A 56,417-nucleotide genomic window follows, 5' to 3' on the forward strand; every position below is an offset into this window, starting at 1 on the left:
CCGGGCCCTCGCCGGGGGCGAGCACCGCCGAGCGCACCGCCGAGAGGAAGCCGGCGAGGTAGGCGCCCTCGAGATCGTTGAGCGACGGCGGCGCGAGATCGACCCCCGCAGCGGACAGCGCCTCGTCGGCCGAACCGGTGGCCGCACCGGCGGGCGGCGGGCCCACTCGGCGCAGTGTCACCGCGGCGAACTTGAACTCGGGCTGGGCCGACAGCGGATCGACCGCGTCGTTGGTCACCGCGTTGACCGTCACATACTCGCCGTGCTCGTCGTTCCAGTGGAACGGCGCGAACAGGCCGCCGGGCTGCACGCGGTCGGTCAGCACCGCCGGTACGACGAAGCGGCCACGGCGCGAGGCGACCTCGACGAGGTCGCCCTCGGCGATCTCCTGGCGCTCGGCATCCACGGGGTGCACCTCGACGAACGGGCCGGGGTGCAGCTTCGCCAGCTTCGCGACGCGGCCCGTCTTCGTGAGGGTGTGCCAGTGGTGGGGAAGCCGGCCCGTGTTGAGCACCCACGGGTAGTCGTCGTCGGGCAGCTCGGCAGGCGGCAGGTGCGGGCGGGCGAGGAACTGCGCACGGCGCGAGGGCGTCGCGAAGGCGAGGCGCGGCACCGTGCCGTCGTCCTGGACGTGCAGCGACTGGCTGATCCCGTCGTTGAGATAGCGGATCGGATGCCGCGTCGCGGCGTCGTCCGGCGGCGCGGGCCATTGCACCGGGGTCTCGCGCAGCCGCTCGTACGTGACGCCGCGCAGGTCCCACCCGGTCTGCGGATTCCAGAACCGGCGGATCTCGTCGAAGACCTCGTCGCTCGAGGAGAAGTCGAACCCGGCGAACCCCATCGCGCGCGCCACCTGGCAGATGATGAGCCAATCAGGCTGGGCCTCTCCCGGGGCAGGCAGCACGTCGCGCACCAGCGTGAGCGTGCGATCGCTGTTGACCGTGACGCCGTCCGCCTCCACCCACAGCGTGGCGGGCAGCAGGATGTCGGCGTACGCGGTGGTCGCGGTCTCGGTGTAGACGTCCTGGGCGATGACGAGCTCGGCGTTCTCGAGCGCCTCGATCACCGTCTTGCGGTTCGCGACCGACGCGACGGGGTTGCTGCAGACGATCCACACCGCCTTGATCTCGCCCTCGGCGGCGCGGCGGAACATGTCGATGGTGCCGGCGCCGGATTCAGCGCGGATCGACCCGGGCTCGAGGCCCCAGACGTCTTCCACGAAGGCGCGGTCCGCTGGGCTGAACACGGCGCGCTGGCCCGGCAGACCGGGCCCCATGTAGCCCATCTCGCGCCCGCCCATCGCGTTGGGCTGACCGGTCAGCGAGAACGGCCCGCTACCCGGCCGGCAGATGGCGCCGGTGGCGAGATGGAGGTTGCAGATCGCGTTGGTCGACCACGTTCCGTGCGTGGACTGGTTGAGGCCCATCGTCCACAGCGTCATCCACTCGTCGGCCTCGCCGATCCAGCGGGCGGCGGTGCGGATGTCATCCTCGGCGAGTCCGGTGAGCTCCGCGACGCGGGCAGGCGGGTACTCGGCGAGCACCTCCGACATGTGCTCCCAGCCCTCGGTGTGGGCGGCGATGAACTCCTCATCGATGTCGCCCGCCTCCACTAGGAGGTGCAGGAGTCCGTTGAGAAGCGCCAGGTCGGTTCCCGGGGCGATCTGCAGGAAGAGATCGGCACGGTCGGCGGTCGTGGTCCGGCGGGGGTCGACGACGATCAGCTTGGCGCCCTGCTTGAGGCGGTCCGCCATCCGCAGGAACAGGATCGGATGGCAGTCGGCCGTGTTCGAGCCGATGACGAAGAAGAGGTCGGCGTGGTCGAAGTCCTCGTACGAACCGGGCGGTCCGTCCGCGCCGAGCGACTGCTTGTAGCCCGTCCCGGCCGACGCCATGCAGAGGCGGGAGTTCGACTCGATGTGGATGCCCCGGAGGGCGCCCTTCACGAGCTTGTTCGAGAGGTACTGCGCCTCCATGCTCATCTGCCCCGACACGTACATCGCTATGGCATCAGGCCCGTGCTCGTCGAGGATCGCGCGCAGGCGGGCCGCGGCATCCGTCACCGCATCCGCCAGCGCCACCGGCTCGGCCGGCTCGCCCCGCGCGGGACGCACATGCGCGGACGCCATGCGGCCGGGCGCGTGCATGAGCTCCGCGTGGGTGGCGCCCTTGGTGCACAGGCGCCCCGCGTTCGTGGGGTGGGAGCGGTCGCCCGCCACCTTGATGGCGAGCGGATGCCCCGCCCCGGCATCGGAGGTCGTCACCGAGATACCGCAGCCGACGCCGCAGTAGGAGCACACGGTGCGTACTTCGCCCATGCCTCGATGATCCGGGACGGACGTTCCGGGACGTTTCCCGCCGTGTTACCCGCAGATCACATCTGCTGCACGGGGGCCGCAGGCGCTGCGTGAGACCGTGTCAGTCGGTGGTGTCGGGGGTGCCGGACGTCGGCGCTTCAGCGCTCTGGTCGGCGTCGTCGGAGCTGTCGTCGGTGTCCTCGGAGCTGTCGTCGGACAGCTCCTCGAACAGCCCTGCGGGCGGGGTCACGATGACGCGGCCGCCGGCAACGTCGACCTCCGGCACGATCGCCTTGACGAAGGGCACCAGCACTTCCTCGTCGCGCACCTTGACGATCAGCAGATCCTGCGCCGGCATGTGGTCGACGCGGGCGACCTTGCCGATGACCTGGCCGTCGCGCACGACGTCGAGACCCACGAGCTGATGGTCGAACCAGGCGTCATCCTCGGTGGGCGTGGCCTCGAGATCCTGATCGACCCAGAGGATCGCACGGAGGAGCTCCTCGGCCGCTTCGCGATCGTCGACACCGTCGAAGAAGGCGACGGGGTGGCTGTTCATCCAGCGGAACTCGCGCACCGTGAGCGGCTTGCCGTGCCACGGCGACGACTCCGGGACCTGCAGGGTGAACGTGGCACCGGGGACGAAACGCCCCTCGGGATCGTCCGTGTACAGCTCGAGCTTGATGGCGCCCTTGAGTCCATGCGCCTTGACGAGGCGACCGACCCGCAGCTGCGTCTTGCCTGTCGGGGGAACGGCGTTCACGGGCTTGCGGGCGTCTGCGCCCGATCCCGCGGTGTTCTCGTCCGACACCTCAGTCGTCCGCGACGTCGACGCGCACCCGGCGTCCGTCGGCGAGAGCGGCGATGAGGGTGCGCAGGGCTTTGGCCGTGCGGCCGCCGCGCCCGATCACGCGACCCCGGTCCTCGGGGTGGACGTGCACTTCGAGCACGTCACCCCGGGGCGACGTGGACGAGTCGATGCGGACGTCGTCCGGGTGATCGACGATCCCCTTGACGACGTGTTCGAGCGCGGCGGCGAGCAACGGATTACTCTGCGGACTCGGCGGCGGCCTCGTCGGCAGGAGCCTCGGCCTTCTTCTCCGCCTTCGGCTTGACGACCGACTTCTTCGAGGAGTCGATCTCGAACGCGGGCTTCTCCTCGCGGGTCTTCACCGTGGAGACCGCGTCCTTGTCGCCCTTGAACTTGCCCCAGTCGCCGGTGAGCTTCAGCAGCGCGGTGACCTGCTCGGTCGGCTGCGCACCGACGCTCAGCCAGTACTGTGCACGCTCGGAGTCGACCTCGATGAACGAGGGCTCCTCGGTGGGGTGGTACTTGCCGATCTCTTCGATGACACGGCCGTCGCGCTTGGTGCGCGAGTCGGCCACGACGATGCGGTAGTAGGGCGCACGGATCTTGCCGAGGCGCTTGAGACGAATCTTGACAGCCACGATTCTCCTGAATGTGTGGAAAGTGAACGAACTGGTCGCCTGGGGAGTGGGGTGCACACCCGGCGGAAGCTCAGAAGGAGGACCGCCACGCCGGATAGAGGGTCGAGCGGGTGGTCCAGCCCTCTATTCTGCCAGATGACGGCGTGCGCCGCGAACCAGTCGGGTTCCCGAGCACCGCGCGGCGGAGCCGCCGGCCGCTTACCCGGAGACGGATGACGACGCGTGCGGCCGGTTCCTTCGAAGGCCGTGTGAACCATTCAGGCCCGAACGGACATTACAGGGTATGAACGATGACGACGCCGCCGATTGGAGGGCGCTCCTCGAGGGCGACTCCCTCGGCCTCGCGCGGCTGTTCGACCGTCACGAAGCACGGCTGTTCCGCCACGCCGTTCGGCTGCTCACCGCTCGGGAGGACGCCAAGGATGCGGTGACGATCGCGTTCTTCGAACTGTGGCGGCGACGCACCGCGGTGCGTCTGGTCGACGGGTCGCCGTTGCCCTGGCTGCTCAACACCGTGTCGAACACGGCGCGCAACCTCGAACGTTCTGCGCGCCGCTATCGGGTTCTTCTCGGACGCGCGCGCGACTCTGAGCCCGTCGCCGAAGTCCGGGCCGGCGATGAGACCGGCGTCCTGGCGGCGCTGCGTCGACTGCCCGAGAAGGAGCAGAGCGTCGTGGTGCTGACGATCATGCAGGGCTTTCCCGAGCACGAGGCCGCGACCGCGCTGGGCATCCCGATCGGGACCGTCAAGTCCCGGCTCTCGCGTGCGAAGGCACGGCTGCGCAGCGAGCTCGCGGGGATGGAGACGGCGCAATGAACGATGAGCTCACACCTCGCGAGCACGACGACATGAGGGACGTGCTGATCGCCGGCGCGCAGCGGATCCGGCCCGCAGGGTCGACTCGTACCCGCTGGGCAGCAGGGCTCGCCATGGTGCTCGTCGCCGGAACGATCGCCGCTGTCACATCGACCGCTTTCTACAGCGGGCGTCAGACCGACCCCGCTGCCGACCCGACTCCGACACCCACGTTGACCGAAGAGGTTCAGCCGACCCCGATACCGGGACCCGGCGAGGTGGTCCAGGTGCCCACCGGCGGCACGGTGACCCGGCTGCCTGCCGTCCTTGCGCCCGCCCCCGGGGCCTTCCTGACACTGCCACCGGACCCGGTGCTGACGGTGCGGGTACTTCTCGGAGCGGGCGCCTGGTTGGACGAGAACGGCATCGACTCCGGATCAGCGCAGGGATACCAGAGCGTCGGGGAGATACATCCCTGGACTGCGGAACGGCAGGACGGAAGCGGCCGGTGCCTTCTCATCAGGGCGAACTACGGCGGCGGGGGCTGGTCGGACGTCGTCTGCGAGGTGGACGGCGTGCCTCCCTCAGTGGTGCGTGAGGTCGACGGGCAGGGTCTGGTCTTCACGATCGGGGACGACGGCGTGGATGTCTACGCCGTACCTCGATGAACGGCAGTCGCGGCTGAGGTCCGGCGCGCGTGCGCGCGTGACAACGCGCGTTGCGAACCGGCCGGGTCGCGGCATCCGCATGCCAGACTGTGCCCATGACGGTGCCCTTCGCGACATCCGCCCGCTCGTCCGTCGGCATGGAGTGGGAGCTCATGCTCGCCGACACCGCGACGGGAGACCTCATCCCCCGTGCTCCCGACCTGCTCGCCGCACTCGAGGAACGCTCGAGTCTCGAGCGCTACACCGTCACCGGCGAACTGCTGACGAACACCGTCGAGGTGACGAGCGGCATCGGCGACACGGTCGCATCGGCCGTCGACGACATCGCCGACGCGATCGCGGAGTTACGCACCTTCACCGATCCCCACGGCATCGACCTGCTGTGCGCGGGCAGCCACCCGTTCGCCCAGTGGTACGACCAGAGCGTCACCGACAAGACCCGCTATCACAAGCTCATCGAGCGCACGCAGTGGTGGGGACGCAACATGATGATCTGGGGCATCCACATCCACGTGGGCGTCGAGGACGTCAACAAGGTCTTCCCCATCATCAATGCCCTCGCCGTGTACCTGCCCCACCTGCAGGCACTGTCGGCATCGAGCCCGTTCTGGGCGGGTGAGCGCACCGGCTATGCGTCCAACCGTGCCCTGGTCTTCCAGCAGCTGCCCACCGCCGGTCTGCCCTGGCCGCTGCAGGACTGGAGCGAGTTCGAGGGCTACCTCGACGACATGGTGGGAACGGGCGTCATGGAGGATGCGACCGAGGTGCGCTGGGACATCCGCCCGGCGCCCCGGTGGGGCACGATCGAGGTGCGTGCGTGCGACGGCATGTCGACGCTTCCCGAGCTCGCGGCGGTCTCCGCGCTGGTGCAGGTGCTGGTGGAGTACTTCTCGCGCCGGCTCGACGAGGGCCTTCCCCTCCAGACGATCCAGCCCTGGTTCATCCGCGAGAACAAGTGGCGCGCGGCGCGCTACGGTCTCGACGCGCGCGTCATCGTCGATCACCGCGGCACGCAGCGACTCGTCTCGGAGCACCTGCGCGAAACGCTGGCAGAGGTGGCGGACATCGCCGTGGAGCTCAAGTGCTCCCGCGAGCTCGCCGGGATCGAATCGATCCTGAGCGGCGGCGCGAGCTACTCGCGCCAGCTCGCGGTCGCGGATGCGGCAGACGGCGACCTGCGCGAGGTCGTCCGGCACCTGGTCGGCGAGTTCCGCTCCGGCCCGACACTGCGCGAGCACCTCGCGGCGCTCGGCCACTGACCCTGACAGCTGCGGAGCGACGGATGCCGCGGCCCGCGGCACCTGGTGGGCGCCGTCGTCAGCCGCGACCCAGCATCTTCTGCAGTTCGGCGAGGTCCGCCTCGGTCGGCGCGCCCTTCGCGCCGCCGCCGCCCAGCCCGAAGCCCGAGCCCGTGGGCGCCTGCGCGGCTTCGGTGAGGGCACCCGCGTTCTCGGCCGCGCGCTTGGCCGGGTTGCCCGAACGGGAGCCCTTCGCCTTCTGCTGCTTGCCGCGCTTGGACGAGGCGCCCGGCCGGCCTGCGCCGGGGATCGGGCCCATGCCGGGGATGTTGGGGACGCCACCGCGGGCGACCGTCTTCATCATCTTGGCCGCCTGGTCGAACCGCTGCACGAGCTGGTTGACGTCGGTCACCGTCATGCCCGAGCCGCGCGCGATGCGCAGCCGCCGAGAGCCGTTGAGCAGCTTCGTGTTGCGACGCTCGGCCGGGGTCATCGAGCGGATGATCGCCTCGGTGCGGTCGATCTCGCGCTCATCGAAGTCGTCGAGCTGCTGCTTCATCGAGCCCATGCCCGGCAGCATCCCGAGCATCTTCTTCATCGAGCCCATCTTGCGCATCTGCTGCATCTGGACGAGGAAGTCTTCGAGGGTGAACTGCTCGGTCGCGAGCTTCTCCGCGACCTTGAGCGCCTCTTCCTCGTCGAACGCCTGCTGCGCCTGCTCGATGAGGGTGAGGATGTCACCGAGGTCGAGGATGCGCGACGCCATGCGGTCCGGGTGGAACGCCTCGAGGTCGTCGAGTCCCTCGCCGGTGGACGCGAAGATGATGGGGCGGCCGGTGACAGAGGCCACCGAGAGGGCCGCACCACCGCGAGCGTCGCCGTCGAGCTTCGACAGCACGACGCCGGTGAAGTCGACGCCGTCCTGGAACGCCTTCGCCGTGTTGACGGCATCCTGTCCGATCATCGCGTCGATGACGAACAGCACCTCGTCGGGATCCGTCGCCTTGCGGATGTCGGCGGCCTGCTTCATGAGCTCGGCGTCGACGCCGAGGCGGCCGGCGGTGTCGATGATGACGACGTCGTGCTGCTGGCGGCGCGCGACCTCGACTCCGTCCTTCGCGACCTTGACCGGGTCGCCGGTGCCGTTGCCGGGCTCGGGAGCGTAGATGGCGGCGCCCGCGCGTTCGGCGACGACCTGCAGCTGGTTGACGGCGTTGGGGCGCTGGAGGTCGGCGGCGACGAGGAGCGGCGTGTGGCCGTCCTTCTCGAGCATCCTGGCGAGCTTGCCGGCGAAGGTCGTCTTACCGGAGCCCTGCAGACCGGCGAGCATGATCACCGTCGGCGGGTTCTTGGCGAACTGCAGCCGGCGCTGCTCGCCGCCCAGGATCGCCACGAGCTCCTCGTTGACGATCTGCACGACCTGCTGCGCCGGGTTCAGCGCCTTGCTCACCTCGTCGCCGAGGGCGCGCTCGCGCACCTTGGCGGTGAACTCCTTGACGACGGGCAGCGCCACGTCGGCGTCGAGCAGGGCGCGCCGGATCTCGCGGACGGTGCCGTCGACATCCGCGGGCGTGAGCTGCCCCTTCTTGCGGAGGTTGCGGAAGGTCTCGGTGAGCCGGTCGGAGAGGGTGCCGAAAGTCGCCATGATTCCCCGATTCTACGCGAGCGGATGCCGCGTGCCGCCGCTCCCCTGTTCTCATCCGGCCACGTCGACCCGGAGCACCGAGCGGAGCGCCTCCTTCGCCTTCGCGTACCGCCCGCGAGCGGTGGATGCCGGGATGCCGAGCACCTCGGCCGCCTCCGCGAGCGAGAACCTCTCCCAGTGGACGAGCCGCACGAGCTCGGCGAGATCGGGGTCGAGCCGTGCGATGGCGTCGCGGACCTCGGTACCCTCGTCGGCGGCCGGAGACGCGGCATCCGTTCCCGCCTGCCCGCGGATCCGATCGGCGAGCGCCCACCGCCGCCGCTCGCCCCGCGCGTGATTGAGGAGCGTCTTGCGGGCGATGCCGAACAGCCACATCCGCGCCCTCTCGGGATCGGAGGGCAGGTCGTCGACGCGACGCCAGGCGACGACCATCGTCTCGCCGAGAAGGTCGGGGGCATCGTCGAGGCCGGCGCGCCGCTGCAGATACGCAAGGAGATCTGCGGATGCCGCACCCAGCGTCGCGGTGAGATGCGCGTCGTCCCGCGTCACGAGCCGGCACCGGGGACGTAGGGCTCGCCGTCCTCGTCGAAGCACTGGATCTGGCCGCTGCGCGTGCTGTCGGCGAAGCGCGCGTCGTCGCGAGCGATACCGCGCGTCTCGAGCTCCTCACTCTCGAGATCGGAGACGACCAGATCCCAGAGAAGCCACTCCGTCGCCCACCGTCGATGCTGGGCCTCCTCGGGCGGAAGCGACTCCCATGTCTCACCCGGCTCGAGCATCAGAGTCATGTCGAAGTCGTGGTCCCGGATCGTCTGATCGAGGTGCGCCTTCGCGGCGGCCGGCACATCGGTGGTGCGGTACCAGTCTTCGAGGATCGCGTTCGCCTGGCCGACGAAGATCGGATCGGCACCACCTGCGAACGGAGAGAACCGCAGCTCGCAAGCGAACCCGCTGTCCATCGTGAACGACACCGCGCCCAGCGGATCCTGCGCCCATGGCGCCCACGGGAAACCGTCCGTCGCCGTGGCGACACCCGCACCGCCGATCAGCACCGCCGCGAGCGCGCCGGCCGCGATCCCCACCCGACGTCGTCGCCGTCGGCGCGGCACCTCGCGGGCTGCGGCAGCCACCATGGCGCGCAGCGCGGCATCGTCGGCCGTGCGGGTGACCGGCGCAGAGCGATCGAGCAGCTCGTCGAGCGGATCGGGGGTCATGGTGCCTCCAGTGTCGAGGGTGTTCTACCCCGTACCTGTCCACCAGACGGCGATGCGTCCACCACGGTGCTATTCCGTGGGGTCGAGCTCCTGGAAGAGCGTGAGCTGCAGGCCCGCGGGACCGCGCAGGCGCGCGTTGCGGGAGTTCCACGGTGTCACGCGCGCGGATGCCTCGATCTCGGCGCCGCCCTCATCGAGGCGTGCGACCGCGGCGTCGGTGTCGGCGACCTCGAGAGCCAGCCGGATGCGGTCGCTCGGTGCGTCGCCGTCGGTCTCGACCCGGTCGATGAACTCGACCTGCGCGGGATTGGCGATCTCGAGCGTCGCGCGGCCGGCGTCGAGGATCGCGACCCGCGCGCCGCCCTCGGCCTCGTAGGCCTCCGCCTGCGGCATGCCGACGACATCGCGATAGAACGCCAGCGTCTGCTCGAAGGCCGAGGCCTGCACCACCACGCGCAACTGGGCCACCTCCCCCACCGGGCCGTCAGACGACATCGGCGCCGCCGCATCTGCCGCGAGCGACAGGAAACGCGACAACGATGTGCGTCCGGCGCCGTCGTGCGCCCAGGCTTCGATCGCAGCGAGGACGGCACCGCCCCACGCGGCCCCTGCGACCTCGGCACTCAGGCGGTCGGCGCCGCCGCGCACCAAGCGTGACGACACCGCGCGCGCCACGCGTGCTCTTCGCAGCGCCGCGTCGCGCTCGTACTCCGCCTCGAGGCCCATCGCGACGGCGTTGACGATGCCGAGCGCGAGGCTGTCGGGCGCGAAGGAATCGGCGACGGCGAGGGTCTCGCGGCGGACGACGGCCGCGGCATCCGTTCCGCCATCACTCGACAACCGCTGCTCGAACACCGCGAGGCGCTCGTCGAGGCCGGACCACAGGACGTCGGACTTCGACGAGAAGTAGTTGAAGAAGCTCGAACGGCTGACGCCGGCGCGGCTCGCGATGTCGATGATCGAGGTCTGCTCGTAGCCCTGCTCGAGGAAGAGCTCGCACGCCGCTTCGGCGATGGTCTCGCGGGAGGACGCCTTGGGCCGTCCTGCGCGGGGCTCGGTGGACATGAAGCCACCTTAGAGCCGGCCGGCCTGCGACACGAAGGCATTGCGGTGCGACAGGGCCGGCGCAGATCGCCACCGAGGTATGTATTGTTGGACGCGGTTCATCAATCGCCACGAGCGAACGACTGAGGAGTGCGATGCTCGACATCCAGACCGTCGGCCTATCCCCCGACTACGTGCCGTACCTCGATGGCTGGGCGCTGCAGCGCAGCATCCACGCCGATGTCGTGGCCGATACGCGCCCCGACACTCTCCTGCTGCTCGAGCACGAGCCGGTGTACACAGCGGGCGCACGAACCGCCAGACACGAGCGGCCGACGGACGGCACGCCCGTGGTGGATGTCGATCGGGGCGGCAAGATCACCTGGCACGGACCCGGTCAGCTCGTGGGCTACCCCATCGTGCGGCTTCGCGAGCCGGTGGACGTCGTCGCCCATGTGCGGCGGATCGAGCACCTCCTGATCGACGTTCTGCGCCGGTTCGACATCGAGGGCTACCGCGTCGAGGGCCGCAGCGGCGTCTGGGTGCGCCGCCCGCTCGGCGAAGACAAGGTCGCGGCGATCGGCGTGCGCGTCCAGCGGGGCGTGACCATGCACGGATTCGCGCTCAACTGCGACAACTCCCTCGCCGGCTTCCGCGGCATCATCCCCTGTGGGATCACGGATGCCGGAGTCACGACGATCAGCGAGGTCGCAGGCGCCGAGATCGCCCCCCGGGATGTCGTCGACACGGTGAGCCACGTGTTCACCGAGGACTTCGCGGCGGTGCCCGCATGAGCGCCTGCGGCACCGGCGGCACGACCGGCCAGGACGCCGGCGCCGCTCCGGCATCAGGCCCCGACGGACGCAAGCTCCTGCGCCTCGAGGTGCGCAACGCGCAGACGCCCATCGAGCGCAAGCCCGAGTGGATCAAGACCAAGGCCAAGATGGGTCCCGAGTATCAGGCGCTGCACTCCCTCGTGAAGAGCGAAGAGCTGCATACCGTCTGCCAGGAAGCCGGCTGCCCGAACATCTACGAGTGCTGGGAGGACCGCGAGGCCACGTTCCTCATCGGGGGGTCCCAGTGCACCCGCCGCTGCGACTTCTGCCAGATCGACACCGGCAAGCCGGCCGACTACGACACCGATGAGCCTCGTCGCGTCGCCGACAGCGTCGTGCGCATGAACCTGCGCTACGCGACGGTGACCGGTGTCGCCCGCGACGACCTGGCCGACGGCGGAGCGTGGCTGCACGCCGAGACGGTGCGGCAGATCCACGCCATGAATCCCGGCACGGGCGTGGAGATCCTCGCGACCGACTTCAACGGCGACCCTGCCCTGCTGGGCGAGGTGTTCGACAGCCGCCCCGAGGTCTTCGCGCACAACGTCGAGACCGTGCCCCGCATCTTCAAGCGGATCCGGCCGGCCTTCCGCTACGAGCGCTCGCTCGACGTCCTGACCCAGGCCCGGGACGCCGGACTCATCACCAAGTCGAACCTCATCCTGGGCATGGGTGAAGAGCCCGAAGAGGTCGTGCAGGCGCTGGAAGACCTCCACGCGGCCGGCACCGACATCATCACGATCACGCAGTACCTCCGGCCGTCACCCCGTCACCTTCCCGTCGCCCGCTGGGTGAAGCCGCAGGAGTTCGTCGAGTTCAAGGACGAGGCGGAGCGCATCGGCTTCCTCGGCGTGCTCGCGGGACCGCTCGTGCGCTCGTCGTACCGCGCAGGACGTCTGTGGGCGCAGTCGATGCTGTCCAAGGGCCGCGACATCCCGGCGCATCTCGCGCACATCGCGGAGGACGTGCACGTCGACCGCGGCTTCGCGCAGGCCGTCTGATCCGCGGCGGTCTGACGGTGGCGGTCAGTCTGCGCTCGTCACCGACAGCACCGCGCCACCCGAGTCGAGGTTGACGAGCAGCACATCGTCGGTCGCGTCGGGGTCGAGCGCGTATTCCAGCACGGCGAAGGGGTCCGAGCCGCCGTGCTCATCAGCGAGGATCGTCATGCTCATGAGCTGCAGGGAGCGGATCACATCGATCTGGATGTCTCCGGAGATGTCGACGAGCGTGTCTTCGAGCGCCTCCCCCAGCGCCTCCTGCTGCTGCAGGATGTACTCGGTCACCTCGCTGGTGCGATCGTTCAGTTCGTCGACCATCGAATTGCGGGCACTCCGGTCGATGTCTTCGAGCGACGCGATGAGCGCGGCCGCCACGTCGAGCGCCGCTTCCGACACATCGTCCTGGTCGGGCGCCGTCAGGTCGACGGTGACCGACTGGTCGCCCAACTCCACGTTCTCCGACCAGAAGATCGATCCGTCAGGCCCCGATTCGAGGAGTCCGAAGTAGTCGTGCTCGATCGCCATTCCCCCATGAAACCGCACGGAGCGCGTCGGCGATAGCCCGAACACGGCATGGCGCGGATTCGGTCCGCCGCGGCGGCGGAATCAGTCCACGAGGGATGCCGCGAACACGTGCGGCGTGAAGCCGGTGAGGTCGCCGATGCCCTCGCCCTGACCCAGCAGCTTCACCGGAATCCCGGTGCGCTCCTGCACGGCCAGAACGAATCCACCCTTGGCGGAGCCGTCGAGCTTCGTCAGCACGAGCCCGGTCACGCCGGCATGCTCGAGGAACGCCTGCGCCTGCATGACCCCGTTCTGCCCGGTGGTCGCATCGAGCACCAGCAGCACCTCGCTGATCGGCGCCTGCTTCTCGATGACGCGGCGGATCTTGCTGAGCTCGTCCATCAGGCCGCCCTTGGTGTGCAGGCGCCCCGCCGTGTCCACCAGCACGATCTCGGTGCCGGTGCTCTTGGCGTACTCGATGGTCTGAAAGGCGACGGATGCCGGATCCTGGCCCTCCTGCTGGGGGCGCACGATCGCGGCCCCGCCTCGCTCGGCCCAGGTCGCCAGCTGGTCGACCGCCGCGGCCCGGAAGGTGTCGGCCGCGCCGACGACGACCGATCGCCCGTAGCGCTGCAGGAACTTCGCGAACTTGCCGATCGTCGTGGTCTTGCCGACCCCGTTCACACCGACGACCAGCACGACGGCCGGCCGCTCCGTGAGGCGCAGAGTGGTGTCGAACTTCGCGAAGTGCTCCTCCAGCGTCTCCTTGAGCATCCGCTGGAGGTCGCGCGGGTCGGTCGTGCGGTACCGCTCGACCTTGGCGCGCAGCTCATCGATGATGCGCTCGGTGATGTCCGGGCCGAAGTCCGCCGTCAGCAGCGCGGTCTCGAGGTCGTCCCAGGTGGTCTCGTCGATCGTGGGCTTGACGAACATGCCGCGCAGCGCGCGGCCGAGCGACCAGGAGCTCTCTGCCATCCCCCCAGCCTAAGTGCCGGACACCGTCAGTCCGACGCGGGAGCCACCGCGATGCCGACGTACTCGTCCAGCAGGCCCGTGACCTGGGTGCCGATGTCCTGACCGGCCGGGCACTCCACGTTGACGACCAGTGAGGTGCCCAGCGCCCCGAAGGTGCGACCGAACTCGCTCCAGCTCGCGTCGTCGCCCCCTGCCCCGCCGCTGCCCCCGACCATGCGGATCTCGACCGTGCCCTCCTGGGTCGTCTGGGCGACGTGATCATCGGACGCGTTCGCACTGACGTCGGCCGGCGTCACTCCGGGGATCTGTGTGCTCAGCACCGCGGCGAGCATGTTGTCGGTGCTCGCGCGGTCGTCCGCGCCGAGTTCGAGATCGGTGATGGCCCCTTGATAGAACGCAATCGTGCACTGGGTCTGTCCATCGAGGTACGCCCAGCTGCCGTTGCCGTCGTCCGGCGACGACACCGCGAATCGTTCGTCGGCGGCCATCAGCCGGTCGTCCCAGCCGACGACCCAGAGTGCGGGATCCAGGTCCGCACCGGCCTCGAACGTGATGTCGGTGGGGGGCTCGCCGTCTGCCTCCGTCGGCTCCGGTGTCGCCGCGTCGGACGCGGATTCCGTGGGCTCCGGCGTGGCGCGCCGGGCACCGGACACATCGGGCGTGCACGCGGTCAAGAGGAATGCCGCGAGGACGACGCCCGCCGCCGCCGCAGGCGCTGAGGTCTGCATACGCCGAACGCTACTCCTCCGGCCGCAGGCGCGCGGTTGCTGCCCCTGCGGCGGTGGATGGCGTTCAGGAGGCGGCACGCTCCACGATCCGCTGCCCCACGACCGCCGACACGCCGTCCTGCCGCATCGACACCCCGTACAGCGCGTCCGCGATCTCCATCGTGCGCTTCTGGTGCGTGATGACGATGAGCTGGCTGGACGCCCGCAGCTGCTCGAAGACCCCGAGAAGGCGGCCGAGGTTGGCGTCGTCGAGCGCTGCCTCGACCTCGTCCAGGATGTAGAAGGGACTCGGCCGGGCCTTGAAGATCGCCGTCAGCAGCGCGACCGCGGCGAGCGAACGCTCTCCGCCGGAGAGGAGTGAGAGCCGCTCGATCTTCTTGCCCACCGGACGCACCGCGACTTCGATCCCCGTGGTCAGCGGTGACTCGGGATCGGTCAGCGAGATCGATCCGGTTCCGCCCGGGAACAGGATGGGGAACACCTCCCCGAACGCCACCTTCGTGTCTTCGAACGCCGCGAGGAAGATCGACTGCATCCGTTCGTCGAGTTCCTCGATGATCGTCAGCAGGTCCTTGCGGGTCTGGGTGAGGTCGGCGAGCTGCTCCGTCATGAACCTGTGACGCTGCTCGAGGGCTTCGAACTCCTCCAGCGCCAGCGGATTGACGCGTCCGAGCTGCGCGAGCTTGCGTTCGGCCTCCTGCAGCCGCCGGCGCTGCTGCGCACGGTCGTACGGAACAGTGCGCACGGCGGCGGCGTCTCCGTGACCGTCAGGATCCGCGGCCTCGACGTCGGGCCGGGCGGACTCGACGTCTGCAGCAACGGGAACGGGCTGGTCCGGACCATATTCCGAAATCAGAATGTCTTCACCGAGTCCCAGCTCGGATTGCACGCGTTCCAGCAGACCTCCCACGTGCAGCCGCTTCTCGTGGATCTGCAGCTCGAGGGTGTGCACGCTCTCGGTGAGCCCGGCCAGCCTCTCGCGCACGGCGCTCTCCTGCGCACGCAGCTCACCGAGTTCGGTGGTCACCGCCGTGCGCTCGGACTCTGCGGCGGCGAGCTCGGCTCGCGCCTGCGCCAGTGAGCGGTCGACGGAGTCGATGACGGCGGGCAGCTGGCCGGCCACGCCGGCGGCGATCTCGCGCTGTGCCCTGCGCACGACGGCGCGTCGCGCGGCCTCAGCGGCGGCCTCCCGCTCCCGCTCGCGCTGGCGTTCGAGTCCGACCACACGCGCCTCTCCGGCGCGGATGCGCTCACGCAGGGTCTCGACATCCAATCGCGCACGCATCTCGGCGTCACGCGCCGCTTCGAGCTCGGCAAGCATGCCCTCGCGCGCAGACGCATCGAGGATCGGTCGCGGGGCTTCGAGCGCCGCCGTCAGCTGATCCTCGGCGGAGCGTGCCGAGCCCTCCGCCTCCTCGACCGCGGCCGCCGCCTGCTCGACGCCGGCAGCGAGCCGGTCGCACTCGGCAACGGCAGCCTCGTGGCGCACCGTGGCGCGATTGACCTGCTCCGCGTGGGCGGCGAGGGCGGCATCGTGCTCGCGGAGGGTGGCGAGCGTCGTCTTGGTGCGTTGGCGCGCGGACTCGAGCCCGCGGGTCGCGTCGCCGAGCGCCTCCCGCAGCGACTCCGCCACGACGGTGATCTCATCGCGGCGTTCGGCTGCGGCATCCCGTTCCGCGGCAAGCTCCAGCCGAGAACGAGACGAACCGGCACCCGCCCGGAGCGAGTACTCGGTGTAGACCTCACCACGGCGGGTCACCAGCGTCAGCGGGCCGCCGAGTCCGGCGTCCGCCAGCCGGGGCCCGGCTTCTCGCGCGGTCTCGAGGTCGTCGACGACCACCACGTACGACAGCAGCCCGAGCACGCCCTCAGGGGCGGTCACCACGTCGCGCGCCGGAACCACGCCGCGAAGCTCGGGAAACGCCGGCGGGCTCGTGACGGCCTCCGCGATGACGATGTCGACCATGCCGGCCTCGGCCTCGCGTGCCGCTCCCGCCACGGCGAAGGCGCTCGCACGGTCGTCGACGAGCACACCTTCGGCGATGGGACCCAGGACCGCGGCGATGGCCGCCTCGAACCCGGGCTTGACCTGCACCGCGTCGCCGACGAGTCCCCGCACGCCCTCGCGACCTTGCGCGATCAGCGCGGAGGCGCCGTTCTTCACGTCGAGCGCCCGGCTCAGCGCGGCCGTCTGGGCGGTCAGCGCCTCACGCTCGCGCTCTGCCGCATGCAGGCGTTCGCGCAGCGTCGACACCGACGCCTCGGCGTCTGCGGCGTCGCGCTGCGCGCGCTCGTAGGCGGCCGCGTGGTCGGCCGTCGACGCGTCCGGCACGACGTCGGGGTCGACCCCGGCGAGGACCTGCTCGGTCTCGGCGCGGCGTGCGAGCGCGGCGTCCAGCGCCTTCTGCTGGCGTTCGACGGCGGTGCGCACGGCGGCGAGTGCGGATGCCGCGGCCTCGGCCGTCCCCCGCAGCGCCGTGATCCGCATGTCGTGCTCCGAGACGAGCGCGCTCTGGGCGGCGATGTCGGCGTCGAGGGCATCGAGTTCGGCACGGGCGCGCACCACGTCGCGGGCGGCCGCCGCCGCCGCGTCCTGCGAGGCGCCGAGGCCATCCGAGACGGCGTCGATCTCGGCACGCGCCTCGTCGATCATCGCCTGCGACACCGTGGTGAACTCGATCCGCTCCTCGTCCTCGGCATCGCCGAGCAGCGCGAGTCTCTGGCCCGCCAAGGCGTAGAGGCCGCGGAGGCGCTCCTGCACCCGTTCGAGCCCGTGTGCCACGCGCCGCGCAGCATCCACGTTCTCGGAGCGCTGGTCGGTCTCGAGCTGCTCGATGCGCGCGCGGGCGTTGTCGAGACTGTCCTGCAGCACCATCCGCTCGGCGTGGCGCTCCTGCTCGCTCTGCGCGTGCGATGCGAGCTCGGCCCGCAGCCCCGAGATCTCGTCGGCGAAGAGCCGCGCCTTCGCATCGCGCACCACGGCGGCGATGGTCGCCGCCTCCCGCGCGATCTCGGCCTGCCGGCCCAGCGGCTTCAGCTGTCGGCGCAGCTCGCCGGCGAGGTCGCTCAGTCGTGTGAGGTTCGCCTCCATCGCATCGAGCTTGCGGAGCGTCTTCTCCTTGCGACGGCGGTGCTTGAGGATGCCGGCGGCCTCCTCGATGAAGCCCCGACGGTCTTCCGGGGTCGCCTGCAGAACGCTGTCGAGCCGCCCCTGACCGACGATCACGTGCATCTCGCGACCCAGGCCGGAGTCGCTGAGCAGCTCCTGGACGTCGAGCAGCCGGCAGGGTTCGCCGTTGATGGCGTACTCGCTCGAGCCGTTGCGGAACAGCGTGCGACTGATCGTCACCTCGGCGTACTCGATCGGCAGCGCCCCATCGCTGTTGTCGATGGTGAGCTGCACCTCTGCACGCCCGAGCGGCCCGCGCGTCGCGGTGCCGGCGAAGATGACGTCTTCCATCTTGCCGCCGCGAAGCGTCTTGGCCCCCTGCTCCCCCATCACCCACGCGAGGGCGTCGACCACGTTCGACTTGCCCGAGCCGTTGGGACCGACGATGCAGGTCACTCCGGGCTCGAGTGCGAAGGTCGTCGGCTGGGCGAACGACTTGAACCCTTTGAGCGTCAGGCTCTTCAGGTGCATGGATCCGCCCCCACCCGGTCGATTACCCGCCTACGCTACCGGAGCGCAGCGCTCCGACCCGGCAGACGGGCCGCGGAGATCGGATGCCGCGACACGCCATGCGGACACCGAATCTGCGAATTCGCTTGACGCAGGACTCCGGCTAGCGGTAACGTCACTCTCCGCGTCTGAAGTCGAGAAAGGAGGTCCCCCGATGATGCTGATGAACCCCACTGGAATCGCCGCCCGTGATGGCGGAGCGATTCGTGCCGTCGCGTCGGGGACCCTCTCCTTCGGCGCGGTACTGAGCGGCCGCTTCCCCGCCGCCATCTGATCCCCGCAGGGGACGAGTCTGCCCGCTTCCGGGCGACATCCGTCTGCTGCGCCGCATCCGCTTCGCGGTGCTGAGCGCGCGTCCCCTACTTCCGTCCCGTCGTGCTGCGGCATGACATCCCCGCCTCCGGCGCCTGCCGAGGCATCCCTTTCACAACCGGAAAGAGCAATCATGAATACCCTTCTTGCGCCGCAGCGCCCATCGGGCCTCCCCGATACGCTGCGGCTCCCGAGCCGCGACACCCGGACCTCGCCCCTGGACCGCCTCGCCCTCCATCTGGGTCTGAGGCTCCTCCTCTGGAGCACCCGCACACCGCGACTCGCGGATGACCGCACTCGGCACGCCCACGCGTACCGACACCAGGAGGCGACCGCGCAGCGTGAGCTCGCCTACCTCCGCGAGGCCAGCCTCGCGCCACGGCCGTGATGGCCCTCGGGTCCGCCGCCCCCGTCGGGCGGCGGACCCCCACCACTCATTCCTTCCGAGACCAAGGACGCACTGACATGACCACCATCACGGGGCTGGAGTTCCGGCCCCTCGTCATACCCGACTCGATCGACACTCCGGACGCCGCCGACTTCCGCGAGATGGTCCGGGTACGCAACATCATCTACCGCGAGATCTCCGGTCATGACGACCACCGCATCGCGGCCGACGAGCTGCTCCCCCATTACCGCCCCACCGAGTACCAGACCCGCCGGTCGTGGGTCGTCGTCGACGACGGGGCCATCATCGGCCGGGTCGGCGTCGACATGCCTCAGGAGGACGGGTCGAAGGAGGCATTCTGGCTGATCGAGCTGCTGCGCGACACGTGGGGTCGCGGGATCGGCTCGGCCGCCTATGACCTCGTCGAGCGCACCGCTCGCGAGTTCGGCCGCAGCGTGCTGCAGTCGTGGGCCGAGCACCCGGCCGCGCCGGGTCCCCAACTGGCACCGCCCACCGGTTTCGGCGAGATCCCTCGTGACCACATCGCGCGGTTCTACCTGCGACAGGGCTACACGCTCGAGCAGGTGGAGCGCAACAGTGCCTTCGATCTCACCGGCTCGTTCGCCGGCGTCGAGCGACTGCTGGCGGAGGCACAGGCGGCGTCGCCGGCCTATCGCGTCGTGCAGTGGTTCGCGCCGACGCCGGAGGAATATGCGCCGGGGTACGCCTGGATGAAGTCGCGGATGTCGACCGATGCACCCTCTGCCGCCCTGGACTTCGCAGAGGAGACGTGGGACACGGCCCGCATCGCAGAGCACGACGCGAGATACACCTCCGCAGGACGCACCATCCAGGTCACGGCGGCGCAGCACATCGGGACCGGCGAGCTGTGCGCCTTCAACGAGCTGGTGATCGGAAAGGATCGCGGTGAGCCGTCCCACCAGGAGGACACCCTCGTCCTCAAGGAGCATCGCGGGCACAAGCTCGGCACGCTCGTGAAATGCGCCGGGCTGCTGTCCTGGCGCGACGTGGCGCCCGCTTCCGCGCGCGTCATCACCTACAACGCAGAGGAGAACCGACCCATGCTGGACATCAACGAAGCCATCGGCTTCGCGCCGATCGCGTACGTGGGCGCGTGGAAGAAGGTGCTCGATGACTGACCTCACCGATACCCGCATCGTGACGGTCGAGCGCATCCCCATCCCCGAGACAGCGGACGCGCCGGACGCCGGGATCTTCCTCGAGATGGTGCGGATCGCCAACGCGGTCTGCCTCGAGGACGCGGGTCACGACTACCTCCGTGAGGAGCCCGCCGAAGTACTCGGGCTCTGGCAGGACCAGCAGGACTGGACCCAGCTCGGCTTCGCAGCCATACGCGGCGACGAGGTTCTGGGCGCTGTGAAGATCGTCATCGCGAACGAGCCGGAGACGAGCAGCGTCGAGTTCGACCTCATGGTCGATCCGCCTCATCGCGGGCAGGGCCTCGAGGAGCTCCTCCTCGCCGAGGTCGAGCGCGAGGCCCGCGACCGCGGCCTCGGCACGATCCAGACCTGGACGCTGCATCGACCGCAGTCCACGGGCGCGCGCGTTGAGCCGTCCACCGGGTGGGGCTCGATTCCAGCGGACGATGCGCAGACCCGATTCCAGCTCGCGAGCGGCTTCACCCTGGAGCAGGTCGAGCGCAACAGCGTGTTCGATCTCACCGGCGACTTCGCCGTCGTCGAGCGCATGCTCGCCGAGGCGGAGGAGTTCGCGGGCGAGGACTACCGCTCACTCCAGTGGACGTCGCCGACGCCCCCCGAACACGTCGACGGGTTCGCACACGTCATCTCGCGCATGTCGACGGACGCACCCGCGGGAGGTCTCGTCGTCGAGGAGCAGCACTGGGATGCCGCGCGCGTCAAGCGTCGCGACGCCCGGTTGAAGGCGCAGGGGCTCACCGTCTCCGTGGCCGCCGTGCTGCACGTGCCCACCGGGCGGATCGCCGCGTACAACGAGCTGGCAATCGGTGAGGACCGTGCCGGGGCGACTCAGCAGTTCGGCACGCTCGTCGTGAAGGAGCACCGCGGCCGTCGCCTCGGCACGATCGTGAAGTGCGCCAACCTGCTGCGGTGGCGAGAGATCGCCCCCGGATCGCCGCGGGTCTCCACGTTCAATGCCGAGGAGAACCGCCACATGCTCGACATCAACGAGACGATCGGGTTCGTGCCGGCATCGTACGCCGGTGCGTGGAAGAAGGTTCTCACGTCGTGATCCGGCCGGCAGCCGCTGCGCGCTCCGGGCTCAGGGGGTCGTCGGGCGCGGGCGCGGCATCCGCTGGCAGTGCGGGCAGAAGTGGCTCGAGCGATTCGTGAACGACACGCGCACGATCGGACGGCCGCATCGGGGGCACGGTTCCCCGGTGCGGCCGTACGCATTCAAGGAGTGCGCGAAGTAGCCGGCCTGACCGTTCACATTGACGTACTGCGCGTCGAAGCTCGTGCCGCCCTCGGCCAGCGCCTTGTCGAGCACCTGGCGCACCTCTCCGAGGAGACGGTCGACCGCGCGGTTGGACAGCGCGCGCGCCGGCGTCTCCGGATGGATGCGAGATGACCACAGCGACTCGTCGGCATAGATGTTGCCGACGCCGCTGATCACCGTCTGGTCGAGCAGCACCCGCTTGATCGCGGAGTCCTTGCGCTGCAGCATCCGTCGGAAAGCCGTATCGGAGAATGCCGGATCGAGCGGGTCGCGCGCGATGTGCGCCACCTGCGACGGAACGGATGCCGCGGCCCACCCCGCTCCTCCGGCGGCGCCGTCCGGCGTGGGGATCAGCTCGTCGATCGCCAGCGACCCGAAGGTGCGCTGATCCGCGAAGACGACGGCAAGTTCTCCGTGCACCGGGTGGGCCAGGTCGATCCGCACCCGCTCATGCCGCTCGGCCGGCGCGCCCGGCACCCGCAGGAGCATCTGACCGCTCATGCCGAGATGACCGACGACCGCATCGGTCGAGAGCGGTCGCCCGGCGACGGGCTCCAGCGGCAACCACAGGAACTTGCCACGTCGGGCGGCGGCGAGCACCACGCGTCCTGTGAGCCGCGCCTCGAAGTCGGTCCCGTCGCCGGAGTGCCTGGTCAGCGCCCGCTCATCGAGGACGGTGACGCCCAGCACCAGCGCGCCGCTGACCGCAGGCGCGAGGCCGGCGCGAACGACCTCGACCTCGGGAAGCTCAGGCACGCCCGCTGAGGTCTCGCCACGCCGTGAGCGCGGCGGCCATCTCTGCGTGCTTCTTGCTCGTTCCGGCACCCTCGGCGGTGAGGTCGCCGACCGTGACGGCAGCGGTGAAGCGCCGGTCGTGGTCGGGTCCCGTCGAGGTCACGGCATACAGCGGAGGCTGCAGACCGCTGTGCGCGGCGAGCTCTTGCAGCGCGGTCTTCGGATCCATCGCCGCGCCGTAGCGCTCGGGGTCCGCGAGCAGCGGCTCGACGAGCCGCAGCACCAGACCGGTGGCGGCATCCGCGCCCGCCGACAGGTAGGCGGCGCCGAAGATGGCCTCCATCGTGTCGGCCAGGATGGAGTCCTTGTCGCGACCGCCGGTCAGGATCTCTCCGCGACCCAGCAGGAGGTACTCCCCCAGCCCGATGCCGCGCGCGATCTCGGCGAGAGCGACGGTCGAGACCACGCCGGCGCGACGCTTCGCGAGGGCGCCCTCGTCCAGATCGGGATGCGCGGTGAACAGGCGCACCGTCACGGCCAGCCCCAGCACCGAGTCGCCGAGGAACTCGAGACGCTCGTTGTTCGGCACTTGTCCGTGCTCGTACGCCCACGAGCGGTGCGTGAGCGCCAGCGACAGAAGCTCGGGGTCGATGACGACTCCGAGCTTCTGCGTGAGGTCTGCGTGAGCGGTCCGCTCGGCAGCGACGTCTGTCACGTCAAGTGCACGACGATCAGACGTCGGCGACCTTGCGGCCCTTGTACTCGAGGAACAGCTCAGTGCCCTGCGAGTCGGTGACGACCTTCGCCTGGTGGGGACGGCTGTAGACCTTCTTGCCGTTCTCGATGGTGGTGGTCAGCGTGATGGGCGCCGCCTTCCACTGCGCGCGACGCGAACGAGTGTTGGAGCGGGAGACCTTCCGCTTCGGGGGGTTACCTGCCATGGCTTGCTCTCTTCTGTGTTCTCGGCGCCGGAATCAGCCGCGGGGGCGCGGTGCTTCGTCGTCGTGGTTCGTGGTGAAGTCCTGGAGCGCGGCCCATCGTGGATCGAGGGGCTCGCGTGGCTGCGATCCGGCGTTATCGGCCAGTCGCTCGCCCGTGACCGGATCGAGGCCGGGGCAATCCGGCTGGCACACCGGCTGAAACGGAAGCGCCAGGACGACGGCTTCCCTGACCAGAGTTTCAAGATCCACGTGGTCGTCTTGAACCTCGAAGTCAGCTTCTTCCTCCCCAGGATACGCGAAAAGCTCCTGAAACTCGACTTGGAGCCCCTCGGCGATGTCGATGAGGCATCGGCTGCAGATGCCGGTGTACTCGGTGTCGATCTCTCCGGAGACGAGGATGCCCTCGTGCACGGACTCGAGACGCACCTCGACGACCACGGGCTCACCTTCGGCGACGGCCACCAGACCCTCGCCCCATTTGGCGGGAGCGGGGACGTCGATGGTGTGCTCGCGCATCTCGCCGGAGCGGTGGATGATGTCGCGGATCGGGAGGACGAACGGACCCGTCACATGCTTTCTGACCACGAGTCCAGCCTAGCCGCGGTTCCTGGTCGGACGCCCCGTGGCCGGATACCCGACGGCGAGAAGCGCCGGTGATCGGATGCCGCGGCCGGATGCTTCGAGGTCAGATGCCCCGCGCGCCGGTGTCGAGGAACCGCGCCACCGCCGAGGGCACGTACGGCGAGACGTCGCCGCCGAGAGCCGCGACCTGGCGCACCAGCGAGCTGGAGACCAGTGCGTGCGCGGGATCGGGCAGCAGGAAGACCGTCTCGACATGGGCCAGGTGACGGTTCACGATCGCCATGGGCGTTTCGTACGCGACGTCGATCTGGGAGCGGATGCCCTTCACGAGGACGCCGGCGCCGACATCCGTCGCGTAGTCGACGAGAAGGCCCATGCTCCACGAAGCCACGACGACATCGCCTTCGACATCACTCTCGGCGATCGACTGCTCCAACAGCGCCTGACGCTGCGCGATCGGCAGCAGCGCCTCTTTTCCGGGGTTGTGCACGACGAGCACGTGGAGCTGGTCGTACAGCGACGCGGCACGGCGGATCACGTCGAGATGACCGAGGGTCGGCGGATCGAACGATCCCGGGACGACGGCGATCCGGCTGCTCATGCCGACCAGCCTACTGGGCGTCGTCGGGACGACCCGCCGCGCGTCAGTTCTTCGCCAGCGCGGCGCGCTCCGCCATCCCGACGTTGCGTTCGAGGGCTGCCGCGAGACCCGGGTGACGCAGGAGCGCCGGGTCGTCGCCGAGGACCTGCTCGGCGGCGACGCGCGCCTCCGAGATGATGTCGGCGTCCTTCACAACCCGCAGCAGACGCAGCGACGAGCGCGCACCGGACTGCGCGTCACCGAGGACGTCGCCCTCGCCGCGCAGCTCCAGGTCGACCTCGGCGAGCGCGAAGCCGTCGAGCGTCGCGGCGACGGCTTCGACGCGCTCGCGGGCGGGGGTGCCACGGGGCGCCTCGGTGACCAGCAGGCACAGTCCGGGAACCCCGCCTCGCCCGACGCGCCCGCGCAGCTGATGCAGCTGCGATACTCCGAAACGGTCGGCCTCGAGGATGGCCATCGTCGACGCGTTCGGCACGTCCACCCCGACCTCGACGACGGTCGTCGCCACCAGCACGTCGATGTCACCGCGAGCGAACGCCTGCATCACGGCATCCTTCTCGTCCGACGGCATCTTGCCGTGCAGGATCTGGACGCGGATGTCGGAGAACGACGCATGCCTCGACAGCAGGTCAGCGACCTGGACGACACCCCACCGGGTGCGGGGTGTCTCGCCGCCGGTGTCGCCGGGAGGCTCATCCGCGGTGTCGTCCTTCGTGAGCGCCTCGGCGTCGATGGCGGCGCAGACGACGAACGCCTGACGCCCCTGGCCGACCTCCTCGGCGATGCGCTCCCACACGCGGCCGAACCACCCCGGGTGCTCGGCGAGCGGGGCGACGAAGGTCTCGATGCCCGCGCGCCCGGCGGGCATGGTGCGGATGGTCGACACGTCGAGGTCGCCGAAGACCGTCATCGCCACGGTGCGTGGGATCGGCGTGGCGGTCAGCACCAGTGCGTGCGGAGACGAGCCCTTGGCACGCAGCGACTCGCGCTGCTCCACTCCGAAACGATGCTGCTCGTCGACGACGACCAGCCCCAGGTCGGCGAAGGTCGTGCTCTCGCTGAGGAGGGCGTGGGTGCCGACGACGATGCGGGCCTGACCGGACGCCGCGCGGAGTGCCGCCTTGCGCCGTTCCGCCGCGGGAAGCTGTCCCGTGAGCAGCGTGGGCATGAGCTCGGGCGCGAGCTGCGGTCCCAGCATCCGTGCGATGGAGCGCACATGCTGCCCGGCGAGGACCTCCGTCGGCGCGATGAGAGCCGACTGTCCGCCGGATTGGGCGACCTGGAGCATGGCACGCAGCGCCACGAGCGTCTTGCCCGAGCCCACCTCGCCCTGCACCAGACGGTTCATCGGCCAGTCGCCCTCGAGATCTCGCGCCACATCGTCGCCGACGCGGATCTGATCGGGCGTGCGAGGAAAGGGCAGCGCGGCGTCGAATCGCTCCAGCAGTTCTCCGGGAGGCCGGCGGATGGCCGAGAGCGCCCGGACGAACTGGCGCTGCTGCAGCAGCGCCACCTGGAGGACGAATGCCTCCTGCATGCGCAGCGTCGCACGCGCCGGTTCGATCTCCTCCAGGGCCTTCGGCCGGTGGATGCGCTCGATCGCCGTTCGCGCGTCGAGCAGGCCGTGCCGCGTGCGGAGGTCGTCGGTGAGCGGCTCGGGCACCTCGCCGAGCCCATCGAGGACGAGATCCACGATCTTCTGCAACTGCCAGCTGGCGACCGTGCTCGTCGCCGGATAGATGGGAATGGGCAGGTTCACGTTCGCCTCGGCGGTCAGCCGTGCCTGCGCCTCGTCGTCGAACAGCTCGTAGTCCGGATGGGCGAGCTGCTTGGTGCCGCGGTACTCCCCCACCTTGCCCGCGAAGATTCCGCGCCGGCCCGGCTTGAGGTCCTTGACCCGCCAGGCCTGGTTGAAGAACGTCAACGACAGCTCGCCGTTGCCGTCGCTGATCACCACCTCCAGCAGCGACCCGCTGCGGTTCTTCATCCGCCGTTCGTTCACGCGCCGGACCTCGGCGACGATCGTCACCGGCTCGCCGACCGGGAGGGACGAGATCTGCGTCAGCTCGCCGCGACGCGCGTAGCGGCGGGGGTAATGCGTCAGCAGGTCGCCGACCGTGGTCATGCCGAACGCCCGCTCGAGCGCCGCCGCCGTCTTCCCGCCGACCGCTCCGCCGAGGCTCGAATCGAGGGTGAAGGACGCCATGAGACGAGTCTAGGAGCCGCCGCGGACGCACGTTCGCGCGCCCGCGCTGGGCCCTTGGACCCCGGGCACCGGTCTTGGAGTTTCGGGCTCCGGTCCCGCTACCCCGGGGTGCGGACGAGGCCCACCGGCGGCGGACGCCGGCGATATCGTGAGAGCATGACGCGCATCATCGCGGGCCGCGCCGGCTCCCTCGTGCTCGACGTGCCGGATGCCGGCACGCGGCCGACCAGCGACCGGGTGCGGGAATCGCTGTTCGGCGCGCTGGAGTCGGCCGATGCGCTGCGCGGGGCGGCCGTGCTGGACCTCTACGCCGGCTCGGGCGCACTCGGACTCGAAGCTCTCAGCCGCGGCGCGGCATCCGCGGATCTCGTCGAGAAGTCGCCGCGGGCGGCGACGGTCGCACAGCGCAACGCGGCTCGCGTGGCGATGGCCGTGGGCTCCGGACCGACGGTCACGGTGCACCGCAGCTCGGCCGACGCGTTCCTGCGCACGGGGCGGGGCCCGTACGACCTGGTGTTCCTGGACCCTCCGTACGACGTGAGCGAGGCCGAGCTCTCGTCGACGCTCGCGCTGCTCGTGCCCGTGCTGTCGCCCGCGGCGGATGTCGTCATCGAGCGCGCGGCGCGCTCACCCGAGCCGACACTGCCCGACGGGCTCCTCGCCGGCCGCTCGAAGCGCTACGGCGACACCGCGCTGTGGTGGGCGGCTGCCGGGGGCTGAGACGCCGGCGCCCCCTCACCTCGGAGCGGTCGCACCGCACGCCGCGGGTGATCCGGAGCCGGCCGCTCGACCGCCGCTCGAGTCAGAACGTCGGCGCGTCGCCCCCGGATGGGGAGGCCTCGTGCGGCAGCACGAGAACGGGAAGCCGCATCCGTGACTCAGCCCGTGCGCGCGTCCCAGTCGAGATAGGGGTCCCAGCCGCCGCGGCCTTCGTACGGCCGCCCGTCGACCAGCACCCCCTCTGCGCCGCGCGCCCGCACCACACCCACGCGCGCGAAGCCTTCCGGAAGCGGACGTCGGGCGGGGAAGGTGGCGAGCAGCGCGTGGTCCTCGCCGCCGGCGAGGGCGGACGCGGGATCGGCGCCCAGCAGCGCCGATTCCAGTGCGAGGGTGACTCCGGATGCCGCGGCCAGCCGCGACGCGTCCAGCACCAGCCCGTCCGACACGTCCATCATCGCGGTGGCACCGGCGTCCGCGGCGTCCGGACCGAGCCAGACCGGGGGCGAAGGGCGCAGCTGCGCGGCGAGGTCGGCCCGCTCGTCCGGTTGGAGCAGCCGCTCGTCGACGGGAATCGGCGCGCCCGCAGCATCCGTGAAGCGCGTGAACAGCGTCCGCAGGCCGCGCGTCGCGCGCCCCAGGTCGCCCGCGACCGCCACGACGTCGCCGACCCGTGCACCGGAGCGCAGCACGGGCGTACGGCCGGCCAGGGCACCGAGCGCGGTCACGGCGATCGTGAGCGTGTCCGAGACGGTGAGATCTCCGCCCTCGACGCGGCACCCGGGCGCCAGATCGCGACACGCCGCCCGGAGGCCGTCCGCGATCCCGGTGACGAACGACAGCCGGGTCTCGTCCGGCATGGCGAGCGCCACGAGCAGCGCGGTGGGGGTCGCACCCATCGCGGCGACGTCGGCGAGGTTGACGGCGGCGGCCTTGTAGCCGAGGTCGTACGCGCTCGACCATGCCAGGCGGAAGTCGGGTCCGTGAACGAGCGTGTCGATGGTCGCGACCACGCGGCCGTCGGCCGCCGCGATCACCGCCGCGTCATCACCCGGGCCGACAAGGGCGTTCGACTCGCCGAGCCGCTCGAGGATGCTGCGCAGGACGCGTCCCTCGCTGAGCTCGCCCACCGTCGGATCCCCGCGCTCGTCATCCACCCCACCACGCTACCGTCGACGGCCGGACCGCCCGACGAGGGGACGGCGGGACGACCCGCCGCGCCGGGTTAGCCTGGGACGGTGCGTGTTCTCCCCTCCCTGGCCGCGTTCTGGCTGGCCGTCGTCGCCGTGGTCGGGCTGACGGGATGCACGTCGACCGTCGATCTCGATCCTGCGGAGTCCGCGAACGACCCGCTGTGCGCCGAGATCACGTCGAACCTGCCCGGCACCGTCAGCGGACAGCCGCGCCGCTGGACCGACGCGCAGGCGACGGGCGCGTGGGGGGATCCCGCCAAGGTGCTGCTGACGTGCGGCGTCGAGCCCCCCGGGCCGACGACTCTCCGCTGCGAGAGCGTCGCGGGCGTCGACTGGATCATCGACGACTCCGACGCACCGCGGTTCCGCATCACCACGTTCGGCCGCACCCCCGCCGTCGAGATCTACCTCGACACCACGGCCGACGAGGACGGGAACGGCGCGTCGAGTCGCGACGTCCTCGACGCCCTCTCGCCGATCGTCAGCGTGCTGCCGGTCGACGGGGAATGCCTCGACCGGGTCGACGCGACGCCTGCGCCCTGATCCTCCGCGTCTGCCGCCCCGGCGGCCCGATCCTCAGCGCGCGTTCGCCCCGACCGTCGCCGCCGTCGCACGTTCGAGCGCCGTGTCGATGAGTTCGGTGATGAGCTCGGGGTAGGAGACCCCGGACGCGATCCAGCACTTCGGGAACATCGAGATCGGCGTGAATCCCGGCATCGTGTTCAGCTCGTTGACGTAGAGGCCGTCCGCGGCGAGGAAGAAGTCCACGCGCGCGAGCCCCTTGCCGTCCACCGCCTGGAACGCGCGGATGCCGAGCTCCTGGATCGCCGCGATTTCATCGTCCGTGAGGTCAGCGGGGCAGACCACCTCGGCGCCGTCGCCGCCGAGGTACTTGCCCTCGAAGTCGTAGAACTCGCGGGTAGTGAGCAGGATCTCGCCGGGCAGCGATGCCCTCGGCGCCCCGCCGCCGCGTCCCTCCAGGATCGCCACCTCGACCTCACGGCCCACGATCGCCGACTCGATGAGCACCTTGTCGTCCTCCGCGAACGCGAGGGCGAGGGCGTCATCGAGCTCGGACGCATCGTGCACCTTCGACACGCCGACGCTCGACCCGGCGCGCGCGGGCTTCACGAACGTCGGCTCACCGAGGGTCGCGGCATCCGCTCGCACGCCTTCCGGGTCGCTCTCCCAACGCCCACGGGTGACCGTGACCGACGGCGACACCGGGACGCCGGCCGCGGCGAGGACGATCTTCATGAAGTGCTTGTCCATGCACAGCGCGGAGTCGAGCACACCCCCGCCGGCGTACGGGATCCCGAGGGTGTCGAAGAAGCCCTGCACCGTGCCGTCCTCGCCGTGCAGGCCGTGGAGGATCGGGAGGACCACGTCGAGACGGCCGAGCTCGTCCACCGAGCCGTCGGGCCGCCGCACCCGCAGTGTCCGGTCGGCGCCCCCTTCGGGCCACACGACGCGTGTGCCGTTGTCGACGACCTCGGGAAGCCGCTCGGCGTCGAGCGCGAACTTGTCGGGATCGTCCTCCTCGAGGACGAAGACGCCCTCGCGGGTGATCCCGATGGGGATCACGTGATAGCTGTCACGGTCGATCGCCCGGAGCACCCCGCCCGCCGTTGCGGAACTGATCGAGTGCTCGCTGGATCGACCGCCAAAGAGCACCGCCACCGCCGGCTTGTCCATTCGTCGTCCTCTCGCCCTGGGGGGTGTCGTCGTCTGTCGTGAGATGCGGCGCGATGTCGCGCGGGTTCATGGTGCCGTCGAGGACCATCTTGACCTGCTCGACGATGGGCATCTGCACACCCACCTCGCGTGCCAGCTGCAGGATCGGCGCCACGGAAGCGAGTCCCTCGGCGGTCTGGTTCATCTGCTTGACCACATCGTCGAAGCGATACCCCTGACCGAGCAGGCGCCCGGCGGTGTTGTTGCGGCTGAGGGGTGACTGGCACGTCGCGATGAGGTCGCCGAGGCCTGCGAGGCCCTGCAACGTCTCGTGGTGGGCGCCGAAGGCGACGGCGAAGTCCGTCATCTCGACGAGACCGCGCGTGATGATCGACGCCTTGGTGTTCTCGCCGTAGCCCACACCGTCGACGATGCCGATGGCCACGGCGATGAGGTTCTTGAGCACGCCGCCGAATTCGGTGCCGATGACGTCGGTGTTGACGAACGTGCGGAAGTACTGGTTGCGCGCGCGGCGCGCCACCGCCTCGGCCGTCTCCTGGCTCGTCGACGAGATGACGGCCGCCGTCGGCTGCTCGCGGGCGATCTCGAGCGCGAGGTTCGGACCCGACGCGACCGCGATGCGGGCGGGGTCGCAGTGCAGCTCCTGCTCGATCACCTGACTCATGCGCAGTCCGGTCCGCCGCTCGACCCCCTTCATCAGCGACACGATCGGCGCATCGCTCTCTGCGATCAGCGGTCGCACGGCCTTGAGGTTCTGCCGTACGGCCTGACTGGGGATCGACAGGTAGATCTGCTCGGCCCCCTCGAGTGCCTCCGAGAGATGGTGCGAGGCGTGCATGTCGCGGGGCAGGTTGATGCCCGGGAGGTACTCGCTGTTGCGCTTGCCCTCCTGGATCTCGCTCGCGAGCTCGGGGCGGCGCGCCCACATGGTCACATGCGCACCGCCGTCGGCGAGGATCTTGCCGAACGTCGTGCCCCAGCTGCCTGCTCCGACGACCGCGACGCGCGGGCGGGCGGCGTCCTGCCTACGGCTCAAGGCGCCCCGTCTCCTTCTGGCCGTGATCGGCCGGGTTCCAACGCTGCGGCGGGGCCGGCTCGCCGCGCAGCTGCGAGAGCAGCCCGGCGATGTCGGCCATCACGAGGTCGGTCGCCTCGACCAGCGCGGACTGGGACGACGCCCGTCCGGCGTAGGCCGTCAGGTCCACCGGATCGCCGATGACGACCCGCACCCGACGCCGCAACGGCCACAGCTTGAGCTTGCCGTACCGCGGCAGCACCTGCTGGGCGCCCCACTGCGCCATCGGGATGACCGGGATGCCGCCGGCCAGCGCGAGACGGACCGCGCCGGTCTTGCCGCGCATCGGCCACAGGTCGGGCTCGCGCGTGAGCGATCCCTCCGGGTAGACGATCACGCCACGGCCGTGCCGGACGAGCGTCTCGGAGGCCTCGAGCGTCGCGCGGGCCGAGGCTGCGGACGCGGCGCGAGCGACCGGGACCATGCCCGTCGCCCTCAGCGCCCATCCCAGGACAGGAACCCGGAACAGGCTCTCCTTCGCCATGAACCGCGGCGCCCGGCCGGTGCGCCACACCGCGAGTGCGACCACGAGGGGATCGATCTCGCTCAGGTGGTTCGGTGCGAGGACGTACGCACCCTCACGCGGCAGCTTGTCCCTGCCCTCGATCTCGAGCTTGAACAGCAGGCTCAGCAGGGGCACGACGATGGCCGCGAGCGGCCAGAAGACGCTCGGGCGCGTCTTCTCGGCGGACGCGCGCCGACGTTCGGTCGCCACCGGACTATCCGATGACGTCGAAGTCGGCGCCCAGCATGTCGAGCTTGGCGAGGAACTTCTCGTAGCCGCGACGGATGATGCCCACGTTGCGCACGATGGACTCGCCCTCGGCCGCCAGTGCCGCGATCACGTAGCTGTACCCGCCGCGCAGATCGGGCACGACCACGTCGGCACCGTGCAGGGCGGTCGGCCCGTTGATCACGGCTGCCTGCTCGAGAGCCCGGCGGGGAACGCGGCGTCCCGCAGTGTCGAGACCACGGGGGTGCACGACGATGTCGGCGCCCATCTGGTTGAGCGCCTCGGTGAAGCCCAGCCGGTTCTCGTACACCGTCTCGTGGACCGTGGAGGTGCCCTCGGCCTGCGTGAGCGCCACGATCAAGGGCTGCTGCCAGTCGGTCATGAAGCCGGGATGCACGTCGGTCTCGACGACGACGGGCTTGAGCGCGCCGCCACGACGGAACTGGATGCCGTCCTCGCGGACGTCGAACCAGCCGCCCGCCTTGCGGAAGACGTTGAGGAAGGTCAGCATCTCCTGCTGCCGCGCACCGCCGACGAAGATGTCGCCGTCGGTGGCGAGAGCCGCGCACGCCCATGAGGCGGCCTCGTTGCGGTCGAAGATCGCCCGGTGGTCGTAACCCTGCAGCGTGTCGACGCCCTCGATGAGGATGACACGGTTGGGCTCGTAGGAGATGATCGCGCCCATCTTCTGCAGCACCGCGATCAGGTCCATGATCTCGGGCTCGATGGCGGCGTTGCGGAGCTCCGTGGTGCCCTTCGCCTTGACGGCGGTCAGCAGCACCTGCTCGGTCGCGCCGACGCTCGGGTACGGGAGCTCGATGTTCGCCCCGTGGAGGCCGTTCGGGGCGGTGATCCTGATGCCCTCGTAGCTCTTGTCCACCACGGCACCGAACGCGCGCAGCGCGTCCATGTGGAAGTTGATCGGCCGGTCGCCGATGCGGCAGCCGCCGAGATCGGGGATGAGCGCCTCACCCAGCAGGTGCAGCAGCGGACCGCAGAACAGGATCGGGATGCGCGAGGCGCCGGCGTGCGCGTCGATCTCTTCGAAGTGGGCCGATACGGCACCGCTCGGGTCGAAGTGGAAGGTGCCCTCTTCCTCTCCCTCATCGACACGGACGCCGTGCACTTCGAGGAGGGAGCGAACCACGTGCACGTCGCTGATGTCGGGAACATCGCGCAGGGTGCTCACGGTCTCGCCCAGGAGGGCGGCGACCATCGCCTTGGTGACGAGGTTCTTCGCACCCTTGACCTCGACGCGACCGGTCAGAGGCCGTCCGCCCCTGATGGCCAGGACTTCTCCCGCCGCTTCCGGTTCTCGCGTTTCGGCGGCGGTGCTCTCGCCGGCGGCGACGTTCAGAAGCGGCTTCATCCGGTGGTCCTCACTTGGTGGTACGAGGGGGCTTGGAGGGGCGGGCGCCCGGGTTGTGGGCGCCCGGCCCGGCTTACGGAACGGGAAGCGTCCGCGGCCGCCACGCCTCTCGGCGAGCCTCGAACTGCGCGATCTTGTCCTGGTCACGCAGCGTGAGCCCGATGTCATCGAGCCCTTCGAGAAGCCGCCACCTAGTGTAATCATCGATCTCGAAAGCGAATTCCAGGCGCTCCGAAGGACTGCCCGCGGGGTCGCCGATCGTCGCGGTGCGTGCCGCGAGATCGACCGTCATGGCGATGCCGGGGTTCGCCTCGACGGCCGCCCAGGCCGCCTCGAGGTCGGCCTCGGAGATCACGCCGGCGACGAGGCCCTGCTTGCCCGCGTTGCCGCGGAAGATGTCGGCGAACCGCGAGCTGAGCACGACCTTGAACCCGAAGTCCCGCAGAGCCCACACGGCATGCTCGCGGCTCGAGCCGGTGCCGAAGTCCGGTCCGGCGATCAGGATGCTGGCACCGGCATAGGCGGGCTGATTCAGCACGAACTCCGGATCCTGGCGCCAGTTCGCGAAGAGGGCGTCCTCGAAGCCGGTCTTGGTGACCCGCTTGAGATACACGGCGGGGATGATCTGATCCGTGTCGACGGCGGACCGCTTCAGCGGGGCGACGATGCCGGTGTGCGTGGTGAACGCGTCCATGTCAGGCCTCCGAACCCTGGGCAGCGGCTGCGACGGGCGCAGGAAGGTCACTCGGGCTGGCGAGACGCCCCATGACGGCGGTCGCCGCGGCGACCAGCGGCGACACCAGGTGCGTGCGCCCGCCCTTGCCCTGCCTGCCCTCGAAGTTGCGGTTGCTCGTGGATGCGCAGCGCTCCCCCGGTGCCAGCTGGTCCGGGTTCATGCCCAGGCACATCGAGCAGCCGGCGAAACGCCACTCGGCGCCGAACTCCTGGAAGATCTTGTCGAGCCCCTCGGCCTCCGCCTCGAGGCGGACGCGCGCAGAGCCGGGCACCACCATCACGCGCACGCCGTCGGCCTTGCGATGACCCTCGATGACGGACGCGAACGCGCGGAGGTCCTCGATGCGGCTGTTGGTGCACGAGCCCATGAACACGGCGTCGACGGGCACCTCCTTGAGCGGGGTGCCCGGAATGAGGTCCATGTACTCGAGCGCGCGCTCCGCGGCGGCACGGTCGTTCGGGTCGGCGAAGTCGTCGGGCGAGGGCACGGTGTCGCTGAGCGACACACCCTGGCCCGGGTTGGTGCCCCACGTGACAAAGGGCTCGAGCTCGTTCGCGTCGAGGAAGACCTCGGCGTCGTACACCGCGCCCTCGTCGCTGGGCAGCGTCCGCCAGTAGGCGACGGCGTCCTCCCAGTCCTGGCCCTTGGGCGCGTGGGGGCGGCCCTCGAGGTAGGCGAACGTCGTCTCGTCGGGCGCCACCATGCCGGCACGGGCGCCGGCCTCGATGGACATGTTGCACATCGTCATGCGCCCCTCCATCGACAGTGCGCGGATGGCGCTGCCGCGGAACTCGAGCACATAGCCCTGGCCGCCGTTGGTGCCGATCTTGGCGATGACGGCGAGGATGATGTCCTTCGCGGTGACGCCGGGCTTCAGCTCGCCCTCGACCGTGATGGCCATCGTCTTGAACGGCTTCAGCGGCAGGGTCTGCGTCGCGAGGACGTGCTCGACCTCGCTGGTGCCGATGCCGAACGCCATCGCGCCGAAGGCGCCGTGCGTGGACGTGTGGCTGTCGCCGCACACGACGGTGATGCCGGGCATGGTGAGCCCCAGCTGCGGGCCGACCACGTGGACGATGCCCTGCTCCTTGTCGCCGAGCGAGTGCAGGCGCACCCCGAACTCGGCGGCGTTGCGCCGCAGCGTCTCGATCTGGGTGCGGCTGGTGAGATCGGCGATCGGCTTGTCGATGTCGAGCGTCGGCGTGTTGTGGTCCTCCGTCGCGATCGTCAGATCCAGCCGGCGCACCGGCCGGCCCTCCGCGCGGAGGCCGTCGAAGGCCTGCGGGCTCGTCACCTCGTGAACCAGGTGCAGATCGATGTAGATCAGGTCGGGCTGGCCGTTCTCGCCGCGGACCACGACGTGGTCATCCCACACCTTCTCGGCGAGGGTCCGCGGGCGATCGGGAATGCCGGACGCGTCGGTGATGCTCATTGCTTGTCGTTCTCCTCTGGGGACTGTGCCCGCATGGGGTGGGGCCCGCGACGAACTCCGCGACGAGAGAGGCCTGGAAACTAGGACTCGTCGCGGCCGCTAAGGAGAAGGCGAGCGATCCGCACGGGGCCAGATTACCACTCGTGCGGACGCCGACCGGTCGCGCGCGACTCCATGCGCCGTCGTGCGCGACCCCCGGCGGTGCTCAGCGGACGTCGTCGCGCGGCTGCTCGACCGTCGGCGGAGTGCCCTTCTCGTCGGCGACGACGGCGGCTGCGGCATCCGCAGTTCCCGCCTTCTTCTCACGCGAGGAGGCGATCAGGCTCGCGATGGTGGCCACGGTCATCGACAGGACGATGACGCCGAGCGACATCCAGGTCGAGATCTCCGGAGCCCACTCGATGTGCTCGCCGTTGTTGATGAAGGGCAGCTCGTTCACGTGCATCGCGTGGAAGACGAGCTTGAGACCGATGAACGCGAGGATGAACGCGATCCCGTAGTGCAGGTAGCGCAGGCGGTCGAGGAGGTCCCCCAGCAGGAAGTAGAGCTGGCGCAGACCCATGAGCGCGAAGATGTTCGCCGTGAAGACGATGAACGGGCTGGTGGTGATGCCGAAGATGGCGGGGATCGAGTCGATCGCGAACAGCAGGTCGGTGACGCCGATCGCCGCGAACACGATGATCATGGGCGTCCACATCTTCTTGCCGCCCACGACGGTGCGCAGCTTGGCGCCGTCGTAGTGGTCGCTGATGTCGATGCCGCGACGCAGCAGTCGGACGACGAAGTTCTCCTGCTTCACCTCGTCGTCGTGATCGCCGCCGGGGAAGGCCTGGCGCCAGGCGGTCCACACCAGGAACGCTCCGAAGATGTAGAACACCCAGCTGAACTGCTCGATGATCGCCGCACCGGCGAGGATGAACAGCCCGCGCAGCACCAGCGCGATGATGATGCCCACCATCAGCACCTCCTGCTGGTAGCGGCGCGGCACCGCGAACTGACTCATGATCAGCACGAAGACGAACAGGTTGTCGATCGACAGGCTGTACTCCGTGAGCCAGCCGGCCACGAACTGGCCGGCGTACTCCGGCCCGGCGAACACCCACATCAGCCCGGCGAAGATCAGCGCGAGAGTCACGTAGAAGACGACCCACAGGGTCGACTCTCGGGTGGAGGGGATGTGCGGCCGCTTCAGGATGAGCAGCAGATCACCCAGCAGGATGAGGGTCAGGATCACGAGGGATCCGATTTCGAACCACAGCGGGAGTTGGAGGTCCAATGCAGGGCCTTTCGAAAGGGGCGAACGAGGGGTCGGTCGTGGCCGAAAGTCTCTCCCCCGCGACCTGTCGGCCTGCGGCGCGCACCCGGGGTCGCTCTATCGGGACCCGTGATGACGGATGCGCGTGTCGGGATACTCCCTCTCGCTCGCAACAGGATACAGGGCCGGGATGCCGCGCCCGCCGTCCGCGAGACGATCCGGGCAGTGCGGACACTCCCACGGTGAGAGATGATTCGGAGGATGGGGATGCCCGACGACGACCTGCCACGCGGCGCCACCGGCGACGCCGAGCTCGTGGTGCTCGCTGCGGGCGGGAGCGAGCACGCGTTCCGCGTGCTGTACCGCGCGTACGTCCGGCCGGTCTACTGGCTGGCGCATGGGCTGGTCGGCAACCCGGCGGATGCCGAGGAGGTCACCCAGGAGACATTCCTCGTCGCCTGGCGCAAGCTCCCCGGGCTGGAGCTTGCCGGAGACTCGCTGCTGCCCTGGCTGGCGACGATCTGCCGCTTCCAGTCGGCCAACCGCGTGCGTCGGCAGCGACGCGACCGACTGCACACCGCGGCGGCCGCCGACGAGGACGTGCCCTCGACGGTCGACGTCGAGCAGCAGGTCATCGACGAACGGCTCGCCGACGCGATCCTGCAGGAAGTCGCCGGTCTCGGCGAGCTCGATCGCGCGATCTTCCGGCTGTGCGCCACGGAGGGGTACGCCTATCAGGCCGCCGCCGACGAGCTCGGGGTCGCGCACGGCGTCGTCCGCAATCGTCTCTCCCGCATCCGCACCCGTCTGCGGACCGTCGTGAAGGAGAGCACATGAACACGCAGCCCCCGGTGCCCGAAAGCTCGGCGCCCCTCCCCGAACTCAGCGCCGAGCGCATCGACGAGATCGAGGACGCCCTCTTCGCCGACATCGCGCACGAGCGCGTCCGCCGATCGGCCGGGCGCACGCGGCGCGGCCGCCTGTGGATCGCCGGCGGCGCCGCGGCAGCCGTCATCGTGGTCGCCGCGGTCATCGCGCCGTCGGTCGGCTCGCTCGTCGGCGGGGCCGGCGGCGCGAGCGACGACACTGCCATCGCGCCGGTCGCTCCCGCCGATTCCGGAGCGGTCTCGGACGGCTCGTCGGACTCGGGGACCACGACGGAGTCCGCACCCTTGACCGTGGCACCCGACGCCGCCGGCGGCGACAAGTCGGCCGGCGCGGCGGCGACGGATCGCGACATCATCACGACAGCCTCGGCCACCGTGTCGGTCGACGAGGTCGACGCCGCCACCCGGTCGATCGGCAACTCGGCAGTGGCCCACGGCGGTTACGTGGAGTCGATGAGCATCGGCAGCAACGGCACCGTCTACCCGGTCGCCCCGAGCGACGGCGGGGTCGTCTACGACACGATGCCGTACCCGTCCCCCACCGATGGCGCGTGGATCACCGTTCGCGTACCTGCGGACCAGCTGTCGGACGTCGTGAGCGAGCTCGACGACGTCGGAGAAGTGACGGCGACGAACCTGTCACGACAGGACGTCACCGGACAGACCGTCGACCTCGAGGCGCGCATAGATGCGGCGCAGGCGTCCGTCGATCGCCTCACCGAGCTGATGGGCCAGGCGCAGAACGTGGCCGACCTGATCGCGGCCGAAGCGGCTCTGTCGGAACGGCAGGCGCTGCTGGAGTCGTATCAGCAGCAGCTCGAGATGCTCGACGATCAGGTCGCGATGTCGACGCTCTCCGTGACGGTGGTTCCGGACGTGGAGACGGTGACCGCCGATCCGGCCGGCTTCGGCGACGGCCTGGCCGCGGGCTGGAACGGGCTCGTCGCCACGCTCAACGGCATCGTCGTCGCGATCGGCTTCCTGCTGCCCTGGCTCGCCGTGGCTGCGGTGGCCGCACTCATCGTGTGGGGCGTGGTGCGCCTGGTCCGCGGGCGGCGCCGTGCTCGAGCGGATGCCGCGCCCGCGGCACCCGAGACCGTCGACGACCCGCGGGACTGAGCGGCGGCCGGCGCCCCACCCTGCCGCCGCCACCGGTCGCCGATACCGCACCGCCGATACTGTGGAGCGGTGACGCGCAGCAGATTCCCCGCCTCGGTCTACCGGACGGGCACGGAGCCGGACCCCCGGTTCAGCCTGGCGAACGAGCGGACCTTCCTCGCGTGGAACCGCACCGCGCTGGCCCTCGTCGCCGGCGGTGTGGCGCTGGAGGCGCTCGGCCTCGACCTGCAGCCGGGACTGCGGCTCGCGGCATCCGTGATCCTCATCGTCGCGGGTCTGGTGGTGCCCGTCCTCGCGTGGTTGGAGTGGGGGCGCACCGAGCGCGCGCTGAGGGCGGCGACACCGCTGCCCGGTTCCGCCACGAGCATCGCGCTGGCCGTCACGATCGTCGTCGTCGGCGCACTGGTCCTCCTCGGTGTGATCCTGCGATGAGCGACCGGCGCGTGTTCGACCCGGGTCTGCAGCCGGAGCGGACGGAGCTCGCATGGCGCCGCACGTCCCTCGCGATCGGCGTCGGATCCCTCCTGGCGCTGCGCGTGCTGCCGTCGATCGCCACCACGCCGGCCCTGCAGCAGCTGCTGCTCGTCCCGGGGATCGCCGGCGTCGCCTTCGCAGTCGTGCTCTGGACGCGGGCGCGGGCGCGACACCGAGTCGTCAACCGCGCGCTTCTCGACGACCGGCCAGGCGATCTGCCCGACGCGCGCCTGCTCATGATGCTGACGCTCTTCGTCGTGGGCTGCGGCGTCGTGTCGGCAGTGATCCTCGTGCTGGTGGCGTTCACTACCTGAGGGCTCGGCCGATGTGGAGCAGAAACGGCTCGAGGCCCCCGAATCCTGGCGGATTCGGGGGCCTCGAGCCGTTGGTGACCCCAGCGGGATTCGAACCCGCGTTACCGCCGTGAGAGGGCGGCGTACTAGGCCGCTATACGATGGGGCCGCATAGCCTGTCGCAGAACCGAGCTGCGACCTTGTTGCCTGACTGGTGACCCCAGCGGGATTCGAACCCGCGTTACCGCCGTGAGAGGGCGGCGTACTAGGCCGCTATACGATGGGGCCGTTCAGGCAACCGTTCGATTATGCCACGTCGCATATGCCCGCTCCAAATCGCGTCGGGTCGCGCGGCCTCCTGCCTCCGTGACTTGCTCGCACGACATCCGGGCGCTTGACTCATGGCATGCGAGTCACGAAGTTCGAGCATGCGGCCCTGACCATCGTCGACCTGGGAAGGACGCTGGTCATCGACCCCGGATCGTTCACCGCTCCGCTCGGCGAACTCGAGGACGTGGTGGCGATCGTGCTCACGCACGAGCACGCCGATCACTGGACGGCGGACCACCTCGATCGCATCCTGGGCATGTTCCCCGGCACACCGATCTTCGCGCCCCCAGGCGTGGCCGCGGCGGCCGCCGACTACGACATCACCGTCGTACGGCCCGGCGATGTCGTCGAGGTGGAGCCGTTCCGCCTCGAGTTCTTCGGCGGGCGCCACGCGGTCATCCATGAGTCCATCCCGGTGGTCGACAACGTCGGCGTTCTCGTGAACGGCGATTTCTATTACCCCGGCGACTCGTACGTCGTTCCGGAGGGCCGCGCGGTGAAGCTGCTGGCGTCGCCGGTCGGCGCGCCGTGGCTGAAGATCGGCGAGGCGATGGACTTCGTCCTCGCGGTCGCACCGCGGCGAGTCTTCGCCACCCATGACATGACGCTGTCGGTGGCGGGACGCGACATGGGTCGTGCGCGTCTGAGCTGGGCTGCCGAGCAGGGCGGCGGCGAACTCGTGGTCCTCGAGCCCGGCGAGGGCACGGACATCTGATCTGCGCCGTCGCTGCGGGCGTCCCCGAGTCGGGGACGCCCGCAGCGACGCGGGACTATTGCGCGTCGAGGTCCGTCTCGAGCAGAGCGACCAGCGTGTCGAGCGCCTCTTCGGCGCCGTCGCCGTCCGCCTTCAACGTCACGACGGTGCCCTGTGAGGCGCCCAGCCCCATCAGCGACAGGATGCTGCCCGCATTGAGGTCGGCGCCGCCTTCGACGGCGATGGTCACCGGGACCGACTGGGCCTGCACGGCCTGCACGAACAGCTTCGCGGGACGGGCGTGCAGCCCCGAGCTGCTGGCGATGGTCGCCTGACGTTCTGCCATGGTTCTCTCCTGTCTGCGTCGAACCGCGACGGTCGACTGCTCCGATTCTGTCGGACGACGGCGTCAGGCCGCCACGGGTACGGCCGACTCCACCGCTTCCGCCTGCTCGAGCTCTTTGCGGCCCACCCACTTCTTCAGTGCGATGACGGCGAGCGCAGAGACGATCGTGCCGGCCGCGATCGCCACCAGGAAGCCCCACACGGGGTTGATGGCGAAGAACACGAAGATGCCGCCGTGGGGTGCGAGCGATTGCACCGCGAACGCCATGCTGAGGGCGCCGGTCACGGCACCGCCGACGAGCGAGGCCGGGATCACCCGCAGCGGATCCGCGGCAGCGAACGGGATCGCCCCCTCGCTGATGAACGCCGCGCCCAAGAGCCACGCCGCCTTGCCGTTCTCCCGTTCGACGGGCGGGAAGAGGTCGCGCGCGAGGACCGTGGATGCCAGGGCCATCGCGAGGGGCGGCACCATTCCCGCGGCCATCACCGCCGCCATGATCAGGTACGGCGTGGTGTTGTCCGGAGAGGCGGTGGCCAGCCCCGCCACGGCGAAGGCGTAGGCGACCTTGTTCACCGGCCCGCCCAGGTCGAAGCACATCATGAGGCCCAGGACGATGCCGACGACGACGATGCCCGATGTCCCTGCCAGCTCGTTCAGCCAGTCGGTCAGCCACACCATCAGTGTCGCGATCGGACGACCGAGGAACAGCACCATGAGCCCCGACGCGACGATGGAGGCCAGCAGCGGGATGATCGCGACGGGCATGAGGCCGCGCAGCCAGCGCGGAACGCGCCACGTGCCGATCCACCACGCGGTGACGCCCGCGAGCAGACCGCCCACGATGCCGCCGATGAAGCCGGCGTTCATCGTCACCGCGATCGCTCCGGCGACGAAGCCGGGAGCGATGCCCGGTCGATCGGCTATCGCGAAGGAGATGTACCCCGCGAGAGCTGAGACGAGGAAGCCCATCGATGCCGCGCCGATGGCGAAGGCGACCGAGCCGAGATAGATGCCGAGACCGCCTTCCGGCAGGTCCCACAGCGAGTTCGTGACGATCACCGTGGTCGCGTTGCCCGGCGCCGAGTAGTCGTCCCCGAAGAACAGGAAGCCGAGGGCGATCAGCAGCCCCCCGCCGGCGACGAACGGGATCATGTAGCTCACCCCGGTGAGAAGGATCCGCTGGATGCGGGCACCCCACGAGAGCTTCTCGCCCGCGACCGCCGTCGCGGCGGCGGCCTCGCCGCCGACGCGGCTCGCGTTCGGGTTGTTCGCCGCCGCCACCGCCTCGGCGATGAGCTGATCGGGCTGCTCGATCCCGCGCTTGACACCCGAGCGCACGACGGGTTTGCCGCCGAAGCGCTGCGGCTCGCGGACGTCGACATCGGTGGCGAAGATGACGGCGTCGGCGCCCTGGATGACCTCCGCCGGCAGTGCCTGGTAGCCGCTCGATCCCTGCGGCTCGACGATCAGGTCGACGCCGGCCTTCTTACCGGCCGCCGTGAGCGCGTCCGCTGCCATGAAGGTGTGGGCGATCCCCGTCGCGCAGGCCGTGACCGCAACGATGCGGGCAGGTCGGCCGTCGACGGCGAGGCCGGTGCTCGCCGCGGGCGCGACAGGCGTCGTCGCCGTCGCTCCCGCACCTTCCGCCGCCGGCGCCGGGGCAGAAGCGGCATCCCGCTCCCCGATCGCCGCCTGCACGATCGCGACGACCTCGTCGTCGGTCGTGGCGGCGCGCAGTCCGGCAGTGAAGTCGGCCTGCATGAGGCTGCGGGCCAGCTTCGACAGCACGGCGAGGTGCGCTTCGGCGGCGTCGGCCGGCGCGGCGATGAGGAACACCAGGTCGGCCGCTCCGTCGGGCGCGCCGAAGTCGACCCCCGGGCTGAGCCGGGCGAAGGCGAGCGACGGCGTGGTGACGGCCGCACTCTTGGCGTGTGGGATCGCGATGCCGCCCGGAAGTCCGGTCTCGTCCTTCTCTTCGCGGGCCCTTGCGTCGTCGAAGAGCGCCTGGGCGTCGGTCGCCCGCCCCTCGGCGACCACGCGTGCGGCGAGGGAGCGGATGACGTCGGACTTCGTCGCGCCGAGTGGCGCGTCGAGGCTGACCAGACCTGGGGTGATGGTGTCGGACACGGTGACCTCCTGCGGTCGTGGGGTGGGTTCTAGGCGAGACGGGCGACGGGCACGTCGCCCGTCGGAAGATCGGCGGGGGTCGGCGCTTGCGTACCGGGGAGGGATGCCGCGGCCGCGCCGTAGCGGATGGCGAGACGCAGCCGCTCCTCGCTGTCGGCTCCCCGCGCCGCGGCGAGCACATAGCCGGCGAGAGAGCTGTCGCCCGCACCGACGGTGCTGCGCACCTGGATCCGTGGTGGCCGCGCCAGCCAGGCGCCATCGGCGCCGACCAGCACCGCGCCGCGAGAGCCGAGCGTGATGAGGGCAGCACCCACGCGCGCGGGCACCAGCGATCGCGCGACCTCGAGCACGGCGGCGGTGTCGGCGCCGTCGAGCGGCGTGCCGACGAGCTCGCCGAGTTCGTCGTCGTTGGGCTTGATGAGGTCGGCGCCGGCGGCAGCGACCACGGCCGCAAGAGCCGGACCCGACGCATCCACCGCGATGAGCGGGGCCGCGGTGCCGTGGGCCTCGCGCACGGCGCGAATGATCCGCACGTAGAAGTCCTCGGCGACACCGGGAGGCAGGGAGCCGGCGAGCACGAGCCAGCCGGCGCCCGCGGATGCGCTCACCACGGCGTCGACGACGGCGGTTGCCTCGTCGGCCGACAGCTCGGCTCCCGGCAGGTTGAGCTTCGTCGTCACCCCGGCAGGATCCGTGATCGCGAGGTTCGCGCGGACATGACCGCGGACGGGCACCGGCCGCGTGCGGAGAGCTGCCTCGTGGAGCGCCGCCTGGAACGGGTCCCCCGCAGCGAGGGGCAGGACGGCGAGGCAGTCCTCCCCCGCCGCGGCGACCGCGCGGGCGACGTTGATGCCCTTGCCTCCGGCATCCTCCCGTGCGGAGTCGGCACTCTGCACGTCGCCGACCTGCAGCGGAGCGGGCAGCACGACGGTGCGGTCGAGCGAGGGATTGGCGGTCAGCGTGACGATCATGCGAGCCAGACCTCCACGTCGGCGTCCGCGAGCGCGTCCGCGAGTTCGGCGTCGGGCGCGGCATCCGTGACGAGCACGTCCACATCCGACAGCGACGCGAAGCCCACGAGCAGCTCCGCTCCCAGCTTCTCGGCGTCGGCGACGACCACCACGCGTCGTGCCGATGCGACGATCGCGCGCTTCACCGCAGCCTCGTCGGGATCCGGCGTGCTGAGGCCGAACGAGGCCGACACGCCATTGGTGCCGACGAATGCGACGTCCGGACGCATCCCGGCGATGGCCTGCACGGTGTCGGCGCCCACGGCGGCGGCGGTGAGTCCGCGCACCCGCCCGCCCACGAAGGAGAGCGAGGCGCCGGGGACGCCGGCGAGGGCGTTGCCGAGAGTCAGCGAGTGGGTGACGACCTCGATGGGAGCGTCAGCGAGCCGAGGAACGAGCGCCGAAGCTACGGCGGCGGTGGTCGTGCCGGCGTCGAGGAACACCGATCCGGTGAAGTCGCGGCCGAGCGCGTCCAGCGCCCGCCGGCCGATCGCCTCCTTGGCTGTGCCGTGGTGGTCCCGTCGCTCGGCCAGCGAAGGTTCGCGCGTGCTCCCGCGCTCGGGCCCCACGGCTCCGCCGTGCACACGGCGCAATGCGCCCGTGGATTCGAGGTGGTCGAGGTCGCGGCGGATGGTCTCGGTGGTGACGTCGAAGCGGTCCGCGAGGTCGACGACGCTCACGCGGCCCTGCGCGGCCAGCAGGCGCTCGATCTGCTCGTGGCGCTCCGTTGCGTACATCTGCACAACCCTCCGTTGGATTCCAACACAATACAACACATACCAACATAAACACAACCGTGGGCCCCGGCAACGGGCGACTATCTTCGTACGGTGAACGAGTATCTTCGTACGGTGCCCGACAAGCCCGCCGCCGAGATCGCGATCGACAGCGGCCTGGTCCGCGCGCTGCTCGTGGCCCAAGCCCTCGATGAGATCCCCGATGCGGCGGACCTCCCGCTCGCGAAGATCGCCGAGGGCTGGGACAGCGAAGTGTGGCGCCTGGGGCACGCCCATGCCGTGCGCCTGCCCCGCCGTGCGCTCGCCGCACCGCTCGTCCGGCACGAGCAGGCCGTGCTGCCCGGCGTGGCCGAACAACTCGCACCGACCGGAGTGCGCGTCCCGTCGCCCGTCGTCGATGGCGTCCCCGATGCCGGATATCCGTGGCCGTGGTCGGTCGTGCCGTGGATCGAGGGCGAACGCGCGCTCGACGAATCGGCTGCCGCGCGCGGCGCATGGGCCGAGACGCTCGCCCATGCCCTGCACGCCCTGCATGTCGCGGCGCCCGCGAGCTACCCGCTGAACCCCTTCCGCGGCGTGCCCCTGGCCACTCGCATGGGGACGGTCGCGGAGAACCTGCGCAAGCTCGAAGAGGCGGGAACGGTGGACGCGACCGACGCCGAGAGGTTGAAGCGGGTCTGGCGCGATGGGCTTGCGGCGGCGCCGTGGAACCGCCCGCCGGTATGGATCCACGGTGACCTGCACCCCGGCAACCTGGTGGCTCGCGACGGCGGACTCGCGGGAATCATCGACTTCGGCGATGTCACCGCCGGGGATCCGGCGTACGACCTCGCGGTCGCGTGGCTCGCGTTCGACGCCACCGGCAGGTCCCGGTTCATGGCGGCGGCCGGCCCGCACTACGACGAGGCTGTCTGGATCCGCGCCCATGCGTGGGCCGCCGCGGTGGCTGCCATGCTTCTCGCGCACAGTGACGACAACCCCGACTATTTCGCGCTGGGGCAGGCCGCCGCCGCCGAGGTGATCGCCGACGCCGCGGTGTGATGCGACACGCGGCCGGTGCACGAGTTGCAGCGCGGCCGTCTCACCGACTGCTCAGCACCTCGGTCGACGCGATCTTCAGCACGCCGCCCTCGTCCGCGAACCGGTAGGCCGTGACCTCCTCCACCACCCGGCCGTCGCGGAAGTAGTAGGTCAGCGTCGCCTGCCCGGTGTCGGGTCCTGTCGCCCTGACGTCGGCGATCGAGACATCCGCGATCGCAGACCAGAATTCCTCGTATCCGCCGCGACCGCCGGCGTGATTCTCCTGATAGTCCGCGGTCATCAAAGGCCAGGCGCCGTCGCGGTTCTCGGGCATCATCGCGTAGTACCCCGAGATGGTGTCGACCACCCGCTGCTCGGGCGACACGGGCTCCGGCTCCGGCTCCGCTTCGGTCGGCGCGGAAGGGCTGGGCGCGGGCGAGACGACGGCGGGTTCGGGCGTCTCCTCGGCCGGAGCCGACGACGAAGTGGGTGCGGGCGTCGTGTCCGCCTCGGGTTGGACCCCCGGCCGCAGGAAGGCGAACAGCAGCGCACCACCGATCCCGACCGTGAACAGGAGGATCAGCGTGGCGGCGATGACTCCCGCTCGGCGCCGCGGGGAGGGGTGAGGGTCCGCAGGCGGCGGGTCTGTCGTCCATGACGGCACCTTGCCGACACCTTCCACCGCTGCACGCGCAGGCGCGGGCGGCCTCAGCGGTTCCGTCTCGGCTGTCGGAGCCTCGTACCGGGTCGGCTGATCGACCGGTACCGTCATCCCGATCGGCAGTCGTGCGGTCACCGTGCCGGCGGGCGTCGGAGGAGCCGTCGCCCGCCCGTCATCCAGGCCGGGTTGGGCGGGGACCGTCGGCGGTGCGGGCGGGGACGGCTCGTCGTCGTCGTCCCGCGCGTCGTCGAGTGCGACCGTCGGCGGCGGAGCTGTGTCCTGCGCCACGGTCTCCGCCTCGGGCTCTCGCAGTCCTCCGACAGCGGCTGCGTCGAATCCGAGCGCGAGCAGGCTGGCGGATACGGCCTGGTCGGCGGCACTCTCTGGCTGCACCGATCCCAGCGCCTCGACGACCCACTCCATGGCAGGCCGCCGCTTCGGCTGGGCGGCGAGCATCTTGCGCAAGATCGGCACCAGGGGCCCGGCGTGCTTCGGCGGCGGATATCCGCCCCGGGCGACCCGGTGCAGCAGAGCGATGGAGTTGCGGTCGGTACCGAACGGCGGCTCGCCCTCGACCATCGCGTAGAGAGTCGATCCGAGCGAGAACACGTCGGAGGCGAAGCTCGTCGGCAGTCCCCGCGCCACCTCGGGTGCGAGGTAGGCCGGCGTGCCGTGGACGATGCCCGTCGCGGTGATGGTGGCATCGCCCAGGGCGTGCGAAATGCCGAAGTCGCTGATCAGCGCCGAGCCGTCGCCCGTGACGAGGATGTTTCCGGGCTTCACGTCGCGGTGGACGATCTTGAGGGCGTGCGCAGCGGCCAGCGCGGACGCGACTTCCGCGCCGATGCGCGCCGCCTCCGCCGGCGTGAAGGTGCCGTGCTCGCGGAGGAGGTCGGAGAGCGGGGTCGACTCGATGAGCTGCATCACGATGCAGGGCTGACCGTCGTGCTCCACGACATCGAACACGGTGACCGCGTGAGGATGATGCAGCCCCGCGGTGATGCGCGCCTCCCGCATGGCGCGGTCCGTCGCGACCTGGCGCTCGTGATCGGTGAGCTCCGGCTGGGTGCGCAGCATCTTCAGCGCGACCGGCCGGCGCAGGAGGGAGTCCCAGGCCTGCCACACGACGCTCATCCCGCCCGCGCCCAGCATCTTGACGAGCCGGTAGCGGTCGGCGACGAGGGCGGTAGGAGTACTCATGGGTGTGCCGCCCCTCGAACCTCCCGTGAAGGCTACGCCGCGTCCAGCGGTGTCCGAGGGGGTTGCGTCGGGCGGCTCCTTGTGGAAGCAGCGAAGTCATGGCCGAGCTGCCGCCGGCACCTCCCCGAATGGCTCGGTGGGTCGCCGACCGTGCTGTCGACCCAACGGCAGCCGCAGGGAGAGCCGCCGGCCTGCTCGGGAGCGCCGCACCCGTGCCCGGGGCGTGAGCGCCATCACCGGAGGGGAAAACGAAAAACCCCCGCTCAGCGGGGGTTTTCTCGTTGGCTGGGGTACCTGGACTCGAACCAAGAACAACGGTACCAGAAACCGCCGTGTTGCCAATTACACCATACCCCAAGGCTGTCAGCCGAAGCCGTGCCGAGGAATGAGTCTACGCGACGCCGGCGCGTGCTCCAAACCGAGGCGTCAGCCGCGCGCGTCGGCCAGGGCGCGCAACCGGCGGATCGACTCGGGCTTGCCGAGCAGCTCCATCGACTCGAACAGCGGCGGCGAGATGCGGCGTCCGCTCAGGGCGAGGCGCAGGGGGCCGTACGCGACGCGCGGCTTCAGACCGAGGCCGCCGTCCTCGACCGGCGAGATGAGTGCGACGGCGAGAGCATCCTGCACGGCTGCGGCGGTGAACCCGCTGTCGGGCACCCGCTCGAGCGCGCCGACCGAGGCGACGAGCACCTCGATCGCGTTCGCCGGCAGGGATGCGAAAGCATCCTCCTGGTAGCTCCCGACATCGGTGAAGAGGAAGCCCAGCAGTGCGGGCGCCTCGCCGAGCAGCTGCATCCGCTCCTGAACGAGCGGAGCGGCCGCCGCGAGCATCGCCGCCTGCGTCGGGGTCGGGCTCGCGTCGATCAGGCCGGCGGCAGAGAGGTAGGGCACCAGGCGCTCGGCGAAGTCGGCGGGCTCCAGCATCCGGATGTGGTCGCCGTTGATCGACTCCGCCTTCTTCTGGTCGAACCGGGCCGGGTTCGGGTTGACGTCGACGATGTCGAACGCGGCGACGAGCTCCTCCAGCGAGAAGACGTCGCGGTCGGATGCGATCGACCAGCCGAGCAGGGCGAGATAGTTCAGCAGCCCCTCGTGGATGAAGCCCTTCTCACGCTGCAGGAACAGGTCGGCCTTCGGGTCGCGCTTCGAAAGCTTCTTGTTCCCCTCTTCGCCCAGCACGAGAGGCATGTGCGCGAAGCGCGGGATGAACGTCGTGATGCCGGCATCCACGAGCGCCCGGTACAGCGCGAGCTGGCGCGCCGTCGACGGCATGAGATCTTCCCCACGGATGACGTGCGTGATGCCCATCAGCGCGTCGTCGACGGGGTTCACGAAGGGGTACAGCGGAACTCCCCCGGCCCGCACCAGCACGAAGTCGGGGAACGATCCGGCGGGGAACGTCACCTCGCCGCGGATGAGATCGACGTAGGTGAGGTCCTCATCGGGAACGCGCAGACGCCAGGCCGGCTCGCGACCCTCGGCGCGGAACGCGGCCTTCTGCTCGTCGGTGAGGCGGCGGTCGAAGTTGTCGTAGCCGAGCTGCTTGGCGCGGCCGTTGGCCTCGTTGCGCGCGTCGATCTCTTCGGCCGTCGAATAGCTCTCGTACACGGCGCCCGCGGTGATGAGGCGGTCGAGCACCTCGCGGTAGATGTCGTGGCGCTCGGACTGCCGGTACGGCGCATGAGGCCCGCCCACCTCGACGCCCTCGTCCCAGTCGATCTTCAGCCACCGCAGCGCGTCGAGCAGCTGCAGATAGCTCTCCTCGCTGTCGCGGGCCGAGTCGGTGTCTTCGATGCGGAACACCAGCTTGCCGCCGTTGTGACGCGCGTACGCCCAGTTGAACAGGACGGTGCGGATGAGACCGACGTGCGGCAGTCCGGTGGGCGACGGGCAGAAGCGGACGCGGACGTCGGCGCCGGTGGCGGTCGTGGTGCGGGGATCAGGCGAAGAAGGCATCGGGTGAGAGTTTAGTCAGCCGCAGACGCGCCCGTCGGTGCCGTGGGACGAGCGGATGCCGCGGAAGCGGGCTCGTCGGTGCCGCGCTCGATGAGACGCGCCAGCGCATCGAGCGTCGCGCGTACCGCGGGCACGCGGTCCGCACCTCGAGCCGTCACGGTGTGGATGCGCCGCTGCTCGCCGGCCGGCAGCGGCACGATCGCGACCCCCGGAAGCAGCGGGAACGACTCCACCGCCATCCGCGGCAGCGTGGCCACGCCGATGCCCTGGGCGACCAGGCCCTCGACGGCCACGAAGTTGTCGGTCTCGAACGCGATGCGCGGCGCGAAGCCGGCGCGGTCGCAGAGCTCCAGCAGGTGACCGCGGCAGCGAGGACACCCCGCGATCCAGTCCTCGTCGGCGAGCGTGCCGACGTCGAGGGCGTCGGCGGCGCGCGCCGCAGGATGGCCGGCGGGCAGGACGGCGAGCAGCTCGTCGGCGCCGACGGTGTGCACCGACAGCCCCCGCGCGCTGGAACCGTGTGGGTCGTCCCGATCGCCCGGGTAGCTGAACGTGAGGGCGATGTCGGTGCGATCCTCGCGCACCGCCTCGACGGCTTCGGGCGGCTCGGCCTCGACATAGGTGAGAGAGATGCCCGGATGCCGCTGCGCGAGGTCCGCCAGCAGACGCGGCACGATCGTGGGCGACGCCGACGGGAAGGCGACCAACCGCACGCGTGCGGCGCGGAGGCCCCGCAGCTCGGCGAGCTCGCCGGCCGCGGCATCCAGGGCCGTGGTCACGGCCGGTGCGTGCCGCGCGAGGATCCGTCCCGCGTCGGTGAGCCGGACGCTGCGTCCGACCCGCTCGACGAGGGCGATCCCGAGGCGCTGCTCGAGGCGCTTGAGCTGCTGGCTGACGGCGGGCTGGCTGTAGCCGAGCGTGAGCGCCGCACCGGTGATCGACCCCGCGTCGGCGACGGCCTTCACGACGCGCAGCTCGCGGGCGTCGAAGCCGGGATCGTCCTCGAAGACGTCGGTCATGACCAAAGCATAAGGTCGAGTTATGTTTCTCATGGAACACCGGCCGTAGACACAGGGAATCGTCCCCGTCACGCTAGGGCTATGCCCACGATCGCCCACTCGGCCGCGCTCGACGCCGCGCGGCGCGAGTTCGCCGGCCGCGACTACCTGGCCGCCTGCACGGTCGGTCTGCCCAGCCGGGCCACCCGCCGCGCCGTGATCGCGGACCTCGATGCCGCCGGTGCAGGTCGCCCCGATCTCGCCGCTTATTGCGCCGCCGTCGAGCGTTCGCGGGGACTGTTCGCCTCACTGGTCGCCGTCGGCGCCGAGCGTGTGGCGATCGGCTCGCAGACCTCCGTCGCTGCGGGGTTGGTGGCAACGGCGCTGCCCCACGGCGCCGAGGTGCTCGTTCCCGACGGCGAGTTCTCGTCGATGGTGCTGCCCTTCGTGCACTCCGGCCGCGATCTCGTGGTGCGGACGGCGCCCCTTCACGATCTCGCCGCGCACGTGCGGCCCCGCACCGCGCTCGTGGCGTTCTCGGTGGTCCAGTCGGCCACCGGCGAGGTGGCCGATGCCGGGGCCATCGTCGCGGCCGCTGCGGCGCATGACGCCCTCACCCTGTGCGACGCGACCCAGGCCGTCGGGTGGCTGCCGGTCGCGGCATCCGCCTTCGATGCCGTGGTGTGTCATGCCTACAAGTGGCTCTGCGCGCCGCGAGGCGTGTCGTTCCTGACCGTCTCGGACCGACTGGCCGCGCGGATGACCCCCGTCAACGCCGGATGGTACGCGGGCGACGATCCGTGGGCGTCGTGCTACGGCGGCGAGGTGGAGCTCGCCCCCGACGCTCGGCGGTTCGACGTGTCGCCCGCGTGGCAGGCGTTCGTCGGGGCGGCACCTGCGCTGGCGCTGTTCGCCGCGCTCGATCCGGTCGAACTCCATGCGCACGCGACGGGCCTCGCCGCCGCGTTCCGCGCAGGGCTCGGCATGGCCGAGCCGGCGCGCCCGTCGGCGATCGTCACGTGGGATGACCCGGACGGGAGCGAACTCGGTCGGCTGATGTCCGCGGGCATCACTGCCTCCGGCCGGTCAGGGCGCGCCCGCGTCGCGTTCCACGTCTTCAACGACGAGGACGACGTCGACCTGGCTCTCGCCGCGCTCGGCCACTGATTCCGCGGGCGGCCACTGCGCCCGCGCACAGGGCGGCGAAGAACGCCGCAGTGGCTCCGACGGACAGCGTCCCCTCAGCCACCGGCGGGCGCGTCGCCCACCGGTGCTGGGCGCCGCGACGCCCGCCAGCCGAGGGGCGCGAGCAGCACCGAGGCCGCGACCAGCACCAGCACGACGAGGGCGAGGCCGCCGTAGCCGATCCCGCCGAGCACCGCGCCGGCCGCGATCGCACCGAGGCCGCCCACGATGCTCATGGTGAAGTCGCTGATGCCCTGGCGCCGGGTGCGCAGCGCCTCGGACGACGATTCGGTGAGCAGGGTCGAACCGGCGACGGTCGATGCACTCCACCCCAGACCGAGGAGGACGAGCGCGATCGTCACCGCTGTCGTCGAGAGCTGCCCGAATGAGGCGGTGAGGAGCGCCGCGACGAGGAGCACCTGGCCGATCAGGATCGTCGGCACGCGCCCGAACTTGTCGGCGAGGATGCCGAAGACCGGCGAGAGCACGTACATCCCCGCGATGTGGAGGCTGATCGTCAGCCCGATGATCGACAGCGTCGCGGCCTCGGTCGCACCATGGGTCAGATGCGCCAGGTGCACCGGGGTCATCGCCATCACCGACACCATCGTGCCGTGCGCGGCCGCCACCGCGAAGATCGCGTAGCGGGCGGCGACCGGCCGATCGGCCTTGGCGATGACGCGACTGCTCGCCCGCGCCGACGCGACGACACGCTGCGCGAGGAGCAGCGGGTCGGGCCTCATGGCGACGAGGTACAGCACGATGGCGAGGCCCTGTGCGACGAGGGTGAACAGGTACGGCCCGGTCAGCGGCGGCATGCCGATCGCTCCGCCGATGATCTCACCGGGGCCGGTGAGGTTCGGCCCGAGCACGGCGCCCACCGTCGTCGCCCACACCACGATCGACAGATCGCGACCGCGCGAGGCATCCGTGGCGAGGTCGGCTGCTGCGAAGCGCGACTGCAGGTTGGCCGCCTGGCCCGCACCGATGATGAGGAAGCCGACGAGCAGCAGCGGGAACGCCCGCAGTGAGACGGCGACGATCACGAGTCCCACGCCGACGAGGGCGACAGCCATGCCCGTCGTGAGCGAGCGCCGCCGCCCGCGACGGCGGGCGATCGCGGCGAGCGGCACGGCCGTCATCGCCGTGCCGAAGGTCACGGCGGCGGCGGCGAGTCCCGAGAAGGCGTCCTCGCCCGAGAGCTCGGCCGCGAGCACGGCACCGAGCGACAGCGTGGCCCCGAAGGCCAGTCCGCCGAGCACCTGACCGAGGGAGAGCACCCAGACTGTGCGTCGCTGGACACCGGCCACCTCTTCGGCGGTCGTCCCGCTGTCGGTCCCCGCCCCGACAGGATCGGCGTGCGGTGCGCTGCCGGTCTCGTCAGGCTTCACGGGCCCTGTCACGCATCTCGGGCCCTGTCACGCATCTCGGGCAGAGTTGCGCAGGATGCCGAGCCCGGTGATCTCGACCTCAACGGTGTCTCCCGCGACGATCTGGCCGACGCCGGCCGGGGTTCCCGTGAGGATGACATCCCCCGGCAGCAGCGTGAACGCCGCCGAGGCGAACGCGATCACGTCGGCGAGGGAGAAGATCATGTCACTGATGGGGCCCTGCTGCCGCACCTCTCCGTTCAGGCGCGTGGTGATCACAGCGGGGCCGTCGACGTCGAAGTCCGTCTCGATCGCGGGGCCGAGCGGGCACGACGTGTCGAAGCCCTTCGCGCGGGCCCACTGTCCGTCGGACTTCTGCCAGTCCCGGGCAGTGAGGTCGTTGGCGATCGTGTAGCCGAAGACGTAGTCGAGCGCGTTCTCGGCCGGCACGTTCTTCGCGATGCGGCCGATGACCGCCGCCAGCTCGCCCTCGAAGCTGATGAAGTCCGAGCCCTTCGGCAGCACGACGGCGTCGCCGGGGCCGACCACCGTGGTGTTGGGCTTGAAGAAGAGCATCGGTGCCGTGGGCACGTCGTTGCCGAGCTCTGCCGCATGATCGCGATAGTTGCGGCCGACGCAGACGAGCTTCGAGCGAGGGATGACCGGTGCCAGCAGCGCGACATCGGCGAGCGGCACGCGCTCCCCCGTCGTGTCGTACCCGGCGAACATCGGGTCACCGGCGAGGACGACGAGCTCTCCCTCGTCGACGATCCCGAACTTGATGGCGTCGTTGTGGCTGAAGCGCGCGATCCTCACCGGATCAGCCTAGCCATCTCGCTCGACACCACCAGGCCCGACACGGACAGCCCCGAGCCCGCGCAGCGCGCCGACCCGGGGCATCCGGAGAACCGGTGATCAGCCGTCGAGGCGCATCAGCCACCCGTGGCGATCGGCCACGCGCCCGTACTGGATGCCGGTCAGCTCCTCGCGCAGGGACAGCGCCAGCTCGGACGCCGCATCGCCGTCGTGCACGATCTCGTAGTCATCGGCCACGAGCTTGCCGATCGGCACGATGACCGCCGCCGTGCCGCACGCGAACGCGCCCACGATGGAGCCGGATGCCGCGCCCTCGCGCCACTCGTCGATCGAGACCTTGCGCTGCTCGACGACGAGCCCGCGGTCCTGTGCGAGCTGCAGCACCGACGCCAGCGTGATCCCCTCGAGGATCGAGTCCGACTCGGGAGTGATGAGGCGGCCGTCGTCCGTCACGAGGACGAGGTTCATGCCCCCGAGCTCCTCGATGTAGCCGTCGTCGAGGAAGAGCACCTGCTGGCAGCCCTTCTCGTACGCCTCGGCCTGCGGCAGGAGGCTCGACGCGTAGTTGCCGCCGGTCTTCGCCGCCCCTGTGCCGCCCTTGCCCGCGCGGGCGTAGCGGCTCGACAGGGCGATGTTGACGGGCTGCACGCCCCCGGCGAAGTAGGCCCCGGCGGGGCTGGCGATGAGGTAGTACCCGACCTTCTTCGCGGCCCGGACGCCGAGGAAGGCCTCCTTGGCGAACATGAAGGGGCGCAGGTACAGGCTGGTCTCAGGGGCGGTGGGAACCCACGCGCCATCCACCGCGATCAGCTGGCGGAGCGACTCGAGGAAGTACTCGGCGGGCAGCTCCGGCAGCGCCAGTCGCTGCGCCGAGCGCTGCAGGCGGGCCGCGTTGCGGTCGGCGCGGAAGGTCCAGATGGACCCGTCGGCGTGACGGTAGGCCTTGAGCCCCTCGAAGATCTCCTGCGAGTAGTGCAGCACGGCCGCCGCGGGGTCCAGCGGGATGGGACCGTACGGCTGCACGCGGGGACGGTGCCATCCGCCCTTCTCGGACCAGCAGATGTCGACCATGTGGTCGGTGAAGTGCTGGCCGAAGCCCGGGTCGGCGAGGATCGCCTCGCGCTCGGCATCCGGAGTCGCCTCGGTGTTCCGCGAGACGTTCCAGATGAGGCCTGCGGCCGAGGGCGCCTGGAGGGGAAGGTCGATGGTCATGGGTGGAATCCTCTGTCGGTAGGACGACGTGATCTCAGATTACGCCTGGAGCCGGGCGACGATCGCGTCGCCGATCTGCGTCGTCGTGCGGGTCGCGCCCGCGTCGGAGCCGCGTGCGGCAAGATCCTCCTCGACCGCGGTCGTGACGCGGCGGGACTCGTCCGGAAGCCCGAGATGGTCGAGCAGCAGTGAGACGGAGAGGATCGCGGCCGTGGGATCGGCCTTCTGCTGGCCTGCGATGTCGGGCGCCGATCCGTGCACGGGCTCGAACATCGAGGGGAACGCGCCGTCGGGATTGATGTTCCCCGAGGCGGCGAGGCCGATGCCACCGGTGACGGCGCCGGCCAAGTCGGTGAGGATGTCGCCGAAGAGGTTGTCGGTGACGATCACGTCGAAGCGGCTCGGGTTCGTGACCAGGTAGATGGTGGCCGCGTCGACGTGGACATAGTCTACGGTCACGTCCGGGTGCTCGAGAGCGACCTCGTCGACGAGGCGCTTCCAGATGCCGCCGGCGTGGACCAGCACGTTCGTCTTGTGCACGAGCGTGAGCTTCTTGCCGCGACGCTCGGCCAGCTCGAACGCGTACCGCACGACCCGCTCGATCCCGAACGCGGTGTTCACGGAGGTCTCATTGGCGACCTCGTGCGGAGTGCCGGTGCGGATCGATCCGCCGTTGCCGACGTATGGCCCCTCGGTGCCCTCGCGGACGACGACGAAGTCGACGTCGCCCGGCGCGGCGAGCGGTCCGGGCACGCCCGGGTACAGCTTCGACGGCCGCAGGTTGACGTAGTGGTCGAGCTCGAACCGCAGCTTCAGCAGCAGGCCGCGCTCGATGTTGGCATTCTTCAGGCGAGGGTCGCCGGGAACTCCCCCGACGGCCCCGAGCAGGATCGCGTCGTGCGCCTTGATCGCCTCGAGGTCGTCGTCGGTCATGGTGTCGCCGGTCTCGAGGAAGCGGCCGGCGCCCAGCGAGAAACGGGTCTTCTCGAAACGGATGCCGCTGCCCGCGGCCGCGGCATCCAGCACCTTCTCCGCCTCGGCGATGACCTCCGGACCGATGCCGTCACCCGGGATGACGGCCAGCTTCACGACGCGCGACATAGTGCTCCTACGACTTCTGGCGGGATCCTCCCAGGGTAGTGGCCGCGATGACCCCCGCGACGACGACGAGGACGGCGCCGATCAGCGCCGTGACGGTGACCCCCGCGTCGAAGGCGGCGGCTGCCGCCTCGAAGAGCGCCGCACCCGTGCTGCCGCCGATCTCGCCCGCGGCGTGCACCGCACCGGCGAGCGTCTCCGACGCGGCCTGGGCCGCGGCATCCGGGACTCCCTCGGGGACGACGAGGTTCGTCCGGTAGAGCGCCGTGAGGATGCCGCCGAGCACAGTTGTGCCGAGCACCGCACCGAGCTCGTACGCGGTCTCGGAGACCGCGCTCGCGGCACCCGCCTTCGCAGGCGGGGCGCTCGACAGCACCAGCT

54 protein-coding genes and 3 tRNA genes (1 of these 57 running past the window's edge) are annotated in these 56,417 nt (G+C 70.4%); 16 read left to right on the forward strand and 41 right to left on the reverse strand.

All coding sequences use genetic code 11. From position 1 onward, the window contains the following. The 4 genes from ACI3KY_RS01620 to rpsP form a co-directional block, all read right to left on the reverse strand. The coding region (locus ACI3KY_RS01620) for a molybdopterin oxidoreductase family protein (protein ID WP_404928465.1) at positions 1-2,317 on the reverse strand (2,317 nt) is incomplete at its 3' end. A 100-nt stretch (positions 2,318-2,417) separates the two neighbouring features. Next, a complete protein-coding gene (rimM, locus tag ACI3KY_RS01625) occupies positions 2,418-3,059 on the reverse strand; it encodes a ribosome maturation factor RimM (RefSeq protein WP_404928584.1) in 642 nt (213 codons plus the stop codon). 49 nt (positions 3,060-3,108) lie between these two features. Further along, the gene (locus tag ACI3KY_RS01630; RefSeq protein WP_194415196.1) at positions 3,109-3,339 is read right to left on the reverse strand and encodes an RNA-binding protein; all 231 of its coding nucleotides are present in this window, start codon (positions 3,337-3,339) and stop codon (positions 3,109-3,111) included. Between the two features lie 4 nt (positions 3,340-3,343). Beyond that, positions 3,344-3,745: a 30S ribosomal protein S16 gene (gene rpsP / locus ACI3KY_RS01635; RefSeq protein ID WP_194415195.1), complete on the reverse strand. Its 402-nt coding sequence runs from the start codon at positions 3,743-3,745 to the stop codon at positions 3,344-3,346. A 283-nt stretch (positions 3,746-4,028) separates the two neighbouring features. On the opposite strand from rpsP, the gene ACI3KY_RS01640 reads away from it, so the two are divergent. The 3 genes from ACI3KY_RS01640 (at position 4,029) to ACI3KY_RS01650 (ending at position 6,468) form a co-directional block, all read left to right on the forward strand. Then, on the forward strand, positions 4,029-4,562 hold the full coding sequence (locus ACI3KY_RS01640; protein WP_404928466.1) for an RNA polymerase sigma factor: 534 nt from the start codon (positions 4,029-4,031) through the stop codon (positions 4,560-4,562). After that, entirely contained in the window at positions 4,559-5,209 is a 651-nt protein-coding gene (locus ACI3KY_RS01645; protein WP_404928467.1) for a hypothetical protein, read from the forward strand. Before ACI3KY_RS01640 ends, ACI3KY_RS01645 begins: the two co-directional genes overlap by 4 nt. Positions 5,210-5,304: 95 nt before the next feature. Continuing rightward, positions 5,305-6,468, forward strand: a complete 1,164-nt coding sequence (locus tag ACI3KY_RS01650; RefSeq protein WP_404928468.1) for a glutamate--cysteine ligase — start codon at positions 5,305-5,307, stop codon at positions 6,466-6,468. 58 nt (positions 6,469-6,526) lie between these two features. Here the strand turns inward: ACI3KY_RS01650 and ffh are convergent, their stop codons facing one another. The 4 genes from ffh to ACI3KY_RS01670 form a co-directional block, all read right to left on the reverse strand. Then, entirely contained in the window at positions 6,527-8,092 is a 1,566-nt protein-coding gene (ffh, locus tag ACI3KY_RS01655; protein WP_404928469.1) for a signal recognition particle protein, read from the reverse strand. A 51-nt stretch (positions 8,093-8,143) separates the two neighbouring features. Further along, on the reverse strand, positions 8,144-8,641 hold the full coding sequence (locus tag ACI3KY_RS01660; protein WP_404928470.1) for an RNA polymerase sigma factor: 498 nt from the start codon (positions 8,639-8,641) through the stop codon (positions 8,144-8,146). Continuing rightward, positions 8,638-9,306, reverse strand: a complete 669-nt coding sequence (locus ACI3KY_RS01665; protein WP_404928471.1) for a hypothetical protein — start codon at positions 9,304-9,306, stop codon at positions 8,638-8,640. The genes ACI3KY_RS01660 and ACI3KY_RS01665 overlap by 4 nt, the downstream gene beginning before the upstream one ends. Before the next feature lie 69 nt (positions 9,307-9,375). After that, positions 9,376-10,371, reverse strand: a complete 996-nt coding sequence (locus tag ACI3KY_RS01670) for a TetR family transcriptional regulator (protein ID WP_404928472.1) — start codon at positions 10,369-10,371, stop codon at positions 9,376-9,378. Positions 10,372-10,493: 122 nt separating this feature from the next. On the opposite strand from ACI3KY_RS01670, the gene lipB reads away from it, so the two are divergent. Continuing rightward, on the forward strand, positions 10,494-11,144 hold the full coding sequence (gene lipB / locus ACI3KY_RS01675) for a lipoyl(octanoyl) transferase LipB (protein ID WP_404928585.1): 651 nt from the start codon (positions 10,494-10,496) through the stop codon (positions 11,142-11,144). After that, on the forward strand, positions 11,141-12,187 hold the full coding sequence (gene lipA / locus ACI3KY_RS01680; protein ID WP_404928473.1) for a lipoyl synthase: 1,047 nt from the start codon (positions 11,141-11,143) through the stop codon (positions 12,185-12,187). Before lipB ends, lipA begins: the two co-directional genes overlap by 4 nt. A gap of 24 nt (positions 12,188-12,211) precedes the next feature. Here lipA and ACI3KY_RS01685 read toward each other — a convergent pair whose 3' ends face one another. The 4 genes from ACI3KY_RS01685 to smc all read right to left on the reverse strand — a co-directional run bounded on the left by ACI3KY_RS01685 (position 12,212) and on the right by smc (position 18,034). Further along, positions 12,212-12,712 carry a DUF2004 domain-containing protein gene (locus ACI3KY_RS01685; RefSeq protein WP_194415190.1) on the reverse strand — a complete coding sequence of 167 codons (501 nt, stop codon included), beginning with the start codon at positions 12,710-12,712 and terminating at the stop codon, positions 12,212-12,214. Positions 12,713-12,793: 81 nt separating this feature from the next. Beyond that, positions 12,794-13,666 carry a signal recognition particle-docking protein FtsY gene (gene ftsY, locus ACI3KY_RS01690; RefSeq protein ID WP_404928474.1) on the reverse strand — a complete coding sequence of 291 codons (873 nt, stop codon included), beginning with the start codon at positions 13,664-13,666 and terminating at the stop codon, positions 12,794-12,796. Positions 13,667-13,692: 26 nt separating this feature from the next. Next, complete coding sequence (locus ACI3KY_RS01695; protein WP_404928475.1) at positions 13,693-14,394, reverse strand: hypothetical protein; 702 nt, start codon at positions 14,392-14,394, stop codon at positions 13,693-13,695. Between the two features lie 64 nt (positions 14,395-14,458). Further along, the gene (gene smc / locus ACI3KY_RS01700; RefSeq protein ID WP_404928476.1) at positions 14,459-18,034 is read right to left on the reverse strand and encodes a chromosome segregation protein SMC; all 3,576 of its coding nucleotides are present in this window, start codon (positions 18,032-18,034) and stop codon (positions 14,459-14,461) included. Positions 18,035-18,850: 816 nt separating this feature from the next. Here smc and ACI3KY_RS01705 point away from each other — a divergent pair. Beyond that, a complete protein-coding gene (locus ACI3KY_RS01705) occupies positions 18,851-19,933 on the forward strand; it encodes a GNAT family N-acetyltransferase (RefSeq protein ID WP_404928477.1) in 1,083 nt (360 codons plus the stop codon). Further along, on the forward strand, positions 19,926-21,026 hold the full coding sequence (locus ACI3KY_RS01710; protein ID WP_404928478.1) for a GNAT family N-acetyltransferase: 1,101 nt from the start codon (positions 19,926-19,928) through the stop codon (positions 21,024-21,026). The genes ACI3KY_RS01705 and ACI3KY_RS01710 overlap by 8 nt, the downstream gene beginning before the upstream one ends. A gap of 30 nt (positions 21,027-21,056) precedes the next feature. Here ACI3KY_RS01710 and mutM read toward each other — a convergent pair whose 3' ends face one another. From mutM to ACI3KY_RS01740, 6 genes are all read right to left on the reverse strand, one after another. Further along, positions 21,057-21,989 carry a bifunctional DNA-formamidopyrimidine glycosylase/DNA-(apurinic or apyrimidinic site) lyase gene (mutM, locus tag ACI3KY_RS01715; RefSeq protein WP_404928479.1) on the reverse strand — a complete coding sequence of 311 codons (933 nt, stop codon included), beginning with the start codon at positions 21,987-21,989 and terminating at the stop codon, positions 21,057-21,059. Then, a complete protein-coding gene (rnc, locus tag ACI3KY_RS01720; RefSeq protein WP_404928480.1) occupies positions 21,982-22,683 on the reverse strand; it encodes a ribonuclease III in 702 nt (233 codons plus the stop codon). The genes mutM and rnc overlap by 8 nt, the downstream gene beginning before the upstream one ends. 16 nt (positions 22,684-22,699) lie before the next feature. After that, the gene (rpmF, locus tag ACI3KY_RS01725; RefSeq protein WP_163617368.1) at positions 22,700-22,909 is read right to left on the reverse strand and encodes a 50S ribosomal protein L32; all 210 of its coding nucleotides are present in this window, start codon (positions 22,907-22,909) and stop codon (positions 22,700-22,702) included. Between the two features lie 33 nt (positions 22,910-22,942). Beyond that, on the reverse strand, positions 22,943-23,479 hold the full coding sequence (locus ACI3KY_RS01730) for a YceD family protein (RefSeq protein WP_404928481.1): 537 nt from the start codon (positions 23,477-23,479) through the stop codon (positions 22,943-22,945). A gap of 115 nt (positions 23,480-23,594) precedes the next feature. Next, positions 23,595-24,092, reverse strand: a complete 498-nt coding sequence (coaD, locus tag ACI3KY_RS01735; protein WP_194415181.1) for a pantetheine-phosphate adenylyltransferase — start codon at positions 24,090-24,092, stop codon at positions 23,595-23,597. A 43-nt stretch (positions 24,093-24,135) separates the two neighbouring features. Next, complete coding sequence (locus tag ACI3KY_RS01740) at positions 24,136-26,298, reverse strand: ATP-dependent DNA helicase RecG (protein ID WP_404928482.1); 2,163 nt, start codon at positions 26,296-26,298, stop codon at positions 24,136-24,138. A 156-nt stretch (positions 26,299-26,454) separates the two neighbouring features. Here ACI3KY_RS01740 and rsmD point away from each other — a divergent pair, with 156 nt between their 5' ends. Further along, entirely contained in the window at positions 26,455-27,018 is a 564-nt protein-coding gene (gene rsmD / locus ACI3KY_RS01745) for a 16S rRNA (guanine(966)-N(2))-methyltransferase RsmD (RefSeq protein WP_404928483.1), read from the forward strand. 158 nt (positions 27,019-27,176) lie between these two features. On the opposite strand, the gene thiL is transcribed toward rsmD, so the two are convergent. Continuing rightward, positions 27,177-28,172 carry a thiamine-phosphate kinase gene (thiL, locus tag ACI3KY_RS01750; RefSeq protein ID WP_404928484.1) on the reverse strand — a complete coding sequence of 332 codons (996 nt, stop codon included), beginning with the start codon at positions 28,170-28,172 and terminating at the stop codon, positions 27,177-27,179. 81 nt (positions 28,173-28,253) lie between these two features. Between thiL and ACI3KY_RS01755 the strand changes: the two genes are divergently transcribed. Further along, on the forward strand, positions 28,254-28,751 hold the full coding sequence (locus ACI3KY_RS01755; RefSeq protein ID WP_404928485.1) for a DUF3515 family protein: 498 nt from the start codon (positions 28,254-28,256) through the stop codon (positions 28,749-28,751). 33 nt (positions 28,752-28,784) lie between these two features. On the opposite strand, the gene ACI3KY_RS01760 is transcribed toward ACI3KY_RS01755, so the two are convergent. The 7 genes from ACI3KY_RS01760 to ACI3KY_RS01790 all read right to left on the reverse strand — a co-directional run bounded on the left by ACI3KY_RS01760 (position 28,785) and on the right by ACI3KY_RS01790 (position 36,524). Beyond that, positions 28,785-29,903 carry a D-alanine--D-alanine ligase family protein gene (locus tag ACI3KY_RS01760; protein WP_404928486.1) on the reverse strand — a complete coding sequence of 373 codons (1,119 nt, stop codon included), beginning with the start codon at positions 29,901-29,903 and terminating at the stop codon, positions 28,785-28,787. Beyond that, entirely contained in the window at positions 29,803-30,939 is a 1,137-nt protein-coding gene (locus ACI3KY_RS01765) for an NAD(P)H-dependent glycerol-3-phosphate dehydrogenase (RefSeq protein ID WP_404928487.1), read from the reverse strand. The genes ACI3KY_RS01760 and ACI3KY_RS01765 overlap by 101 nt, the downstream gene beginning before the upstream one ends. After that, positions 30,929-31,693, reverse strand: coding sequence for a lysophospholipid acyltransferase family protein (locus ACI3KY_RS01770; protein ID WP_404928488.1), 765 nt, complete (start codon positions 31,691-31,693; stop codon positions 30,929-30,931). The genes ACI3KY_RS01765 and ACI3KY_RS01770 overlap by 11 nt, the downstream gene beginning before the upstream one ends. A gap of 4 nt (positions 31,694-31,697) precedes the next feature. Continuing rightward, a complete protein-coding gene (gene murA, locus ACI3KY_RS01775) occupies positions 31,698-33,080 on the reverse strand; it encodes a UDP-N-acetylglucosamine 1-carboxyvinyltransferase (RefSeq protein ID WP_404928489.1) in 1,383 nt (460 codons plus the stop codon). A 73-nt stretch (positions 33,081-33,153) separates the two neighbouring features. Continuing rightward, a complete protein-coding gene (gene leuD, locus ACI3KY_RS01780) occupies positions 33,154-33,774 on the reverse strand; it encodes a 3-isopropylmalate dehydratase small subunit (RefSeq protein ID WP_404928490.1) in 621 nt (206 codons plus the stop codon). 1 nt (position 33,775) lies between these two features. Continuing rightward, positions 33,776-35,248: a 3-isopropylmalate dehydratase large subunit gene (gene leuC / locus ACI3KY_RS01785; RefSeq protein ID WP_404928491.1), complete on the reverse strand. Its 1,473-nt coding sequence runs from the start codon at positions 35,246-35,248 to the stop codon at positions 33,776-33,778. 205 nt (positions 35,249-35,453) lie between these two features. Continuing rightward, positions 35,454-36,524 (reverse strand): TerC family protein, encoded by a 1,071-nt coding sequence (locus ACI3KY_RS01790; RefSeq protein WP_404928492.1) that lies wholly within the window; start codon positions 36,522-36,524, stop codon positions 35,454-35,456. A 246-nt stretch (positions 36,525-36,770) separates the two neighbouring features. On the opposite strand from ACI3KY_RS01790, the gene ACI3KY_RS01795 reads away from it, so the two are divergent. From ACI3KY_RS01795 to ACI3KY_RS01810, 4 genes are all read left to right on the forward strand, one after another. Next, on the forward strand, positions 36,771-37,340 hold the full coding sequence (locus tag ACI3KY_RS01795; protein ID WP_404928493.1) for an RNA polymerase sigma factor: 570 nt from the start codon (positions 36,771-36,773) through the stop codon (positions 37,338-37,340). Beyond that, positions 37,337-38,509, forward strand: a complete 1,173-nt coding sequence (locus tag ACI3KY_RS01800; protein ID WP_404928494.1) for a DUF4349 domain-containing protein — start codon at positions 37,337-37,339, stop codon at positions 38,507-38,509. The genes ACI3KY_RS01795 and ACI3KY_RS01800 overlap by 4 nt, the downstream gene beginning before the upstream one ends. A 69-nt stretch (positions 38,510-38,578) precedes the next feature. Continuing rightward, positions 38,579-38,941 carry a YidH family protein gene (locus ACI3KY_RS01805; protein WP_404928495.1) on the forward strand — a complete coding sequence of 121 codons (363 nt, stop codon included), beginning with the start codon at positions 38,579-38,581 and terminating at the stop codon, positions 38,939-38,941. Beyond that, positions 38,938-39,297, forward strand: coding sequence for a DUF202 domain-containing protein (locus ACI3KY_RS01810; protein ID WP_404928496.1), 360 nt, complete (start codon positions 38,938-38,940; stop codon positions 39,295-39,297). The genes ACI3KY_RS01805 and ACI3KY_RS01810 overlap by 4 nt, the downstream gene beginning before the upstream one ends. Before the next feature lie 72 nt (positions 39,298-39,369). On the opposite strand, the gene ACI3KY_RS01815 is transcribed toward ACI3KY_RS01810, so the two are convergent. Both ACI3KY_RS01815 and ACI3KY_RS01820 read right to left on the reverse strand, forming a co-directional pair. Then, a tRNA-Glu gene (locus ACI3KY_RS01815) sits at positions 39,370-39,445 on the reverse strand. Positions 39,446-39,488: 43 nt separating this feature from the next. Beyond that, a tRNA-Glu gene (locus ACI3KY_RS01820) sits at positions 39,489-39,564 on the reverse strand. A 118-nt stretch (positions 39,565-39,682) separates the two neighbouring features. Here ACI3KY_RS01820 and ACI3KY_RS01825 point away from each other — a divergent pair. Then, positions 39,683-40,321, forward strand: coding sequence for an MBL fold metallo-hydrolase (locus tag ACI3KY_RS01825; protein WP_404928497.1), 639 nt, complete (start codon positions 39,683-39,685; stop codon positions 40,319-40,321). Positions 40,322-40,376: 55 nt separating this feature from the next. On the opposite strand, the gene ACI3KY_RS01830 is transcribed toward ACI3KY_RS01825, so the two are convergent. From ACI3KY_RS01830 to ACI3KY_RS01845, 4 genes are all read right to left on the reverse strand, one after another. Next, complete coding sequence (locus ACI3KY_RS01830) at positions 40,377-40,646, reverse strand: HPr family phosphocarrier protein (protein WP_404928498.1); 270 nt, start codon at positions 40,644-40,646, stop codon at positions 40,377-40,379. 63 nt (positions 40,647-40,709) lie between these two features. Then, positions 40,710-42,773, reverse strand: coding sequence for a fructose-specific PTS transporter subunit EIIC (locus ACI3KY_RS01835; protein ID WP_404928499.1), 2,064 nt, complete (start codon positions 42,771-42,773; stop codon positions 40,710-40,712). A 29-nt stretch (positions 42,774-42,802) separates the two neighbouring features. Further along, positions 42,803-43,744 (reverse strand): 1-phosphofructokinase, encoded by a 942-nt coding sequence (gene pfkB / locus ACI3KY_RS01840; RefSeq protein ID WP_404928500.1) that lies wholly within the window; start codon positions 43,742-43,744, stop codon positions 42,803-42,805. Beyond that, positions 43,741-44,520, reverse strand: coding sequence for a DeoR/GlpR family DNA-binding transcription regulator (locus tag ACI3KY_RS01845; RefSeq protein WP_404928501.1), 780 nt, complete (start codon positions 44,518-44,520; stop codon positions 43,741-43,743). The genes pfkB and ACI3KY_RS01845 overlap by 4 nt, the downstream gene beginning before the upstream one ends. Positions 44,521-44,613: 93 nt before the next feature. On the opposite strand from ACI3KY_RS01845, the gene ACI3KY_RS01850 reads away from it, so the two are divergent. Next, positions 44,614-45,561: an aminoglycoside phosphotransferase family protein gene (locus tag ACI3KY_RS01850; protein WP_404928503.1), complete on the forward strand. Its 948-nt coding sequence runs from the start codon at positions 44,614-44,616 to the stop codon at positions 45,559-45,561. 40 nt (positions 45,562-45,601) lie between these two features. Here ACI3KY_RS01850 and ACI3KY_RS01855 read toward each other — a convergent pair whose 3' ends face one another. The 4 genes from ACI3KY_RS01855 to ACI3KY_RS01870 all read right to left on the reverse strand — a co-directional run bounded on the left by ACI3KY_RS01855 (position 45,602) and on the right by ACI3KY_RS01870 (position 50,376). Further along, positions 45,602-47,401, reverse strand: coding sequence for a protein kinase domain-containing protein (locus ACI3KY_RS01855; RefSeq protein WP_404928504.1), 1,800 nt, complete (start codon positions 47,399-47,401; stop codon positions 45,602-45,604). A 282-nt stretch (positions 47,402-47,683) separates the two neighbouring features. Then, positions 47,684-47,758: transfer RNA gene (locus ACI3KY_RS01860), tRNA-Gln, on the reverse strand. Between the two features lie 69 nt (positions 47,759-47,827). After that, positions 47,828-49,357, reverse strand: a complete 1,530-nt coding sequence (gene gltX, locus ACI3KY_RS01865) for a glutamate--tRNA ligase (protein ID WP_404928506.1) — start codon at positions 49,355-49,357, stop codon at positions 47,828-47,830. An 11-nt stretch (positions 49,358-49,368) separates the two neighbouring features. Then, positions 49,369-50,376 (reverse strand): LysR family transcriptional regulator, encoded by a 1,008-nt coding sequence (locus ACI3KY_RS01870; protein ID WP_404928507.1) that lies wholly within the window; start codon positions 50,374-50,376, stop codon positions 49,369-49,371. 81 nt (positions 50,377-50,457) lie between these two features. On the opposite strand from ACI3KY_RS01870, the gene ACI3KY_RS01875 reads away from it, so the two are divergent. Further along, entirely contained in the window at positions 50,458-51,522 is a 1,065-nt protein-coding gene (locus ACI3KY_RS01875; protein WP_404928508.1) for an aminotransferase class V-fold PLP-dependent enzyme, read from the forward strand. A gap of 74 nt (positions 51,523-51,596) precedes the next feature. On the opposite strand, the gene ACI3KY_RS01880 is transcribed toward ACI3KY_RS01875, so the two are convergent. The 5 genes from ACI3KY_RS01880 to ACI3KY_RS01900 all read right to left on the reverse strand — a co-directional run. Next, the gene (locus ACI3KY_RS01880) at positions 51,597-52,931 is read right to left on the reverse strand and encodes an MFS transporter (RefSeq protein ID WP_404928509.1); all 1,335 of its coding nucleotides are present in this window, start codon (positions 52,929-52,931) and stop codon (positions 51,597-51,599) included. Between the two features lie 27 nt (positions 52,932-52,958). Next, on the reverse strand, positions 52,959-53,726 hold the full coding sequence (locus ACI3KY_RS01885) for a fumarylacetoacetate hydrolase family protein (protein ID WP_194415157.1): 768 nt from the start codon (positions 53,724-53,726) through the stop codon (positions 52,959-52,961). Positions 53,727-53,825: 99 nt separating this feature from the next. Continuing rightward, positions 53,826-54,938, reverse strand: a complete 1,113-nt coding sequence (locus tag ACI3KY_RS01890; RefSeq protein WP_404928510.1) for a branched-chain amino acid aminotransferase — start codon at positions 54,936-54,938, stop codon at positions 53,826-53,828. Positions 54,939-54,977: 39 nt separating this feature from the next. Beyond that, complete coding sequence (locus ACI3KY_RS01895) at positions 54,978-56,039, reverse strand: 3-isopropylmalate dehydrogenase (protein WP_404928511.1); 1,062 nt, start codon at positions 56,037-56,039, stop codon at positions 54,978-54,980. Between the two features lie 7 nt (positions 56,040-56,046). Continuing rightward, positions 56,047-56,417, reverse strand: the 3' end of a protein-coding gene (locus ACI3KY_RS01900) for an MFS transporter (protein WP_404928512.1). The gene runs 1,171 nt beyond the window's last position; the window shows 371 of its 1,542 coding nt (coding positions 1,172-1,542); its start codon lies off the right edge, out of view; its stop codon occupies positions 56,047-56,049.

Origin of the sequence: Microbacterium sp. ZW T2_14, from assembly GCF_044987405.1 — a bacterium.
Taxonomy (GTDB): Bacteria; Actinomycetota; Actinomycetes; order Actinomycetales; family Microbacteriaceae; genus Microbacterium.

Bases quoted from the DNA above. Each gene is read 5' to 3' on its own strand.
- ACI3KY_RS01640 (WP_404928466.1), top strand. From the start codon at position 4,029: ATGAACGATGACGACGCCGCCGATTGGAGGGCGCTCCTCGAGGGCGAC.
- ACI3KY_RS01645 (WP_404928467.1), top strand. From the start codon at position 4,559: ATGAACGATGAGCTCACACCTCGCGAGCACGACGACATGAGGGACGTG.
- ACI3KY_RS01650 (WP_404928468.1), top strand. From the start codon at position 5,305: ATGACGGTGCCCTTCGCGACATCCGCCCGCTCGTCCGTCGGCATGGAG.
- ffh (WP_404928469.1), bottom strand. From the start codon at position 8,092: ATGGCGACTTTCGGCACCCTCTCCGACCGGCTCACCGAGACCTTCCGC.
- ACI3KY_RS01665 (WP_404928471.1), bottom strand. From the start codon at position 9,306: ATGACCCCCGATCCGCTCGACGAGCTGCTCGATCGCTCTGCGCCGGTC.
- ACI3KY_RS01670 (WP_404928472.1), bottom strand. From the start codon at position 10,371: ATGTCCACCGAGCCCCGCGCAGGACGGCCCAAGGCGTCCTCCCGCGAG.
- lipA (WP_404928473.1), top strand. From the start codon at position 11,141: ATGAGCGCCTGCGGCACCGGCGGCACGACCGGCCAGGACGCCGGCGCC.
- ACI3KY_RS01685 (WP_194415190.1), bottom strand. From the start codon at position 12,712: ATGGCGATCGAGCACGACTACTTCGGACTCCTCGAATCGGGGCCTGAC.
- ftsY (WP_404928474.1), bottom strand. From the start codon at position 13,666: ATGGCAGAGAGCTCCTGGTCGCTCGGCCGCGCGCTGCGCGGCATGTTC.
- ACI3KY_RS01695 (WP_404928475.1), bottom strand. From the start codon at position 14,394: ATGCAGACCTCAGCGCCTGCGGCGGCGGCGGGCGTCGTCCTCGCGGCA.
- smc (WP_404928476.1), bottom strand. From the start codon at position 18,034: ATGCACCTGAAGAGCCTGACGCTCAAAGGGTTCAAGTCGTTCGCCCAG.
- ACI3KY_RS01705 (WP_404928477.1), top strand. From the start codon at position 18,851: ATGACCACCATCACGGGGCTGGAGTTCCGGCCCCTCGTCATACCCGAC.
- ACI3KY_RS01710 (WP_404928478.1), top strand. From the start codon at position 19,926: ATGACTGACCTCACCGATACCCGCATCGTGACGGTCGAGCGCATCCCC.
- rpmF (WP_163617368.1), bottom strand. From the start codon at position 22,909: ATGGCAGGTAACCCCCCGAAGCGGAAGGTCTCCCGCTCCAACACTCGT.
- coaD (WP_194415181.1), bottom strand. From the start codon at position 24,092: ATGAGCAGCCGGATCGCCGTCGTCCCGGGATCGTTCGATCCGCCGACC.
- ACI3KY_RS01740 (WP_404928482.1), bottom strand. From the start codon at position 26,298: ATGGCGTCCTTCACCCTCGATTCGAGCCTCGGCGGAGCGGTCGGCGGG.
- rsmD (WP_404928483.1), top strand. From the start codon at position 26,455: ATGACGCGCATCATCGCGGGCCGCGCCGGCTCCCTCGTGCTCGACGTG.
- ACI3KY_RS01760 (WP_404928486.1), bottom strand. From the start codon at position 29,903: ATGGACAAGCCGGCGGTGGCGGTGCTCTTTGGCGGTCGATCCAGCGAG.
- murA (WP_404928489.1), bottom strand. From the start codon at position 33,080: ATGAAGCCGCTTCTGAACGTCGCCGCCGGCGAGAGCACCGCCGCCGAA.
- leuD (WP_404928490.1), bottom strand. From the start codon at position 33,774: ATGGACGCGTTCACCACGCACACCGGCATCGTCGCCCCGCTGAAGCGG.
- leuC (WP_404928491.1), bottom strand. From the start codon at position 35,248: ATGAGCATCACCGACGCGTCCGGCATTCCCGATCGCCCGCGGACCCTC.
- ACI3KY_RS01795 (WP_404928493.1), top strand. From the start codon at position 36,771: ATGCCCGACGACGACCTGCCACGCGGCGCCACCGGCGACGCCGAGCTC.
- ACI3KY_RS01800 (WP_404928494.1), top strand. From the start codon at position 37,337: ATGAACACGCAGCCCCCGGTGCCCGAAAGCTCGGCGCCCCTCCCCGAA.
- ACI3KY_RS01810 (WP_404928496.1), top strand. From the start codon at position 38,938: ATGAGCGACCGGCGCGTGTTCGACCCGGGTCTGCAGCCGGAGCGGACG.
- ACI3KY_RS01825 (WP_404928497.1), top strand. From the start codon at position 39,683: ATGCGAGTCACGAAGTTCGAGCATGCGGCCCTGACCATCGTCGACCTG.
- ACI3KY_RS01830 (WP_404928498.1), bottom strand. From the start codon at position 40,646: ATGGCAGAACGTCAGGCGACCATCGCCAGCAGCTCGGGGCTGCACGCC.
- pfkB (WP_404928500.1), bottom strand. From the start codon at position 43,744: ATGATCGTCACGCTGACCGCCAATCCCTCGCTCGACCGCACCGTCGTG.
- ACI3KY_RS01845 (WP_404928501.1), bottom strand. From the start codon at position 44,520: ATGTACGCAACGGAGCGCCACGAGCAGATCGAGCGCCTGCTGGCCGCG.
- ACI3KY_RS01855 (WP_404928504.1), bottom strand. From the start codon at position 47,401: ATGAGTACTCCTACCGCCCTCGTCGCCGACCGCTACCGGCTCGTCAAG.
- gltX (WP_404928506.1), bottom strand. From the start codon at position 49,357: ATGCCTTCTTCGCCTGATCCCCGCACCACGACCGCCACCGGCGCCGAC.
- ACI3KY_RS01870 (WP_404928507.1), bottom strand. From the start codon at position 50,376: ATGACCGACGTCTTCGAGGACGATCCCGGCTTCGACGCCCGCGAGCTG.
- ACI3KY_RS01875 (WP_404928508.1), top strand. From the start codon at position 50,458: ATGCCCACGATCGCCCACTCGGCCGCGCTCGACGCCGCGCGGCGCGAG.
- ACI3KY_RS01890 (WP_404928510.1), bottom strand. From the start codon at position 54,938: ATGACCATCGACCTTCCCCTCCAGGCGCCCTCGGCCGCAGGCCTCATC.
- ACI3KY_RS01895 (WP_404928511.1), bottom strand. From the start codon at position 56,039: ATGTCGCGCGTCGTGAAGCTGGCCGTCATCCCGGGTGACGGCATCGGT.